Here is a 57,671-nt window from a genome sequence, read left to right on the forward strand (position 1 = left end):
CATCTGTTGCTGCCAGCGTCACAATTGCTTCCTTAGACCATCCTTGAACATCACTTGCCTTTGTCAACGGAGCCATTTTGTCAATCTTCACATAAATGATTTTTGTCGCTTCCGTGTTGCCTACTTTATCTACAGAATAATAAGATACTTTATTATTGCCTTCTTGACTAACAGTAACGACAGTTCCGGACACGAAAGCTTGGTCGTTCAAAGAATAGAACGTATTTGCCACTCCCGTTTCATTATCGGTTGCCGACAATGTTACTGCTGCATTTTGATTCGTCCAATCCGTTGGTGCAGTTGCTGTCGTTACCGGTGCCTCAGTATCGATGATCAGCTTTGCCTCAACTGTATTGGAAGGACCCGATTCACCAAATGAATTACTATACGAAGATACATAATACAGGTGGTTCGCATAAGATAGGTTATTTACTGTGTAAGACAGGTTGTTTAAGTTTTTAACCAGCAGTACCGGTTGTCCATTTACAATTTCATATACGTTATAACCATTAGCGTATGTGATAAAATTCCATGTAATTACAGCGCTTGTTGGACTTAGCAGCCTCAAACCTGCCACTGGAGACTGCATATCAGGGTAAATAATATCAAATGTTAACCGATTGGAAGGTGCAGACTCACCAAAACGTGTATTATAAATGACTAATTCATAATTATGCGTTTTCTCACTCATGTTGTAGATCTGGGTTGTTAGAGCCGTACCTTTATAGATTAACTGACGTGTTCCGTCTGTCACTTCATATACACGATATTCATTAGCCCAAGTTGCTGTCGTCCAAGTTAATGTCAGATTATTAGCGTTCGTGACTGTTCCTTTCAATTGTGACGGCTGAAGTACCGGCCATGTCAAAGTGAAAGCTGAGATACCCGCCTTCGGCGATTCACCGAAACGATCACTATAGGAGTAAATCTCATAATTGTAGTCACCTTCTGGCATGTTGGTAAACGTTAAGGTTGTACCCGTTTGTGTTTTTTTCAATTCTCTTTGACCATCTACGATTTGGTAGACACGATAAGCCGTAGCGTAAGTTACGGTTCCCCATTTTAAAGTAATGTCATTGCCATTCGTCACACTTTTCGTCACATTACCCGGTGCTTCCATGATCGGATGTACCAGTGTAAATGAGAGCTCTCCTCCCTCCGGAGACTCACCAAAGCGACTGCTGTATGAATGAATTTCATAGGTATAGTCTCCAGCAGGCATGTTGTAAAATCCTACCGCAGTGCCGGTCTGTGTACTTTTCAGCACTTTTTGGCCATCTACTACTTGATAAACTTTATAGGTATTAGCATAAGTTGAAGTTCCCCACAATAAAGAAATGTCGTTGCCATTCGTTATACTTTTCGTCACATTAGCCGGTGCTTGCATGATCGGATGTACCAGCGTAAACGTGAGCTGGCGTCCCTCCGGGGACTCACCAAAACGGCTGCTATAGGAATGCACTTCATAGGTATAGTCGCCTGCTGGCATGTTGGTATATGTTACAGTTGTTCCGGTCAGTGTGCTTTTCAACACCTTTTCACCATCAACTACTTGATATACTTTATAAGATGTAACGTAAGTTGAAGTTCCCCACTTTAAAGTAATATCATTACCATTCGCAATTGTCTGCGTTAATGTAGCAGGTGCCTGCATCACAGGGAAATCCAAGGTAAAGCTTACACTTGCTCCATCTGGAGATTCCCCGAATCGAGTTCCGTAAGAATGAACTTCATACGTGTATTCTCCTTCAGGCATGTTTGCAAATGTAACTGATGTTGCAGTTTGTGATTTCTTCAGAACTTTCTCACCGTTAATTACTTGATAAATGTTATAGGATGCTACGTTAGCAACGGCCCCCCATTGCAGGGTGATATCATTGCCATTCACAATCGTTTGAGTCACTTGATCCGGTGCAGCTGTCCAGTTCTGATCTAGCGTAAAACTAACTTGACTTCCCTCTTGTGATTCACCGTAACGAGTGCTGTATGAATGGACTTCATACGTATAGTCGCCCGCAGGTGAACGAAGATAACTTACGGAAGTAGTGGTCACAGTGCTTTTCAATACCTTCTGACCGTCAATGATTTGATATACCTTATAAGAGTTGGCATAAGGAACTGTTCCCCACTTAAGGGTAATGTCATTACCGTTTGCAATCGTCTGGGTCAGACTTCCCGGCGCTTGCATCACTGGGAAAACCATGGAGAGGTTCACTTTACTTCCTTCCAACGACTCTCCGAATTTAGTACTCACAGAGTGAACAACATACGTATGATCCCCGGCTGTCACATTCGTGTATGTTACTGTCAACGTGGTCACTGTGCTTCTTAAAACCTCTGTACCATTCACAATCTCATAGACTTTGTAACTGTTAGCATAGGGTACTGTATCCCATGTTAAAACCACGTCGTTACCATTCTGTACATTAGTTGCCAGATTACCTGGTCCTACCATTGTCGGCAGAATCAACTTAAAGCTAACTTCTGCTCCCTCAGGGGATTCTCCTAAAATTGTTGAATAGGAATCAACTACATACTGATAGTCTCCGCCAGGAATGTTTGTATAGGTAATAGTTAAGCCGGTTAGCGTGCTTTTCAAAACTTTTTGACCATCAATAATCTGGTACACTTTATAGCTTGTTGCGTAAGGTACCGTGGTCCACTTTAATGTAAGATCATTCACATTCGCCAAACTATAGGTCAGGCTAGCTGGAGCTTGCATCGTTTGACCGTTCAAAGTGAAAGTTAATTTCGTACCCTCTAGAGATTCTCCAAATCGTGTTGAAACCGTATAAACTTCATACGTATAATCACCAGGCTGCATATTGGTATAAGATACCGTTGTTGTAGCTACTGTGCTTTTCAATACTTTTTGACCATTTACTATTTGATACACTTTATAGCTGTTACCATTTGCTGCTGCGTCCCAGTTTAAAGAAAACGCCGTAGCCGATGTTACACTCTGCACCAAATTGGTTGGTGGCAGTATCGTTGGAAGTACGATAGAGAAAGTTACCAGGCCACCTTCAGCCGATTCTCCAAATCGTGTGGAATTCGAGTGAATTTCATACGTGTAATCTCCTGCTGCCAGATTTGTATAAGTTACTGTCGTACCTGTCACCGTGGATTTCAATACTTTTTGACCGCCTGAAACTTGATACACTTTGTAATTTGTTGTATTTGCAACAGCAGTCCATGTTAATACGACATCTGTCACATTTTGAACCTTTGCAGTCGGATTTCCCGGAGCTGCCATGGTTACAGCATCTACCGTAATCGATACCTGGCTCCCTGCCACGGATTCCCCATATCGATCGCTATAGGAATGAACCTCATACTGGTAATCGCCAGCCGACATATTTGCATAGGTCACAGTCATTCCGGTTACTGTACTTTTAAGTACCTTTGTACCGTCTACGATTTGATACACTTTATAAGCCGTAGCATTAGGTGCAACCGTCCATGTCAGTACTATGTCATTTACATTCTGAAATTTGTATGCGAAATTCCCCGGAGCAGCCATGACTACTTCCCCTACCGTTAAGGCAGCTTGTGTTCCTTCAGCTGATTCACCGAAACGGGTGCTAACAGAATGAACCTCGTATACATAATCACCCGCAGGCATGTTAACGTAGGTAATCGTCGTGCCCGTCACAGTGCTTTTCAGTACTTTTTGATCGCCAATAACTTGATAGATATTATAGGAGGTAGCATTGGGTGCAACCGTCCAAGTCAGTACAATATCAGTCAGGTTTTGCAGTTTGGAAGTAAACGTTACCGGAGGAGTCATCGTAACCGATCCTACACTCAAGGAAACCGTACTGCCGTCTACAGACTCGCCAAACAAGTTATTGGACGAATGAACTTCATATACATAATCGCCTGCCTGCATATTCGTAAATGTAACCGTCGTACCGGTTACTGTGTTTTTCAATATTTTTTCTCCATTGATAACTTGATACACCTTGTAAGAGGTCGCGTTGGTCGCAGCGCTCCAAGTTAGTACCAAATCATTCACATTTTGAATTTTAAAAGTTAGGTTGCTTGGTGGCACCATTGTTCCTACGGTTAATGAAATCGTGCTACCCTCGACAGACTCTCCGAAACGGTCACTGAAAGAGTGAACGATGTATGTATAATTTCCAGCGGGCAAATTCATGTAGGATACGGTTGTTCCGGTTATTTTACTGCTTTTTAATACTTTTTGATTATCAATAATTTGATAGACGTTATAGCCGGTTGCATATGCAGCAGTATTCCACTTCAGTGTAACGTCATCGGTAGCCACCGTATACGTTAAACCGCTAGGAGCCGTCATCGTCGGGTAGCCGACAGCAATTTCTACCGGTGCAGAGTTTGGAGATTCTCCGTACAAAGTATGACTAGCTGTTACCGTATATGTATATATTCCCTCTGCGACATTGTTGACGGTAAAAGTTCTCGCTGTCCCCGAATAGACTAACTTTCTTCCGCCTTCTTGATTTACATACAAATTATATGTTTGTACATTAGGAGCTGTTCCCCAGTTCAAAACGATATTATTGCCATTCTGTATGGTGTACGTTAAAGTGGCCGGGGCAATCATATCCGGATAAGTGATATTGATATTCACCGGAGCACATGGGCCCGATTCGCCACCTGAACTTAAAGTAGACACCACATAACTGTAAGAGCCCTCAGTCAGGTCATTCATGGTAAAAGAAGCTGTTGTCGTTGTCCCGACATTGATAAGCTGTCCATAGGTGATGCTGTATACAGTGTATCCTGTAGCTCCATACACCGGACTCCACGTCAATTTCACATCATCAGGCGTCAGAAGTTGAGTAGCAAGATTGCTCGGAGGTAAGATGGTTCCGTTGTCTGTTGCTCCCCACGCATGTAAGGCTGGAAAAATTAATTGAACAAATAAAAGCAGTGTGAGAACCATAGACATTTGTCTTGATTTCTTCATTGACATCTGACTTCCCTTCTTATAATAAGGATTGATAGATCTCAAAAAAAAGAAAAGAACCTTAAACAAGGTTCATAGAAAAACACTATGATTCCCTGTGGTAACCGGCTGCCATTCGCGTTTTTTAATACGCGTTTCAGGCCCTTGGCTTTGCGTCTCACAGTTTCCTGTGATTTGCCCTTTTCACTTGAGATTTCGATACTTCTATCTCTGCCATAATACTATATTCCTAATAGTTTGAATAGGTAAATTTAACTATAAAGTCATACTCCGTATATATTCTAGTACTTTTGATCTTCTTAATTAGTTAAAAAATCAATAATTTTCCTATATTTATAAAACTTGCATTATAATTCGACAATATTTGATTGGATACCCCTTACATAAGATGTTGTATACTATATGAATATCGAACTATTTAGAGTCTTTCCAACTTAAAAACAGACCATGCTTCTACAATCGTAGATAGCATGGTCTATTTTAAGCACCATCAGACTTGCAGGGTGTTTTACAAAATTGATTCTGTCCGTCCGCTATACCTTAGTTAGCAATTCTGCTCCATACAGGGTACTCTTCCAAGTACCCATATTCGTTCAATTCCTTAAGAGCCTTGCGTATGCTATGTTCATCCTCGCCCGATTCACTGGATAGTTCCACTAGATCGTCTAGGTTGATGTTCGGGTTCTCTTTGCAAAACGTAAGCAAGCCCTTTGCAGCCCAGGAAAGTCGATCGTCTTGGAAATCTCCCACCATACGGCGGAATATTTTGTGCGAGACAATTCTCAGCTCCACGAGTTGCTGCAAAGATTTGGTCGCCTGTTTGATATTCATGCGACCGAGCATAGCAATATCAGATAATCCTGGAATATTCGATTCCGAAGAAAAACATTTCAAGACGATAAAGGTCATTTGTGTATAAATATCCATACCGGGATGGTGAAAAACTTCATCTGAAAGATTAAAATGACGCGCTGCGTCCTTAGCTTGTCCGTTGTCCATCTGATGTCCTCCTTTTCATTACCATGGAGTTCACCTACTCATTATTGTTGCCATGATCCGAGGATTGTACTAGCTTTCCCGAATTGTGCCGAGATTGCCGGAATATTTGCGCCAAGCTGAATTTTTTCTGATCATTGGCACCCGGGATCTCCTTCTTTGGCTGGTTGAAATCATCATTCGCTTCATGAGTAGGTTCAATAGGCTCAGCCGACTCCATGTCACTATAGCTGTCTGCTAGAGAAACGGCATTATCCATGTCCGAGTCCATTTCTTTCCCGGGAAATAATTCTACAACAGGTCGCTTATTCGATTGCTCTTCACAAACATATCTTGTCAAAATATCCATGATGCCTTGACTGAAAATGCCTTCCATTTTCAACTGATTCAAATAGTCGATGACCTCAGGCGGTGTATCTGATGGAATATAGAGTGTAATATCCTTACCGGAACGAACGTAAACGGTAGATCTCCGCTTTTTCAATCCGAACCGCTCCCACTCTCGGATACTCCTTTAGAATCAGCACTGGCCGCTGCAGTTTCGTCCTCATGTTTCAGCGCGTGGTCAAGCATAAGAAAGGTGCCTCGCACGTTTCGGAATTGGCTGTGTTCCACGGTATCAAACTTAATGGGCAAGCCCAGCTCGGCGTTTAATTTCTCAATCCAAGGCTGCAACACGACCGCTCCACCGCCGATAAACCAAAATTCGTTGGCGTAGCGAACATGCTTCCAAGAGTTGCGAGCGTATTTCAGCACTTTCTCCGCTAATATGCGCATATGCCGATTAATAAGGCTTGTCATGTCAAAGACAACCTTACCCTCCGCATAAATCTCATACTCTTTGTTGACCAGCATGAGAGTTAATTCCGCAGTGCTTGCGATCAACTCCTCGCCTTGCGAGTTAACCTCGTTGCGAATGCTCTCTAACGCATCATTGAGGTAGATCTTAGCACCAGTAGAGTGCCTCTGATCCAGATCGAGACCGGGTTTGAAGAACGCGATATCCATGTCAACACCACCTACATCCGCGATACCGAAGCCTTTGTGGGATAGATGCGATTTGGAAGTGGCCTCAAGGTCGTAAACACCGGATACATCGTCTATGCTGATATCGGTTGGAAGCGAGAATTCCATTTCCACCGTTATCCCTTTAAATACGGGAGTTGTCCCGAATGTAACGGAATGTACACCTCCTGTAATCTTATGAGCAAATTCCTCGCGGAATTTCGTAATTTCACGAATCGGCAGACCCGTACCCAAGTTGACGGCGGCTTTAATCCGTTTTTTTCCCCGCCTGATGGCATCCTCATGTTTCTTGGCAATGGCATACGCCGCAGCCGTAAGGAGAGTTACCATCGTTTCGGGCCTCTGGGCCTTCTTTTGCACCGCTTTATCCCCTACTATTTCATGAATAATCCCTTCGTCACCGATCGCTAAGTTACCCACGTAAACATGTCGGTACTGATCGCTCTCAATCGAAGGTGATGTAATCTGTACGTCAAGAAAATCCAAGGGATCACCTTGTTCCATCAAAAGAAATCGTTCACCAAACGGTTGCGCTAATACATTAGGAAAAATAAAATTATTGTTCAAATGGTCGTAAATCACTTTAACGTGACTGCTGCCATTATCAATAGACAGCGTGATGGTAGTGGTTAAGACTTCGTTCTTGGTCAAGTCTATTCCCCTCTCCGGTGGCCTTATTTGAGTTTATATAAAGATTCGCGTAACTAGGGCCAATTGAGAGGGTATTTGGAGAAATTGGTATTTTTAGCAGCTAGCTGGAATGAACTTTAAAGTTTAAAGTTTAAGATTCAAGATTTAAGCTTTAAACTGTACGATTTAAACGTTAAGGTTTTAACTTTAAAGTTTAGGATTTAAATGTAAAGTTTAAACTTGATTTCTGGTCGTTTGTAAATGTTGATGCCACGCAGGCTAAACATCGCTTGCCTGTCCGTGGAATGTTGTATTTTCTACAACTTTTAGCAAGCAAATAACACCATTTCCACGCGAATGTTGCAAAAAATACATCAATTCCAGCCAAAAGTAGCTCTACAGCATATAAAGAGGCTAAATTGTTGTACAACATGCAACATCCTTAGCTTGCCAGGAAAAAATCAAGGAAATTGTTGCACGCTGTACAACTTGCCATTATTTTTGACGCAGCATACCGTTGAATCAATGCACATGCAGCCTTTCTGCGATTTGCTTCATGGTCATAGGCCCGAATATGGGAGGCGCCATTTTCTTGTAAACCTTTGCCTACAGCTCAAAAACCCTGCTCCCTTCGTCAAGGAAGAGAACAGGGTTTTTGATCCTATCTAATAAAAATGCTTAGAGACCCAACACACGCCGCTCCTCATCCGAGAACATCCTCGAGCGAGTCAGAAAACGTCGCCCTTCCGGCCCCTCAAGCGAGAACATCCCGCCTCTGCCGGGCACCACATCGATGATGAGCATCGTATTCTTCCAATACTCGTATTGCGGCTTGCTCATATAGAAGGGTGCGCCGCCTATATCCCCTAGCCATACGTCGCTGTCGCCGATAAAGAACTCCCCTTGCGCGTAGCACATCGGAGAGCTGCCATCGCAGCAGCCGCCGGATTGATGGAACATGACAGGGCCATGCTTGGCCTTTACGATTTCGATTAGCTCTAGAGCGGCATCGGTAGCAACAACCTTGCTCACTTCTATCGTCATCGTACGACTCTCTTAGAAGAAGCCCAGTGCGTCGGGGCTGTAGCTGACGAGTAGATTTTTGGTTTGCTGGTAATGAGAGAGCATCATTTTGTGATTCTCGCGGCCAATGCCCGAGCTCTTATAGCCGCCGAAGGCCGCATGAGCAGGATACGCGTGGTAGCAATTCGTCCATACACGGCCGGCTTGAATGCTGCGCCCCATCCGGTAAGCCGTGTTCATGTCGCGTGTCCATACACCGGATCCAAGACCATAGAGCGTGTCATTCGCGATCGCCAGCGCCTCTTCCTGATCCTTGAACGTCGTAACGGAAAGAACTGGTCCGAAAATCTCCTCTTGGAAGATTCTCATTTTGTTATGCCCCTTCAGAACTGTAGGCTGAATGTAGTAGCCTTCGGAAATATCTCCATCCACCTTTGCCCGACCTCCACCGATCAGGCATTCAGCACCTTCTTCCGCACCGATATGGATATAGCTCATAATTTTCTCAACTTGCTCGGTAGAGGCTTGTGCGCCAATCATCGTATCCGTATCCAGAGGGTTGCCCTGTTTGATAGCAGCGACTCGCTTCAAGGCTCTTTCCATAAATTGATCATAAATCGATTCCTGAATTAATGCGCGTGACGGGCTGGTGCAGACTTCCCCTTGATTCAGGGCGAACATCGCAAAGCCCTCGAGCGCTTTGTTGAAGAAAGCGTCATCACTTTTGACCACATCCTCAAAGAAAATGTTCGGCGACTTGCCACCCAGCTCCAAGGTGACTGGTATCAGGTTTTGCGAAGCATACTGCATAATTAAGCGGCCTGTCGTCGTCTCGCCGGTAAAGGCGATTTTCGCGATGCGCCTGCTCGAGGCAAGCGGTTTGCCGGCTTCAAGTCCGAAGCCGTTGACGATATTAAGTACGCCCGGAGGTAGCAAATCTTGGATGAGCTCTATCAGCACCAGTATGGATGCCGGCGTTTGCTCAGCAGGCTTCAGAACGACCGCATTTCCAGCCGCAAGTGCCGGAGCAAGCTTCCATGTCGCCATAAGCAGTGGAAAGTTCCACGGTATAATCTGACCGACGACGCCAAGGGGCTCATTAAAATGGTAAGCCACCATATTATCATCCAATTGGCTGAGCGAACCCTCCTGAGCGCGAATGCATCCTGCAAAATAGCGAAAATGATCGATCGCCAGTGGCAGATCAGCCGCAAGCGTTTCCCGAACCGGCTTCCCGTTATCCCAGGTCTCGGCAACCGCAAGCATTTCCAAATTCGCTTCCATGCGATCAGCTATTTTATTTAAAATGACGGCACGCTCCGTAACGGACGTGTGCCCCCATGCGTCCTTTGCAGCATGCGCGGCATCTAAAGCCAGCTCGATATCCTCTGAAGATGAGCGTGGAACCTCGCAGAAAACACGGTTATTTACAGGTGATGGATTGTCAAAATATTCGCCCTTAATAGGCGCAGTCCACTTTCCTCCGATGAAATTTTCGTACCTTTTTTTAAATGTAACCTTTGATCCGTTTTGTCCAGGTTGTGCATAAATCATTTAGCTCAGCCTCCTTAAAATGGAATACGTCAAATATATTAGCAAGGATCGTGCCAACATAATGAATGCCGTCCAATAAGGCAAAATGGTGAGCGCTTTCTCGATTTTGTTCCGCTCTGAAACAACGGAAGTGTTCCATTTTGGGACATTCTTTCTTTCAGCACTCCATTAATAAAAGCAACTATGATATGATCGGGTTAGGAAACCGATTGCAATGGAGGTGTTTATTTTTGCTATCCGTGGAAAATAACTTTTTATCAGAAGCGACGGCATCTTCTTGGAAGCGCTGTCACGAAATTGGTTTAATGCCCACCGACCCCATTGATGATAACATCTTAACCGGAAGACACATTCAATCTCTATTACAGCAAAACGAGCAAACCATACATTACACGGAGCAAATATTCGAGCAAATGCACACAGGCATCAAGCAATCTGGCCAGATGGCGCTGCTTATCGATTCTGAGGGAACCATTATTCATACGGTCGGAGATATCGATTTCTCCCGCCGGGCGTTAGCGGTTCAGCTGCAAGTAGGAGCAAATTGGGCCGAAAGAAGAAAAGGAACAAATGCCATTGGTGTCGCCCTCACAGAGAAAAAACCCGTACGTGTGCATGCCGAAGAGCATTATTTCAACTCCAATCACTTCTTGACCTGCGCCTCGGCACCCGTCTTCAATTCAATCGGCGAGCTGATTGGTATCATCAATATTAGCGGCAAACAAGAGAATTATCACGCCTATACGTATACACTTGCCTGTATGGCAGCCCTTTCCCTGCAGAACAAAATTCTGCTGGAAGAGTCGAAGAAGGAGCATCTCATTACCCTCAGAGAACTCGAGCATTCCTCACAAAATCATCCTTTGCCGCTGCTCTCTCTAAGCCGGGATAACCACATCATTCGTGCTAATCATACCGCTATCCGCATTGTTGGAAGTGACGCCATTGGCAAAGTGTTTACGAAGTTGGAAGGCTTTTCGATCGAAACCATTCATAATGAGCATCAGAAGCTGTGGCAGTCCGTCTCCATTCAGAAGCAAGCGGAAAACGAGCAGCATTTGTATGCGTTTAGAGATATAGTCGGCACTTGTCCGACCATCATACAGAAGAAAGAACTGGCCAAGAAGGCGGCAGCGACAGATTTTCCTGTCTTATTATTGGGTGAAAGCGGTGTGGGGAAGGAATTGTTCGCGCAATCCATTCATACCGCTAGCCCCCGATCGGCGGAGCCGTTCATTGCACTGAATTGCAGTGCCATCCCGGACAGCTTGATCGAGAGTGAATTGTTCGGATATGCTCGCGGCGCTTTCACGGGGGCGAACAAAGACGGCAGTGCCGGGAAATTCGAGGCCGCGCACAAGGGTACTATCTTCCTCGATGAGATAGGCGACATGCCTCTTCGTGCGCAGGCTGCTTTATTAAGAGTACTCCAGGAAAGCATGATTACTCCGGTAGGCAGCGCGAAGAGCAAAGCAATTGATATTAGAGTCATTGCAGCAACGAATAAGGACTTGGCCACGGAGATTAAGGCGGGCCGATTTCGGGCTGATCTGTATTACCGGTTGAAAGGGATACATATTACGCTGCCGTCCTTACGAGAAAGAAGCGATATTTTGACATTAGCCGTGCATTTACTCCAGAAGCATGCTTCGCCCTGTCCATTCCTAACGGAAGCAGCGCAGCAGAAGCTGTTAACCTACAGCTGGCCGGGCAATATCAGAGAGCTTAGCGGCATTCTTATGCAGGCGGTCTTCCTAGCAGGAGGACAGGCGATTGACGCTGACCATCTAGCGTTCGAAGAACCCCATGAGGCTGTACAAGCAGGATCAGGCAAAGATCACCCCCTCACGTTGAAGGACGCGGAAATCAAGGCGATCAAGAAGGCGCTGAAGGCCTCGGAATGGAACCTTAGCAAGGCCGCCGGACAATTGAAAATCGGAAGAACGACGCTATATCGTAAAATTGAGGAGTACGGCATAACGTTATTTTAAGCGAAATATTAGTTAGACATAGCGCCCTATCTCTTTGAGATTGGGTGTTTTTTTCATCGGTCCGTCAATGGTATGATGGAGCCATATGGATAGGATTTCCTAGGAAAGGAATATGAATTATGTCAAAAGCAGATCATATGCTTTCTATCCTCTGGTTGCTCAAATCTCAAAAGCGAATAACAGCTAAGCAGCTTGCTGAGAAGCTGGAGATTAACATCCGAACCGTCTATCGATACATCGATGCTTTATGTGCCAGCGGAGTCCCTATTATTTCCGATTCCGGGCATCATGGCGGTTATAGCTTGCTCGGTCATTTCAATGAAGCTCCGCTTGTATTTGATCTAGATGAACAAAAAGCATTAATTCACGCAGCCGCTTTTGCCCAGGAGGCAGGGTATCCGTTTGGAGAGAAATTAAGTCAGGCCGTCGCCAAGTTGAAAATGTATACCAATGAAGAACAACGCCATCAAATCAATCTACATGAGCAAGGTCTTGATGTCATTCTCCCCCAAGCTGATGCTTCGCAAGTATCTCTGCTTCAAGAAGTGGAAATTGCGGCGGCTCAGAGCATGACCATATTTATGCATTATCAAAAAGGCTACGGATCTGTAACAGAAGCTCGTCATTTGGATCCTTACGGACTTGTTTGCTGGAAAAGCAAATGGTATGTGGTAGGTCATTGTCATCTTCGTAAAGAAATTCGAAGCTTTCGTATCGATCGTATTCGAAAGTTGGAAAGGGCGGAGAAGACTTTTGAACGGCCTGCTGATTTCTCGGCGCGCAAATTTATCCTTTCAGGTGTGCTGCCTGATTCGGATAAGCCGGATGAGCTCATATCTGTCAAAATTACTGGAAGAGAGCAAGCACTAGATGATCTATGTGGTCATTGGTTTCTGGCCCATGCGTTGGTAGAACGTTCGCAGCTTGAAGCCCATTTTAAACTGGAAGAGCGATACATCCTGTATGATCTTCCCTACTTTCTTCTGACTTATGGGGGGACCCTTCGCATTAAAGAGCCGCAGCTGCTCCAAAACCAAATGATTGAGGTAACGAAAAATTTACACAATTATTATGCGGCGGCGCAGCTTGACTGACCGTTTCTGTCAGTGAAGATGGGCTACAATGGGTCTTAGGTGAAACCTAAGGAGGAAAGATCATGAATTTATTACAAGTTCGTATTTTGGTAGATGATTTTCACAAAAGCGCAGCTTTTTATAGGGATCTATTAGAATTGAAAGCTGACTGGTATGAGGAGTCGATGGAGTACGCGTTGTTTAACACGGGCGCTGCTCGTATCGAGCTGCTGTCCCGTAAAGCCATGGGCGAAGCACTGGGAGAAGATTTGGGGCAAAGTGGCAGCTATGCAACGAATTTTGTACTCAATATTGAAGTTGAAAATATAGATGATACTTACCATCGTTTATCCGACAAAGGCATCGAATTCGTCAAAGAACCATTTAATCATCCGACATGGAATGGACGACTTGCCCATTTTCGGGATGCAGATGGCACATTAATAGAACTCTATCAAGCAAAAAAGAAGGAGGATTGATCAGATGTCTAATCAAATTCTCAAAAATTACGAGTATCATGTATGGGCTAATAAGCGGGTTTTCGCTCGTTTAGAGGAACTGCCGGAGGAGATTTTGCTGCAGGAGATGAGCGATGTATTTCCAACCATACATGCCGGCCTTGTGCATATCTACAGAGTGGATACTGTCTGGTTGTCCGGCATGAAGGGAAGCAGCTATGAGCAAACCAGAGAGCTGATCGTCACTGCTGAAGAAAAGACCAAAGGGAAAAGCTTGAAACAACTAGAAGCCGCCTTCTCGGAGTTAGCCGAGACTTACAAAGCCTTTCTGAATAGCGATGCCGATTGGCAAGCTACGAAAGACTTTCCGCATCCAACCTATGGCGTCCTGCATGCCAGCAACGAAGAGCTTATCCAGCACGTTGTTAATCACGGCACTTACCACCGCGGCAACATCACTTCTATGCTCCGCCAGCTCGGACATGCAGGTGTATCTAGTGATTACGTGTTTTACTTGTATGATGTAAATAAGTGAAATAAGATCCGCTACCGTAATAAGTCTCTTTTTATAAAGTGGTGTCATCGGCGATCGACATTTCCATCATTTCCTTTACCTCTTTGAGGTCATTGGTCTTGCCTAATACCCACATCAATTTCGGAACGATCGCCTCTTTATTCATATCCTTCGACGAAATAATCTGTTCTCTGCCTACTCTTCGCCCAACTTCATAAAGCGTCAGATCGCCGCCTTCTTCCAGACATTGTGTCGTAATGACGACAGCGACTCCAGCTTCTATAAGCTCAATGATTTTCGGAAGAAGGTTGCGCCCTTGGGTAGGAACCCCTCCTAAACCAAAGCCTTCGATAATCACACCTCTATAGTGTTGTTTCAGATAGTCGAAAAGTTCAGGCTTCGTACCTGGATGCAGCTTTAACAAAAAAACATCGGGACATAGCGATATGTCCAGCTTCATCTCTTGATTCCGAACAGGTTCAACAGGCGTCGTGTACTTGATTTCATCGCCTTCAAAGTAAGCCACATACGGATGATTAATGCTTTCAAAGGCATCGTAACTGCGGGTCCTCACTTTCACGGCTCTTGTTCCGTTGATCACCTTGCCATCAAAAACAATAAATACACCACCAATGTCTTCACACGCAAACAGTGCAGCGTTACGCATGTTATGGATGGCATCTGTGTGATTGTTGTGGATTGGAACTTGAGAACCTGTAATAACAACTGGCTTACTTAAGTTTTGCAGCATATAGGAAAGCGCGGCTGATGTATAACTCATCGTGTCCGTTCCATGTGTGATGACAAATCCATCATAATCATCATAATGCTTATAAACGGCTTCCGCGATGCGGACCCAAAATTCAGGCTGCATATTCGTGCTGTCAATTTCCATCAGTACGTTACTGTCTACCTGATATAGCTGATTTTGTGCTGGCAAATAGCTTATCAGTTCATCGGCTGTCATCCCTGGGGTCAATCCATCCTCCCCAACCACAGATGCGATGGTTCCACCCGTAGCTAACAAAAGTATCTTTTTCATAGGAACGTTCCTTTCGCGTGGTTTCCGGTTACATAAACAGACAACAAGTAGAAAACCTCTATCAAGGTCGTTCAAAAATGAGCGACCTGCTAGAGGTGAATTTGTATAACCATATTATAAATCGATTTATAGAATTTTGCTAAGAAATGCTTGGGTACGTTCGTGTTTGGGGGAATCGAATAGTTCGGAAGGTGTTCCTTCTTCTACGATGTACCCTCCATCCATGAAGATTACACGATCTGCCACTTCGCGAGCGAAGCCCATTTCATGCGTGACGACAATCATGGTGATTCCCTCATGGGCTAAATCCTTCATGACTTGCAGCACTTCGCCTACCATCTCGGGGTCCAAGGCCGAAGTCGGTTCATCGAATAACATCACACGTGGATTCATAGCTAGCGCACGGGCAATAGCAACACGCTGCTGTTGTCCACCAGACAACTGGTCAGGGTACGCATCCCGCTTCCCAGCCAAGCCGACTTTTTTCAATAGTTCCATGGATTTCTGTTCATTTTGCTGCTTATCTATCTTTTTAATGTGTTTCGGGGCTAGCATGATATTTTCCAATACGGTCAGATGAGGAAATAAGTTAAAGAGCTGAAAAACCATACCTACATTTTGGCGTAAATGATCGATATTCGTGTTAGGTGACGTCACTTCGACATCGCCGATCACAACTTTTCCAGACGTCACATCCTCAAGAAGATTTAGACAACGCAGGAATGTACTCTTTCCTGATCCAGAGGGTCCAATCACGCAAACCACTTCTTTCTCTCGGATCGTAGTCGAAATATCTTTCAGCACTTCGTTCGTACCGAATTTCTTTTTCAAGTTTTGTACGACGATCATTTGGAAGCATACCTCCTCTCAAATACGCGAGCTAAGCGGGATAAAGCATAGATGATAATAAAATAGATGACACCTACGACTCCCCATATCTCAAAAGCACGATAGTTGGCAGAGATAATAATCTCCCCGCTCTGTGTCAACTCACTAATTCCGATGACGGACAAAAGGGAAGTATCCTTAATACTTACGATGAATTGATTGACGAAAGCAGGTATCATCCGGCGAATGGCTTGTGGTAATATGACCAACCGCATCGTCAACCATTTGCTCAATCCTAATGAGCGCGCCGCTTCCATCTGCCCTCTGTTAATAGAGTTAATACCTCCACGGAAAATCTCCGCTATATAAGCACCAGCATTCAAGCTGATGGCAATAATACCTGCGGTTTCTGCCGGTATCCGAATATCAAAGAAAGCAGGTATACCAAAATACTCAAAGAAGACCTGTACTAACAGCGGCGTTCCGCGAATGATATCAACATAAGAAGTGGCAATAGCCCGAAGAATTTTACTGGAAGAAACATTCATCAAACCCGTAACTAAACCTATAAGAAAAGCGATCGGTAAAGAGATGATAACAATTTTAAAGGTGATTAGAGCGCCTTTCATCAACATGGGTAATGCATCTAAAATAACCTGCAACGAGGAAGTCACCGGATCCCAACCCTTCCTTTTTAATGGAATTCATAATGACGCTAACCTTCTGAGGCCCATCGAACATTGGGTGACAAAAGGTTAGCGCTTGTGTTATCTATTTAGTGGATTTTCCCATGTAAGTGCTGATAATTTCATCATATTTTCCGTTAGCTTTTACTTTTTTGAGTCCATCATTAATTTTTTTCATCAATTCTTCGTTTTCTTTACTCACCGCAATACCATAGTTATCACCGTTCAAGCGATCCCCAACAATTTTCAGCTTGGAATTCGGATCAACTGCAATCTTGTACGAAATCACCGGAAAATCTTCAATCGTTACATCTGCATTTTTATTGGCGACTTCCTGATACATGGCTGGACTATCATCGAAATACTTCACTGTCGCGCCATATTTTTTACCATATTCATCAGCTAGCTTAGCTCCGGCTGTTCCTTTTTTAATAGCAATGACTTTCCCCTTCAAATCTTCTGGGGTTTTGATCGTTGTATTATCTTCCCGAACGATAAGCGATAGTCCCGCTTGATAATACGGATCCGAAAGGCCAACAACCTGTTTACGCTCGTCCGTAATACTGATGCCAGCAATAGCGCCGTCCAATTGTTTGGATGTAATAGCAGGTATAATCCCTTTAAAATTCATAGGTTTTAATTCAACTTCAAATCCCTCTTCTTTGGCAATTGCGTTGATTAAATCAATATCTATTCCAATGTACTTGCCATCTTTTTGATACTCAAAAGGGGGATACGTCGCATCCGTACCGAACGTGTATTTCTTAACTGCTGCTGCTGTTTGTGCAGGTTGCGTAGTCTGCGTTGACTTATTATCCGTAGTTGCACCATTTCCACAAGCACTAAGTGTTAAAGCTATAACCGTTCCCAGTACTACTGATAAACCTTTTTTCATGTAAGAACCCCTTTTCTTCTATTAAATTTGAGATCGATTGATTTGATCACTTTGTAGTTACATACTATCTCCTGCTCTACAGCAACATACAGAATCCTACAAAAACAATTACACGACATGAAAATAAAGTTTACATACACAGCAAGTAATTTTACTAGAAAATTTTGTATCCGATTACATTTTGTATTGACTCCTATTTCATGTGATGATATGTCACAGCGAAATAAAAAAAGGAATCCAAACCTCTAGTCTTTACTATCTCCAGACTTGAGAGGTTGAATTCCTTACTCAATTATTTAATTTTTCTAGTGTCTCCATGTAAAATACTTGTAAAAACTTTTTGATGTTTACTTTTCCTTTATCGGGTTGCTGTTCTTCGTCCATGACTTTCATCCTCATCCGAATATCCTGGAAATCAAAGTACAGCGGCGCATAATATTCGAACTTAGGATTACTATAATCGGTTAAACCAATGGAAGCCATATTATTCAAAGCAGCCATGATCGTCCGTCGAATGCGCTGTTCAATCGCCTTACTTTCTTTCTCAATATCTTTCTGTCCTTGTTTATAGGTGTGGGCGACAGACTCATACAATTCTTTTAAAGGAGGGAAGCTAGTTGCCTCTCTATGTTCTATGGCATTCTCCATTAAAGCTATAATGTCCTTACTGCCAATCTCACCGATGATTCCCAAATCCATTAGAATGGTCTTCACCACATCACGAACTTTTCGTTCTTTACGGGGAGATGTTGGTCCGGCAATATCTAATTTTGCTAAAGATTGCTTGATCTCAGAAACATACCGCTCATATTTCCACTGCTCATTAACTTTGCTCAATACGTGCTCTACTTCCACGCGATTAATCGGCTTATGAATGAAGAACTCGATTCCTTTTTGATAAGCTTCTCCTACCATGTCCTTATTTTCAATTTGTGAAATCATAATAAATTTTCCGTCATACCCACTGTTTTTTAATTGCGTGATTGTCTCAATACCATCCTGATCAGGCATCAATAAATCAATCAACACAACATCCGGTTTCGATTTTAGGATCATTCGAGCCCCCTCAATTCCACCTTCCGCCGTTCCCATCACCTTGCCAATGCCGCATTCATCAATAATATCTTGCAGCATACTTCTGCAAACGACATCATCATCAACGATCATAATTGAAAGTGCCATCGACTCTACCCTCTTTAATTAGACTTGTTAGTGGGAGACGAACAACAAACTGAGTACCGTTTGCCTTCTCCGATGATGCTACTGCGATACTCCCCCCAAAGGAATGAACAATATCGCGTACATGAGAAAGACCGATCCCGGTTGCTGCTATCCCTTCTTCATTGTATTTTGTCGTATAACCAGGTTCGAAAATAAGCTCCTTCTTATGATCAGGTATTCCTTTTCCAGAATCTATAACGATAAAATATACGTCTTCTTCTTTTTCAAAGACCCGAATATGTATGGTTCCATTTTTCTCTATAGCTTCTACCGCATTGGCGACTAAGTTATTTATGATCGTCAGCAAAGGCACATAGTGCGTCGTGTTCAGATTAAATGCCAGTTCTTTTTCAATGATAACCTTTTTCTTTAGCATTTCACTATATTCTTGATTTCCCTTTTCGACAAAGTGCATGATCTCCGAAAGACTCATATGAACGACAACTTCACTATCGAATAATTTCAATAAACCTGCCAAAATACGTTGAGAATCCTTCTTTACTTCATGGATTTGTTGGGCAATTCCTAACGTACGCTGACTATAGCCTTTGAGATTATCCTCATTTAATTTCCGATAGAGGTCATAGCTATCCGCGGTAATCCCCTCTATGGTGTCCATAGCTTTTTTCAAATAAAAAGCTTCTCCATATAAACCAGAGTTGATGTTCAGCATCTGCTCCATTCGCTTTTCCTGTTCAGCATGGAGTAACCGCATCTGACTAATAGCGATACTGTTGTACAGACCGATTGCAAAATAACTGCGTACGACAGCTATGACCATTATAAGCAACCATTCTTTAAAATAAAAGGTATTCGTACCGAGGAATACCCCACGCAGTAAGAGCTCCGTTTCATTAGAAACGAAGTCAATTAATGCGATATATCCACCTAACACGAGGGGGTGAAGTTCGTTCAATCTTTTTCGCAGCTTACTCATTCCAAATGCAAATACGACATAGTAACAACCGGCTGCCACATTATTCTGCAAGCTCTCCAGGATCGTATAAGAATGAACGTGAGTGATCCAATCTCCAGACTGAACGATCATACTAACAATCCCCGTTAGGATACCCGTTTTCACATAGGGTAAATGCGGCATAAGCAATAAAAAAAACAAAAAGATACTAACCCCAAGACCGATGCGGAAATAATCGTTGCTAAAGGGATTTATCTTGAATTGTGCGCCCGTGGCCGTAGCAATAGCGATTACGATCATTTGCAATCTTTCGTTTTTGACTAAATTCTGCATCTTTCGATTTGCACCTTCTTGGGGGGTCAGATTTTATCCGCTACCCATGAACTAAAATTCTAATGCTTTATACTAACATACATGACCCCTCATTTGCATAAAAGCTTAGCCGTCATTTATGCTGCGGTTCACCCTGCACGCAAATGACGGCTAATTTTAAACTGCAGCTTTAATTTGTTTCGTATAGAAAAAGCGAACGATGAAAAAGTAGACGACTTGTATAGCGGCAAAGACGCATAGTACAATGGCGGACTCTGTAAACAAATTGTAATTAAACATATGGGATAATGCCGTAAGTGCTACGGCCCCGTGAACAAGCGCCACAACAATCGGTGCGAAGAAGAGAATCGCTGTTTGCCTGTTAAGCACTTTTTTCAATTCGTTTTCAGTCAAACCCATTTTGGCTATTGCTTTAAATTTTTGTTTGTCGTCGTCTAAATCTGTATAGAGGCGGAAATATAGAAAACTCCCAGCCGAGACGAAAAAGACAATTCCAATAAACAATCCAATAAACAACACCGGACCATAGGTTCTATTTAAATCATATACTTCGTAATCAACAGCAAACAGTTCATGCCTTCCAACCTGTTTGGTTAAAATCTCTCCTGCTTGAATAATGGCCTGCTGCTGGCTTCCTTTTGCCTGCCATACATGAAACCTTCTTTGTTCATTTGCATTTGGAAGCTGCTCATAGGCATCATCTTTGACGACATAATAATCATACATTTCCGTAAATACTCTTGAACTGACAATGATATTAGGCTGTAGTGTTATGCCTGATTGCAGCTTAATAGGCTGCTTCAGCTGTTTATCATCTCGGTTATTCCCGAATCTTTCATTATGAACGACTGCCGACTGCCCGTCTTGCAGATTGATTTTACCCGCTCCAATTAAGCTTGCAAAGCGATTATAATCAGACTGCTTGGCGATCAATGTAGGCGTCTTTTGATCATTTACTCGAAAGTAACTGAGTATGGCTTGAGCCTTCACGGTCTCGATTTGCTTGCTGCCTAATTGTTCATCGATGAAAGCGATATCCTTCTCTTCCTTATCTTTACTGTCGACCTTGTCCGCCGTATAGGTTAACGTGTAGGGGTTTTGTGATTTCGTTGAACCTGTGGTTAACGATTGAACTCCATAAAGTGAGCCAATGGCGCTAAAGGCTACGGTCGAAATGATGGCAACCATGAAAAACGTTCTTGCATTATCCTTCATACGAAAGGAAAGATCAGCAAATAGAAGCATATTTGTTCTTCGCCAGAAGATGGACTCCCTGTTCTTAAGACTGCGAATCACATAAACACTTAATTGGGTAAACAACAGATAGGTGCCTATGATCACCACAATAATAACTGGCAGCATGACCATGAAAACAAGGGATCCTTTCGCGATCAAAGCAGTGAAGTACCCAATCCCTAGCAATGCAATGGCTGTTATGGTTAAAAAAACAGATGCCTTTGGTTCTCCTTTGGACTTCTTATCTCCTTTAATCAAGTTGATTAACTTTCCGCTGCGTAGGACAAAAGAAACAACAAAAGAAATGAACAGAAATAAAATGGTAAAGGAAACAAATGTTAAGATAATGGCCTTCAACGGCATATAGAAGTCCAGCTCGGTTCCGATAATCAGAACGTTTTCAGCTGTTAGCAAGATTCCTTTTGCAAAGACTAATCCTAGACCAATGCCCCCTATTGTTGCGAAAAATCCGATTAACATGTTTTCACAAAATACCATCGAACGGATTTGTTTTGTGGACATGCCTAGCATCATCAATAGCCCAAATTCTTTCTTGCGAGATTGCAGAAAAGAGCTCATCGAATACAAAACGAAGAAAAAGGAAAAGACATAAATGATTCCTGAAGCTATATTAAGACCAAAGGTTGCTTTGGAATTCACCGCTTCTCCGTTCAACGCCGGATGGAAAGCAAAGATAGCAAAAGTGAAAAATACCATCACCATGAACATACTGCTTAGAAAATAGGCTGCATACAGTCTTTTATTGCGTGTGACGTTATTAAACGCGAATTGACGAAAGGTCATTTGCGTTACCTCCCAATAAAGAGAGTGTGTCGATAATCTTCTGGAAGAAGACCTGACGATTATCGCCGCGATGAATTTCCGAATAAAACCTGCCATCTCGGATGAAGACGACTCTGTTGCAATAACTCGCTGCTTGAGGGTCATGCGTTACGAGCATCATCGTTGTTTGATCTGTTTGATTGATGGATTCAAGCATTTCCATAACATCCTTCGATGCTTTTGAATCCAGATTTCCAGTCGGTTCATCTGCAAGCAATAGCTTAGGCGTATGAATCATCGCCCTGGCAACGGCCGCTCTCTGCGCCTGTCCACCAGATATCTCGTACGTGCGCTTTTTCATAATATCTGTAATCCCAAGTTTCTTGGCAATTTCATTTGCTTTTTGCTTCATCTCGCTGACTTTTTTCCCGTCCAATGTCAAAGGCAGAACGATGTTTTCTTCAACGGTTAACGTGTGTAGGAGATTAAAGTCTTGAAACACAAATCCCAGCTCACGTCGGCGGAATTTAGCTAAGTCGTTTTTACTTAGATGATGTGGATTATGGCCAGCAATTAAGATTTCGCCAGTTGTCGGTTCGTCTATGGTTGCGATCATATTAAGCAAAGTTGTTTTCCCGCTTCCAGACGGACCCATAATGCCAACAAATTCACCTGATTCAATGGTTAAATCTATATCCGATAAAGCGCGGTAGGCGATCTTCCCCTCATAGATTTTACTTGCTTGTTTCACTTTCAGCATCACGAAAGCCCCTTTCAAATCGTCATCATTCGATCTGTGATTAGTGTACCGCTATCGACCGAATCCAACTATTGATTCTCCTTTCACTTTCCTTACACGGACGTAAGGTTTTGCGATGACGCGAAAATAATTCGAAATGTTGTGCCTTCGTAAACTTCCGAATCAAGTTCTATGCGATGTCCCAGATGTTCGGCTGCCTCCTTCGTTAAATAAAGACCCATTCCGGTCGATTCTCTGAATTTACGCCCATTTTCCCCTGTATAAAAAGGGTGGAAAATACGGGCTTTATCGGTATCCGGGATGCCCACTCCGAAGTCAGTTACCTCTAATACCGCTTCTTTATCTTTTTCATATAGAGAAATGATCAGTTTCTTGCTTTTCCCTGCTGAATACTTCACCGCATTATTTACAAGTTGTGAAAGCATAAAAAACAGCCATTTTTCATCTGTCTCTACGACGATTCCTTCCTTTATCTCTTGCAGTTGAGGATAAACCTGATTACGGATATAGAACCGTTTATTTTCCTGATTCACTTCATTCACGATTTTGGACAGAACGACAGGTTTGACATGAAAATCCTGCTCAATGGTTCGAAGGCGCGCCATATACAGAATCGTATTTAACCCCGTCTTCATTCGCTCCGTCTCTTCGCGGATATAGGAAGATTCCGGTTCATCCAAGTTTCGAGCTGTGAGTTCGATGACAGACAGAGGTGTTTTCATCTGGTGTACCCATTGGTCCATAAACTTCAGATGCTCCTCTTGTCGATGCTCTGCCGTTTTGATTTGTTGCTGGTAATACTTATACTGATTTCTCAATAGCTTATTAAAAGCTTCCGACACAGGGGTTTGCTCCGTTTTCTGGAAGGAATCATCCAGTGACTCAAGTGGGTTGCTGAGGCGTTGATAGAAACTGCGACGGCTATAGTATTGATATAACAGATAGCATCCAAGAAAGAAGAATCCAAGGAAAATGGCATACAGAGCCGGTGCCGTATTGCGATATCCATCAAGCCAGTAAATGCCTAGAATCGTGATAAATTGAATAATCTGCAAGACCAACAATAGAGAATGCTCTTTGATAAATAACTTCATTGATCTCCCGCCTTCGTCCATGTAACGTTCAGACGATATCCAGCGCCCCTTACCGTTTCCACCGCATCTTCTATGCCTAGCTCAAGAAATTTTTTCCTAACGCGTGTAATGTTTACATTGAGCGTATTTTCATCTACGTACGCTTGATCGTCCCATAGCTTTTCAAGTAAATCTTCACGACCAGATACGCGCGGATAGCGCTCCATCAGACTTTCGATGATGTCGGCTTCTTTTTTCGTCAGTGAAGCAGCTTTTGTACCGAATAGGAATTCCAGCCGTTCTGGATAAAGCTTCAGCCCGTCTCTTTCCAATACTCGCTCGCCAACCTTCACCGCGTATTCCCCGTAAGCACGCCGAAGATGACTGCGAATTTTCGCTAAGACAATTTCAGAATGAAACGGCTTCGTAATAAAATCATCCCCGCCATTTTCCAGCGCCATGACCTGATCCATTTCACCTGTTCGCGCTGATATAAATAGGACAGGACATATCGATTGCGTACGAATCTGCCGGCACCAATAATACCCGTCATAGCTGGGTAGATTGATATCGAGAAGCACAAGATCCGGTCTATTTTTATGAAAGTCGTCCATTACGTGATCAAAATCAGCTACTGTTGTTACGTTATAGCCGTATTTTTTTATGTAAGACTGCAAAAGCTCAGCAATTTTAGGATCGTCTTCTACTATCATAATGGTTTGCATATCAGTTTCTCCTTCCGATTGGTGCCACACTTTTAGTATGAATAAAAAAGACTGCCAAGTAAACAATATGCAAATAAATGACAATGTCGGGGAGGACTTATATTGGTTGGCATTCATTCCACCTGGCTCCCAACAAACATCAACTTAAAAATTTATGGGGCCACCTTTTAAGTCTTAAACTCTTAGGAAAGCCCCTTTTTAATAATCCTAACTCCGTTCTCTCAATCCACCTCACATCTGTGAGTATTAATAACCCCTTTATTCTCCGGTTCGTCAAAGATTCCCACCACACCTGCATACAACTCGCCTGTTTCGCCTGTCCAAGAATGAATCCCGACATCAAACAATATCGCACTTCTTCTCCCTCTTAGGACCTCGTGTTTCAATTCCCGCTATTATGTTTATATTATTACTACGGCTTTTTTGATCGGAGAGAAAATTTCTGATTTAAGGATAGTCTGATTTCAACTAAACAACAGGAGGTAGCTATGCATATTGTTGAAGTCAATAATTTGACGAAGGTATTCGGCCAAGATCCCAAGAAGGCCCTTTCACTTCTTGATAAAGGATGGTCCAAAAAGAGAATATACGAAGAAACGAAGCATACCGTTGGTGTAAATAAGGTCAATTTAACCATACAGGCGGGCGAAATCTTCGTGATTATGGGATTGTCCGGAAGCGGTAAATCTACGCTGGTCCGTCTATTGAATCGTCTGATTGAACCCACCTCTGGAACCATTCTCATTGATGGCGAGAACATTGTATCGATGAACCATGAACAGCTTCGCCAAGTTAGGCGCAGTAAGATCAGCATGGTTTTCCAGAAATTCGCCTTGTTTCCGCATAAAACAATCATTGAGAATGTGGAGTTTGGACTGGAGATTCAAGGCGGCTCCAAGCAGGCCAATCGGCAAAAGGCGCTGGAATCTTTAGAACTTGTCGGTTTAAAAGGATTGGAAGACAGCCATCCCGACCAGTTGAGCGGAGGCATGCAGCAGCGGGTTGGACTAGCGCGCGCTTTAGCGAACGATCCTGATGTTCTACTCATGGACGAGGCATTCAGCGCACTGGATCCTTTAATTCGTAAGGATATGCAGGATGAACTGCTGGAGCTTCAGGATAAAATGAAAAAAACAATTATTTTCATTACACATGATTTGGATGAAGCCTTGCGAATTGGCGACAGAATCGCTCTTATGCGGGAGGGCTCCGTTGTCCAAATTGGGACACCCGAAGAAATATTAATGAATCCAGCAAATAAGTATGTGGAACGATTCGTAGAGGATGTCGATCTGTCCAAAGTATTAACGGCTGCACACGTGATGCGCAGGCCAGAAACGATCACTTTGGAGAGGGGACCAAGGGTCGCCTTACAATTGATGCAGGATAATGGGATTTCGAACCTGTACGTCGTGGACAAAGCAAAAAGGCTCATTGGCGCCATTACAGCAGAAGATGCCGTTATGGCTGTTAAAGGTGATAAAACGATTGGAGATATCGTCATTCGTGATGTGCCTACAGTCCCGCCTGACATCCATTTGAATGAATGCTTCGAGCTTATTAGCAGTGCCAAAATTCCGGTTACTGTGGTCGACGAAAAAGGCCGTTTACTAGGCATTATAGTTCGTGGCGCAGTCCTAGCTGCCATCGCAGGCACCCATGATACTACTGACAAGAAGGTGAACCCCTAATGTTCACGAAAATTCCTTTGGACCGCTGGGTCGAATCCATCATCAGTTGGTTCAATACCAACTTTGCCTTCCTGTTTGATTTCTTCTCATCCATCATTAGTGGGATCGTAGGCGGATTTACTTTCTTATTTCATGCCTTCCCCGCTATCGTTGTTATTGTACTTCTAACGCTCCTTGCTTACTATTTCGGCAAGTGGCGGCTGGCACTATTTACAATGCTCGGGTTGCTGCTTATCCTTAATCTCGGATATTGGAACTCCACAATGGACACATTGGCTTTGGTATTAACCTCCGCCCTTATTTCCATCGTTCTTGGACTGCCACTCGGGATTTGGTGTGCCAGGAACCGCTCGGTGAGAAGTACGCTGACCCCGATGCTGGATTTTATGCAGACAATGCCGGCGTTTGTATACCTCATTCCAGCGGTTACTTTCTTCGGTCTTGGCGTGGTTCCAGGCGTTATCGCCTCGGTTATTTTCTCTATCCCGCCGACCATTCGCTTAACGAACCTAGGTATCCTGCAGGTACCTGCCGATTTAGTGGAAGCTGCGGATGCATTCGGGTCAACCCCGGCTCAGAAGCTTTTCAAAGTACAGTTTCCATTGGCACTGCCGACTATATTAGCAGGGATCAACCAGACCATTATGCTGTCTCTATCGATGGTGGTCATTGCTTCAATGATCGGAGCACAAGGCGTCGGAGCAGACGTATACCGGGCTGTGACTCAATTGAAGACAGGCCAGGGATTTGAGGCAGGACTTGCTGTTGTCGTCTTGGCTATCCTACTGGACCGATTAACACAGAGTGTCATTGGAAAGAAAAGAAAAGGGAACAAGTCTTTCGCATTAAAGAAGCCCCTGGTAATCGCGGCCGTAGCCGCTTTCTGTGTCATTGCTATCTTTATAGGAATAGGGAAGAAATCTCCTGTTTCGACGAGTACTTTTGTCGGAGATCAGGTGAATTACAGCATTATTGGCATTGACCCCGGTTCTGGCTTAATGAATGCTTCTGAAAAAGCGCTTAAGACTTATAATCTTACCTCATGGAAGTTAGTAGAAGGGTCCAGTACAGCTATGACCATTGCCTTGGACAGAGCGTATAAGGAAGGCAAGCCCATTATTGTGACCGGCTGGACACCGCACTGGATGTTTTCAAAGTATGATCTGAAATATTTGGAAGATCCGAAAAAGGTATTTGGCGGAGATGAGGAAATTCATACGATTGTACGTCTACATTTGCAAGCCGATCAACCTTCGGCCTATCAATTCCTCGATAAATTTCAGTGGAAACCTGCCGATATGGAAAAGGTGATGGCGAACATCCAAGATGGCCAGAAGCCGGAGGAATCCGCTACCCAGTGGGTGGAGACTAACCCGGATAAGGTAAATGCGTGGATTAGCGGTATTCCCAAGGTGGAAGCGAAAAAGTTAAAGCTTGCCTATGTAGCATGGGATTCTGAAATTGCCAGTACAAATGTGGTTAAATACGTGCTGGAGAGCAAGCTAGGATACCAAGTAGATATGCTTCAGGTTGAGGCTGGACCCATGTGGGCTGGCATCGCTAGCGGTGACGCTGACGCCATGGTGGCAGCTTGGCTGCCAACCACGCATAAAGATTATTATGAGAAGTTTAAAGGTAAATTCGAGGACTTGGGACCCAACCTAATAGGAACCAAGCTCGGTCTAGTCGTTCCGAAATATATGACCATTACTTCCATTGAGGATCTGGTTAAAAAATAACGGAGGCGGCATGCACAAAAAGACTGGATAAGTATATACTTGTCCAGTCTTTTTGTATGAGCTTCGCCTTCTCAATGGGACGTCTACTATTACAAACGGTTCTTTAAGAAAATGGAGAGTTCTTCACCGGATACTGGTCGGCTAAAAAAGTATCCTTGCGCTTCGTTACATTGTCTCTGCCTAAGGAAATGTAACTGCTCCTGCGTTTCAACGCCTTCCGCAATCACTTTTAAATCCAGATTGTGTGCCATAGCGATTATGGTATGAACAAGTGCAGCATCCTTTGAATCCGCAAAAATATTACTCGTAAAAGAGCGATCGATTTTTAAGCTGTCGATCGGGAAGAGCTTCAAATAGCTTAAAGAAGAATAACCTGTTCCAAAATCGTCAATGGATAGATGAATACCCATTGCTTTTAGTTTTTGCATCGTAGTAATAGCATACTTCGAATCTTGGATGATGCTTTCCGTCAGTTCAAGCTCAAGATATTGAGGGTCAAGTTCCGTTTCTTTTAAAGTTTTACTGACCATCTCAACTAAATTATTTTGTTGAAATTGACGGGAAGATATATTTACAGCGATACGTAAAGGAGGATAGCCTGTATTTTGCCAAATTTTATTTTGGTGGCATGCCTCATAAAGCACCCATTCCCCTATTGGGATGATTAATCCAGTTTCTTCGGCTAAAGGGATAAACTCATCGGGAGAGATATTTCCCCACTCCGGATGCTGCCAACGGATCAGGGCTTCTACCCCAATCACTTTACCGGAAATGACATCAATCTGCGGTTGATAGTAAACCTTAAACTCACCGCGTTCCAAACCTTTGCGCAGTCCCATCTCTAACTTCATTTTTTGGGACACCGCTTCATTCATATCCGGTGTATAAAACTGAAAATTATTTTTCCCTTGCTCCTTTACCCGGTACATGGCTGTATCCGCATTCTTGATCAAGGTCTCTATATCCCTGCCATCGGATGGATACAAGCTAATCCCAATTGATGGGGTTACAAACATCTCGTGTTCACTTAACACAACCGATTTCGAGAACAAATGGACTATGTTTTGGGCTTTTTTCGTAATCTCATCAGAAGTAATATTAGGGAGGAGCACAATAAACTCATCTCCACCTTGGCGTGAAACTGTATCCATTTTACCCATGCAGTCTCGAAGTCGCTTGGCGACCTCAATCAATAAACGATCACCCATGGCATGTCCTAACGTGTCGTTGATATATTTGAATCGATCCAAATCGATAAACATAATCCCTATGATCTGTTTATTTTCACTTGCCTGATCCAACGCTTGCGTGAGGCGATCATTGAGTAAGCGTCGATTCGGTAGTCCCGTCAAAGGATCAAGATATACCATTTGATTGATTTTTTCTTCGGCTTTTTTGCGTTCCGTAATATCTCGAATGATGCTGCTGAAGTAGGTATTTCCTTCCTCTACCCAATCGGCAATAGAAAGTTCGATTGGAAATTCACTTCCGTCTTCTCTCATCCCTTGTAATTCGACGGTTTTCCCGATAACGTGAGGTTTACCTGTCGTAAGGTAACGTTCCATTCCTTTTTGATGAGCTTCTCTGTATCGTTCAGGTATTATGATTTGTAGCATTTTACCTAAAACATCTTTTTCTTGATACCCAAAAATGAGCTGGGCTCCGGTGTTCCATGAAATAATGGTACCCTTGCTATCGGCTAAAATAATGGCGTCGTTAGCGGACTCGATCACGGATCGGAATTTTCTTTCTGACCCTAAAGATTGGGATTCAAAACGGTTTTCAACAAAAGTGCTGATAAACACCAGCCCCAAAATGATCAGCATGCCAATTCCAATCGAATACGCTAGAAGTGTATTATCGAACGATGATCCCGACAAACTGATATGTTGATGATCGTGTTTGAACGTCGCTGCCGACATCCCAGTGAAATGCATGCCAGATATAGCTACCCCCATAATGAGGGCACTTCCTACTTTTCTCCACCCAAAACCCGGTTTACTCGAATTCTGTTTCGCCAAAAACAATAGAAGCAAGGCTACTAATGATACGACAACAGCAATGATTGCAGAAAGAGCCCATAGAAAACGATTGTACGTAATTGTTGCTTCCATCACCATGGCTTCCATACCGATATAATGCATAGAAACAATTCCAATCCCAATGAAAAGGGCACCCGTGATCACTTGGAATTTGCGCATAGAAGGTTGGCTTACAATATGCAGTGCTAACCCCGATGAAAAAATGGCAGGAATAATAGAAACAATGACCAGTATTACATTATAGGTGACAGGAATAGACAAATGGAAAGCAAGCATAGCTATAAAATGCATGGACCAAATGCCCATCCCCATCGCAAATGCTCCGCCAGATAACCAGATGTAACGTGCATAACCTTTTGCTTTATGTATACGAATTCCTAGATCCAAAGCAGCAAACGAAGCAACTATTGCGATAATAATCGAAAGAAGGACTAGGGGGAAGTCATAGGTGTTTGAGAGTGTCTCCATCATGAATATTTTAATTCTCCTTATTTGCCTCAGAAAACGACAATTTCTAATTATATTCGACTAGTTTCCTCCTATTACCTGCTTGAATAATTCCAGTATTATGGGAGAAATTATCTTTATTCAACACAAAAAGAACAGGCACGGAAAAAAGCTCTTCCGACCTGTTTTTTTAAAATTATAAGTCACCAACGAATGCCTTCATAAATGGTTATATTCTCAACAAAGCTCGCCGCTCCGCTTGCGGTTTACATTGATCACATACTCCTAGTACCTGACCGCTTTCAGATGAATAAAAATAAAGACGTTTGGCTTTTTTTCGGCAAAAACTGCAAGTTTGTTTATTCACCGAATTCTTTTTTTGTTTCAGTGAAAATTGAACTACTTTTCTTGTCTCAAGTTTATCTCTAGACTTGCGTGCAAACAGGAACAAAAAAATTAGAACGCATATCAAAATAATAGTTAAAAATAACCAATACATAGCTGATCCCTACCTTTGGAATGACCTATTCAGTTATATTCCTTACAGCAGCATCTAATGCATGGATAACCTTATCACACCAACTATCAAATTCCTTATCCTCTGTTTGATGTTCAGGATGGGTTAAAATGTATGCGATCGTTTGCCTAATTCCTTGATCAAATCGCGTACTTGCAACAAATTCGGGAACAAGTCTTTTCAGCTTTGAATTATCAAATACGACCGAATTAGCCTTATCTCCTAGCAACCCACCCCTGTAATCCTCCTTACTGCATGCAGCCAGAAATTCAGATGAAACATGGACAGCTTTGAGTTTCACTCCAAGGACATCCGCAATTACCTCATAAATTTGATTCCAGGTAACCGTCTCATCTGAAGTGATATGAACGGACTCACCAATCGCATGAATATTGCCCATTAAACCAATAAAGCCTTTTGCAAAATCACTATTGTGTGTCATTGTCCAGAGGGAAGTACCATCTCCATGAATGATCACGGGTTTATTCTCCAACATTCGCTTAGCAACCTGCCAGGTACCTTTACTTCCATGTACGCCAAGTGGAATCGAACGTTCACTATAGGTGTGGCTTGGTCTTACGATCGTTATCGGAAAGCCAGTCTCACGATACTGCTTCATTAAATATTCTTCACACGCAATCTTATTTCTGGAATACTCCCAATATGGGTTTGATAAAGGAGTCCCCTCTGTAATTCTATAATCGGATAAAGGCGTTTGGTAGGCAGAGGCAGAGCTAATATACATAAATTGTTTCGTTTTACCATTAAATAAACGATAATCTCTTTCCACCTGAGACGGTTCAAATGCTATAAAATCTGCAACGACATCAAACTCCAAGTTTTCAATAAGCTTAGCTACTTGTTCTTCATCATTAATATCCGCTTTCAAAATGTTTACGCCGGCTGGCAAGTCCTCATTCCTTGTGCCTCTATTGAGAAGATAAAGCTCGCATCCTTTTTCTAACAACTGCTTCGTGATTGCAGAGCTGATCGTCCCTGTACCTCCGATAAATAGTGCTCTCATATCAAATTCACCTCCGTTAATATTGATATTTTCCATATATGATTTTACATATCTTGTAACACAATCATTCGACGTTGCTATTACAAAACCTCCCCTAGCACTAACCCCTCCTTGCTGACCGGTAGTTTGGATGTAGCTTCAGGGAGAGTAGGGATAGAGAAATAAAAAGTACTTCCCTGCGAAGGCGTACTATCAAACCAAATTTCTCCCCCATTTAAGCGGACAAATTCCCTACATAAGGTGAGCCCTAAACCGACGCCCCGCTCCCCGGCTGTTCCCGTCGAAGATATCGGATTGGCTTCCTGTAACAACGTATTAGCTTGATCAGAAGACATTCCTTCTCCTGTATCGCTTACAGATACAATCATTTTGTCATCTCTACGATCTGCTTTTAATCGGATGGTGCCTCCGGAATCTGTAAATTTAATAGCATTAGAAAGCAGGTTTCGGATAATCAAATCGAGCATTTCTTTATCCGCATAAACAAACGTACCCTTTGGTATGTCAGATATCAACTGAATATGCTTACCCTCGCTGCGAACAAGCAGTAAACGCAAATTGGTCTGAACCGCGTGAGCTAGATCCCTTTCAACCGGATGAAAAATCATGCCTCCCTTTTGACTCCGAAACCAGTCCAGCAAGCTTTCTACCAGTGTAAATGTATTCTGAATTTGCTGTCCCATCTCGTGTACGATTTCCTCATGCTTCCCGCCGTAAGCCTGCATCTCCTCCTCCATTAACTCCATCAAATTGATGAGTACGGCAAGGGGATCGCGAATATCATGAGCAACTACATTAAACATCCTATCCTTGAACGTGTTCAGTTCGCTCAACTGCCTTGCATTTTCAAGCAGTCTTTCTTCTGAGCGTACCATTTCCGTTACATTGCTTAACAAAAGCATTTTACCAACGGGCTTTTGGTTGATATCACTAATAAATGACATATGAATATTATAAAATTGTTCATCATCTTGACCTGAAATTTGGACTTTACTATCCAAAGAGGGTCCTTGCATGATTTTTTCAAGCAGCACGGGATATTGAAAAAACACTTGAACAGCGGGCTGCCCAATCCATTTATGACTTATACCCTCGATAACTCGATTGGCTGACTGGTTAAAACTGGTTAGCGTGTTATCCAAATCGAATACCATAACCGCATCCTGCATCGATGCGAATACCTTTTGCAGCGCTAAGGGGGCTAATCTCAGCATATTGAACTGATAAATTCCCCACATAAAGAATATACCCGAAAAAACAAATCCAAATGGGGATATATCAATTGGCATATAGATAACGCCACTTAAATAAACCAATGTAAAGCCGTAAGGCCCCCATGATCCAATGATCATAAAGGTAATTTGCTTCTTCATGCGGGGTGTTGCTTTACGGAACATTTGAATCAGTAATCCCATGCCTACTACAAAAAATGTATAAGAGTAAGCGACATGAAGCTTGTATAAAGGTCCTTTTTCCAAAGTAACCAGCGGGAAACCTTCTGAGTAATTTAATGTCATGCTTTTATAAAATAGGTGATGCCATTCGTTCGTATTATGAGCTACAAATGTAATAACGGGAACGATCATGAGCAGTGCAATAACCCATTTGTTCATATACCTTTGTCGTCCTGTATACTGCAGAACTAGAACAAACCAAAGAATTGTGCCAAAAGGAATGCCTATATACTCAATTCGCAGCCAGAAACGTATTTGTTCTAAAGACGTACTGACAATTTCAAAAGCATATCCGAATGTGTAGAACGCACCCGTTAACAAACCCAAGCCATAGCTTATAGCAATGGGAAGCTCTCTTCTTTTCCAAGAGAGGTAGGTGATAACCAATGAACAGCAGGTAGCTGCCATTAGTAGTACGGATAAATACAAATTATAGCTCATAGCTGCTAGCCCCCGTGCAGGATTATAACTGTTCACTCTGCACCTTCTATGTTATCAGAAGAGGATGAATAAAACATAGAAATTTGTCGGAATAAATCGAATCTTCCAACAAAAATAATAAAACAGTATCAAAAACAGGGCGTTCCCCTGCTTCGGATACTGTTTTGCTAAATTAGTGGTGCCTCTAATTAGTTGATGAACTGAGTGTATTGAAGCAATCGTTTCAACATGACAACGGCTTGTGCACGGCTTGCATTGGCAGACGGAACAAAGGTGGTATCCGTCATACCGGAGATAATGCCAGCTTTAACGGATTGTGAGACGGATGATATCGCCCAATCACTGATTTTAAAATTATCGTTAAATTTATTCAGCAATTCCACTTGGCTCTCGATTGTTTTTCCAGCGGCGCTTAATGCTTTAGCTACCATTACTGCCATTTGCTCACGAGTGATAGGCGCATTAGGCTTGAAAGAACCGTCTTCATAGCCGCTTATAAGCTTGGCTTTAACGGCAGCCCCAATGGAGCCAGCAAACCAATCGGTTGCATGAACATCGTTGAATGAAGCTGCTTCTGCATTAGAAGTTAATGCCAGCGAACGTACGAGCAACGCTGCAAACTCAGCACGCGTAATATTATGGTCTGGAGCAAAAATCGTATCGGTTGTACCACTTACGACCATTTTGGAAGCCAGCAGTTCAATATCTGATTTTGCCCAATGTCCTTTAATATCATCAAAAGATTTGGAGGAAGTAACGACCGAATAAATACTGTTTCCGTTTCTTTTAATATTTGCTTTTGTTGTTCCATCCGAATTCGCTTCGAAAACGGTTGGCACAAAGGAGATATCATGGCTGGTTGGATCATAAAGAATTCCTGTGGACGTTTGCGGATCTATTGATCCTGAATAAACAATTACCCGATCCACGTAGTGGGTTCCAAAGTTGTTCAACTCCACCGTCTTACCATTACCTTCAGCGGTTACGCCGAAATCAACAGAATGGCCTAGTGAAGTGGCTCCTTTTTTTCCTGCACTCTCTTGAATCTGCTTCTCGATATCCGTCCCCATGGAAGAAATATTAATATGAAGGATCACGCCCGAACTGTCTGCTCCTAACGATTTGGCAATGGTTTCGAGATCCAGCACCTGTAAAGGAAGGGAATAGGATTCCTTATCTGAATAAATCCGAATCACTACGTTCGATACACTTTTCATTCCTTCCAACAGTATGGACGCTGGAATAGAAACTTTGGTTTTACCATCAGCTTCTAAGTTGCTGATTTTAATCGCAATGACTGGCGCTCCATCCGTCTTGCCCTGTTCCTTAAGCTGGTTGAAAGCATCACCCAAAAGTTTATTATCAATGGTAACTGAGGTTGTAACTTTGCCGTCAGGACCAGTGACTTTGTTTGATATAATTGCATTTGGACTTATTTCGACATTTCCAGGAGTCACAATGTTGCTGGGACCGCCGCCACCACCACCGCCCGCTGGCGGTGGTGGTGTAACTGGTGGTGTAACTATCGGTGGAATAGGCGCTGTAACAATAAGATCTTTCGTGTCTACAGTGTCCGCTTGCCCAACAACCACTTTATAAGTTCCGGTGGACTCATTGCTGCCCAAAACAAACGAATCGGTGAAAGTTCCATTTGTGACTTTGACAATATCAAAAAATAATACACTTCCTGTTGGACGAATCACCTTCACGATGACTTCGGAATTGGTGGATGTTCCCGAGATTGTTACCGTTCCACCAAGGTTTATAGATGAAATTGGCGAAATCACGACTTGTGACGCGATTTGGTTTGCTGATGCCGATACGGGGGCTAGTGTTGTACTGGCCAACGCTATGGAAAGAGCAATCGATGAGCATAGAATAAGCTTTAACGGTTTCACGATGTTCATTTCCTCACTTTCTTAAGTAGTTGAAACTGCCCTGAAGAGGCAGTTTCAACGTGTTTTTAGTAAAATTAATCATTCTCGTTTTGGTATTGAATGACATCATATTCGGCATCAGTAATTGATGTAGCTAAGTTTACTCCAACCGATAACGGGCTATTGCTGTATTCGCTCACGACGAAAGCTCTGACCTTATAATTAGGATTCGTAGAGGCATCGGCTACATTAAAGTTAGCGGTAAATGTCCCCGATTGGAAATAATCGGATTCTGCAGCAACAATGCTTACTGGCAATTGACCATTCATCAATTGGAAAATGACGTGCAGATGACCATTGGACTGATTTTCCGCAATTCTCACATTGGCAGTAATTCCGTTTGCTATTTCCATTTTAACTGGCGTTATATAGTAGGAATCCTGGCTTCGAATAGCTGTCATGTAATCTGTATATCTATTATTGAATCCGTCCGCATAAACAATGACTCTGTAATAAACTTCTTGATCTAATACACCTGGAAGAATCGTAAGCTTGCCCGCACTTATCGTATATTGCTCCGGTGATAAAATTCTCTCTGACCAGTTTGAAGCATTCTCAGATAGAACAACTTTCTGAATTTTGCTTCTCCAAATCGCATTGTCTTCAAAAGTCAGAACACTAGGAACATCGCTAAAAAATGATCCTTTAAAACGAGGTGCATAATTCGTATCAATATCTCCCGTGATTACCGAGGTTGTTAGAACATTTCCATATGTCTCTTTAAGAGTATTGCCTGCAATTTTGATTTGCAGGTTTCCTTGAATAATTTGATGGAAATAAACATACAAGGAACCATTGCTGATGGTCACCTCATCATCCGGTTGAAGTGGTAAGAAGGTTGCACCCTTATCGGTTGAATATGTGACATACTCCTTTAAATGGGAGCCTGCTGTATCAACTGTATTATCTACCAAGTCAGTTTCGTTATTAGAATAAAAATATAACTCTACGGTATGACTTGATATTAAATACGCCTCGCTAAATTCAGGCGGGTACATGTTATGTGGCGTTAATTGCTCGGTTGTAATTGGATCCATCAGGGCATTTGAATTAACTGTATCTGCAACTACGCTAACTGCAATATGAATCTCAATATTGTTGTCTACCAACGGTGCTGCAAAGTGGAGCACTACTTTATTGTCAATAAAAGTGACTGTGGTGGATGATTCTATGGATTTCTCCACTCCATGAATTGATAGTTTAATGGCAGCTTTAAGATCATCCACTGATGCTGTGTTGTTTTTTACATTTTTGTCGAAAAAGAGTGTCCAATCGTGATTTAAATTATCAATGCTTGAATGTAAATAACGTGGTGGAGCTGTTGTTACTACATCGATAAATTTCGTTACAACTCCTGTGTTCAGAACATTACCTAACTCATCCCTAAGGGCTCCTGAGTTGATGGCAATTTTGTTATTAGTTCCAGTGAGTGGTGAATTTAGGGTAACTATCATTTTATTATTTAATAATTCAACAGTACCTCCAATATACCTTAACTGCTGAAAGTAGCCATATTCACTTTTTTCTATATAAATATAATCAGATAATGATTGTATGCACCAATAATAAGGACAGCTTTGTGTAACGTTATTTACAAGTGTTTTATCAAATGTCAACGTTACTACTTTATGGTCCTCGCTGACTTCTGAACTTTGGTAGACTGGCGCCGTAATATCACGTGCAACAATGGACTCCGTCGTTAATTCGCCAGCGACAAGACCAATGCTGCTTCTTAAAGCATTAGCTGCAATTTTAACTTTATAGCTGCCTGGTGCTAACGGTGTGAAGAAATGGAGGTTGAAGCTGCCGTTTCCTATCCTATTAATGGAAAAAGGTTGCAAGTTTTTATTTACATCAGCCTTATCATTCAAACCTAGCGCTGTATACGCGCCACCATCCTTGGAAATCGTAATGGCTGCTTTTAATGCATCATCACTCATATTGTTGACAACACCTTGACTGAAAGTGATACCTAAATCTGAGTTATAATTATACAAATAGTGATTGGAATAAGTGATGACTTCTGTGTTCAAATCTGCATACATGGTATCGTTCACATTGCTGTTGGCACCCTTCACAGCACCAGTTAATACTTGAATCGACTTGTATCCGCTTAGTGGGGCAGCGAAGGCAATAACCATTTGGTTCCCGCTTACGGAGATGGTGTCGTCATTGCTCAAACGAATGAAATCTGAATCATCGTACATGGTTTTGATTTTAACAAAATCGTATAGATCCACATTATACGTTACCGACGTTACCGAATATGTTGCTGTTTGTACCGTAGTGTCAAGTGTCAACGTTACATTTTTCAGATCACCGCTGATAGCCGTGCTTACAATATTAGGAACGGTTAGATCCTGGGCCGCAGTCGATCCGCTGACTTGGTCGGAAGTTACTGTATAATTGGAATCCAGACTGCCTACTAAAGCACCCGCTTTGACGCGGATCTGATTGGAATCACCTAGTAAAGATGAGTAAAAGCTAACAATGACAGCCCCTGTGTCAGAGATCCACGCATCGCCGCCATAGTTAGTAATACTATTAAACGCGCCATCATTTGATCCTTTTACCTCAATCAGTGACCTCCAATCATCAACCTCTTGAGATCCTTCCACTGGCACATTGAATGTTAATGTCACATCGTGGTTGGCATTGCTGATGATCACGTTCTCCAGTGTAATGTCTGAACCCGTAATTGCAGCTGCTTGCGCTGTTGTTGAAAGGCTTGTGCTAAGCGGCATAATGACTACCGTCAAAGCTAATAGAAAAGATAAAAGTCTTCCCGTAACTTGTTTTCTCAATCCCTTGCTTTGCTTAAACATGGAACAACCTCATTCCTATCAATTTTTTTTCATATTCCATTTCTTCTGCCAATTATAGACTTTGTACCTAAAAATGAGATGTAACTAAAGTTATAACTCTTAAAATAATGTCGAAAAACCCATAAACATGTCGTCTATGGGTTCTTTAACTTATATTTGATTGTATAGTGAACCCCATGAAAATATTAGGGCAGGATCTTCAGCTCTCTTAGCCTTACAACAGCTTGTACCCGCCGTGTAATACCAAGCTTGCCGTATGAGCGATTCACATGGCCTTTGACTGTTCCTTCTGTTAATCCAAACCGATCGGCAATCTCTTTATTGGATAACCCCTCTGCGATTGCTAATACAATATCTGTTTCCCGTTTTGTCAGTGGATCCACAAGGGGTGGCGAAGTCTTCTCGAGATCAATTTCCGGAGCCCTTTCGGAAAGTGCTCTTTGAACCGTTTCTCGAAGTCTTTCTTGAGAAAGGGGCTTGACGATGTAATCATAGGCATAAACGTCGAATGCAGGCAGAGCATATTCCTTGTGCGATGTAACAAATACCAGCTTCATTTGCCAACCGTTCACTCTTAACCGTTTCGCAAAATCAAGACCGCTTTCCCTTGGCATACCAATATCCATAAATACCAAGTCTGCTTGATTGTTCATCAAAAAAGTAAATGCCGTTGTCGTCTCCTGGAAACTTCCTACGATTTCGACTTCAGCGATCTTGGCAAGCAAATGTTTCATTATCAAGTGAATTGCCTTTTCATCATCAATAATAACGACTTTCATCCCGTACTCCCCTCTTAACTTGTGTCCGATAGAGTATAAAAAATACTCCCTCCATTATCCTTAAACTTAATAGCCTTAGGAAGTAATTTCCAGAAAATAAAAGGTTTATTCGACGTACAAAAAGAAATCTCTCCTTTTTGTTTGATGGTTGCTCAACACTTCCATTTTACCAAGGTTTGGTTTCTTTTATTGATAATTCTTTTGAAAAAGAGGCACCGCTACAAGATGGCTATCTTCAGCGTCAGTTCTTTCGTTGGAATAACTTGAATATTTTTCTAAATGTGATATCATCGTGATATCATAAAATTGTAACGCGGGTTGGCTGTTATCCAGACGATTGGACGTTAGCCTGGATGAAGCCTTGCGCGATTTGGTATTTAAACCTCTTGGAATGACCGATAGTGCTGTACAACTCCCGGAGGTCCAAAGTAATCATCTGCTTCCCGTCTTCAATGCAAAAAGGAAACCTGTGCCGCAATGGGATTTTAGGGATACGATGGCTGGAGCTGGGGCCGTTTGTTCGACTGTTTCGGATATGCTTCATTACATGGACGCTCATTTGAGTGACGCCGATCACTCCCTGTATGCCGCATTTCCCAGCACCATTCGGACCTAACAATCCCAAAACGCCTGTTTGGATCTGCAAGGATAAGTCTCGAAGCCCGTAAAAATCCCCCTTATATTTCTTGCTTACACTTTCGATAATTAATTCCATATATTCCTCCTGCTTACATGTTGTTTCAACTTTGGGCGTCATAGCTTCCAATGTTATCCACCATAAGCCTACTTTAACTAAAAAACACACTCTCCATAACTGGCTGAGGTTTAGTTTATTACTGGACTTTGGTCTTGGAGAGGAATAGAGGGTTACATGTGATAGAGAAAAACCGCTAGGGAAGATCCCTGACGGTCCCTAACTTCATATAAACAAAAAACAAGACCTTTTCCCATATTAATGGAGCTGGTCTTGTTTCGCATAAAACAGGCCTGTAAATCTCTGAGGCTTGCATTGTTCTATTCCTTAACCGATCCAAGCGTGATCCCGTGAATAAAGAATCTTTGCAGGAAAGGATATACGACCAGAATCGGAAGCATGGCAATAAAGATCTTTGCCGCATTCAAGGTTTGGTTGGAAATTTCACTCAAGCGTTTCAACGTCTCCGGATCATTGTTCATTTGACTCGGATCCATCTGGACAACCATTTGCCGAATATAGGTCTGCAGTGGATAATTGTCTGGCTTTGTCATAAAGACTAACCCACTGAAAAACTCATTCCAATGCCCAACAATACTGAACAGCGTAATCGTCGCAAGGACTGGTACGGAAAGCGGTAGGAACAGCTTAAACAGGGTGTACCAGGGTCCCGCTCCATCCACCAAAGCAGCTTCCTCCAACTCTTTGGGTAAGCTGCGGAAGAAATTTATGACCAGGATCACGTTGAACATCGGTACTCCGCCTGACAGCACCAATACCCAAATATTGTCGATCAGTCCGTACGCCTTCACGGTTTGATAGAGTGGAATTAGTCCTCCGTTAAACAGCATTGTAAACACTAACACCCACATGAGGATATTTCTCAAGCGAAAATCTTTCGTACTCTTGGATAACGGGTAAGCCATAAGCACTGTGACGATGAAGCTGAGTGATGCCCCCAGAACGACACGCTGAATGGACACCCAAAAGGATTGAAAAAATGCGCTGTCTCGCATAATTTGTTGATAGGAAACCACATTTAACCCAATCGGCCATAATCGGACGATACCGGCGGCTGCCGCCGATTTTTCGCTTAGTGAGACCATCAGCGTATACCAGAGGGGAAGAACACATAAAAGCGCAATGGCTGCCAATAAGATGATCAGGATGACATCGAATATTTTGGAGGCAGTTGTCGTTTCATTAACCATGTCAACTCTCCTTTGTTTAGAAAATCCGGTAATTTGTGAATCGATTGGCGAGATAATAGGACACGATGATCAGGATAAAGCCCACCACCGATTTTAGCAGCCCTACGGAAGTAGCCAATCCATACTGCAAATTCAGCAGACCTTCGCGATATACCCAGGTATCGATAATGTCCCCGGTGGAATAAACGAGCGGATTATACAAGTTAAAGATCTGATCGAACCCGGCATTCAGGACGCTGCCAAGACTTAGGATGAGAAGCAGAAAAACGGTTGGCCCGATGCCCGGAAGCGTAACGTGCTTGAGACGCTGCCAACGGTTCGCTCCGTCCAGTGCCGCCGCCTCATACAAGGAAGGATTGATGCCCGTCAAGGCTGCCAAATAAATAATCGTATTAAAACCAAATTCCTTCCATACATCACTGCCTACTACAAGAAACGGAAACAACGCCGGTTTACCCATAAATAGAATCGGTTCAACACCGAATATAGACAGCATGTTGTTAATTGGCCCCGTATAGGAGAAGACATCGATAATGATGCCACTTAAAATAACCCACGACAGAAAATGAGGCAAATAAACCAGTGTCTGTATCCACCTTTTGAAAATGGCGAGACGCAGTTCATGAAGCAGAAGGGCAAATGCAACCGGTACGATGAGATTCGCGACAATCTTCATCACTGCGATTAAGATGGTATTAAAAAAGATAATCTTGCTATCGCTTAGCGTGAACATATATTTGAAATTTTCCAAGCCGATCCACTCGGAGCCGAGCACACCACGGACAGGCTGATAATCTTGAAATGCGATAAGAATTCCGAAGATCGGAACGATGCTGAACATGACCAACCAGATATAGCCCGGAAGAAGCATAAGATAATAATGTTTGGCAATTCCCTTGTTTTTCACACTGCTTTCACTCCTTATTCCTGATTGGTAAAGGCGCCGAACCAATGCTCCGGCGCCCTTCATTTGAAATAGGATCCTATTTTACCGTCTCTGCTACTTCAGACGTCACTTGATCGCCGCCTTGCTTCTTCCAATCCTGGACGAATTGATCGAAGGAATCGATCGGTGCGGCACCCATAATAATTTTCAAGAATGCCTCTTTTTCCATTTTTATTAAGTTGGTCCACTTGCTTTCCATCGTTTTTGTACGTGTGTAGGACAAACTATTGATTTTGTTCACGTTCGGATCGAAATGGGCTTTTGCGCCGACAAGCAGGGAATAGGCCCGCATAAAATCTTTGTCATCCTTATTCCAATACTTGATATCTAAGTTATCATAGGGCTGCAATTTAGAACTTTTAATGGTTTTCAAAGTATTATTCAATAACTTATATTCCGCGCTGTCTGTATAGTCTTCGGGCTTCTTGGTCCCTGCCAGCACCTCTTTTGCAGCTTTCATTTCATACCCAATTTCATCGAGCGGAGCAAAGAAGTTACGGGCCAGCATGAATTCATTCCCGTATTTCGACTCGTCTCTAAGGTAAAAATTATTCATCTTAATAGGAGCTTCCGGATGCGCATAACCTTTACGTACAACAAGGAATGTGTTCGTAGGATTAGTTCTCATGACGTTATACTTGCCCTTCGCATCTAGCGGCACCGCATAAGCCTGCCAGTTCGCTTGCGGATCGTTCTTCCAGGCACTCGGCAGTGGCCAATATCCCCCATAGAACCCGCAGAAAAACAGGCCAGCTTTTCCGTTAATCACGACTTCTTCTGGCGCCTTTCGGATGCCTATTTCCTTATCTATTAGACCTTTGGCATACATATCACGCAGCTTGGCAAGCGCTGTTTTTGTCTCCGGCATGGTGGATCCGTACACCGGCTTTCCGTCAGTGCCCTTTACCCAATATCCCGGATACGCGTTATAGGCTGAAAAAATCGCAGAAACATCAAAATTAGGGGGACCTTGGATAAAATCGTTGAACAATCCAGTGCCTGCGGCGAGACCGATAGTGTCCGCTTTGCCGTTTCCGTCAGGGTCCTGTTCCACGAAAGCTTTCGCTACTTTTTCCAGATCTTCTATCGTTTTCGGAGGTTGCAGACCAAGCTTATCCAGCCAGTCCTTACGGATCCACAGCCAGCTAAAGTCTTCCGCAGTTACAGATGGAACAGCCATCATCTTCCCACCAAAGGTTACTTGGCTCTTCGCAAGCCCATCCGTGCTGTCAATGATCTTCTTCACGGCAGGAGACGCATATTTATTGTACACATCTGTTAAATCCTCAAGTTCTCCAGCCTTCACCATTTGATTCAGCTGCACTTGGCTGACAACCATCGCATCCGGCAAATCGTTGCTAGCGATAGCCAGATTCATTTTCTGATCAAAATTCTCTTTAGCAACCTGCCATGCGATTTTAATATCGATATTTAAGTTGTCTTTAATGGCCGTTTTCCAAACGTTGTTATCAGGAGTTTCCCCTTTGCTCGATTTAAAATTCGGGTCCACACTGTATGCGATATTGAGCGTGACAGGTTCCGCACTTTTTCCAAAAGGATCTGCAGCGACTGCTGATTGAGAACTTGCATCCGGCTTAGTTGTTGTACTTGGTGTACTGGATTTGCTAGAACAGGCAGTTGCAGAAACCATTGCTGCAGCAAGTAATGCCATGGTCATTTTTTTTGACATTTTGTCCCCTTCTTTCGTTTCTTTATCGCTTCGATTTCAGTATAAACGATAAAGACGATTCTCTGAGATAGGTATCAAGCGCATGTTCAGGTAGAGAAATGTATGCAATTTATACTAACATAAAGTTATAGTGAGAAGCTTTTGCGACATCTATCCCCCTGTCTATCGCACATTTATCTACCTGTACACACAGAAAAGGCGCCCCACGGTGTGCAGACGCCTTCTTTTTACGATTCCACCGATCTCTGCTCATTTGCCCAATCGATTAGCCACCCGATACTCGCTAGGAAGCATGCCGGTTAACTCGCGAAAAACCCGGCTGAAGTATTTTTCATCGGAATAACCGGTTTGTTCCGCAATCCACAGAATGGTATTGTTCGAATTAAGTAAGTACTCTTTCGCCTTTTCGATTCGAATAAAACGAGAATACTCGTTGAATGTTTTACCGATAATATCTTTAAAACATTGACTGAAATAACTGCGACTTAAATTCAATCGTTGCGCTAATTCAGCCGCCGAAAGCTGGCGGTCCATCTCTGCTTGTATCATCAAAACGGCTTTGGTCATACAATTCATAATTTCTTGCGAGTATGAAGTCTGTTCGACAGATGCCCGAATCATTTTGCGGATATGGCTTATCCATTGTTCTACTTGAAACCAGGAGTGAAAAGAGTGAACCATTTGGATTTTGCCTATATTGGTGTGCGCAAACAAACGATTCCATTCTATCACAAGGGAATAAAGCAGCCCGATCAGCTGGCTTTCATGCAGTTTCAACGACTTCATATCCGTAATGAGTTTTTCATACAAGCTATCATTATAAAACCACTCGGAGGATAACCAGCTTTCCTTCACCCTATCCAATTTTGCTTCGTCTGGTTCGGTTTGCGATTTATATCCTTCGCTCATGGAAACGGAAATGATAGTGCGCTCCGGATGATACTCATAAAATAATACCTTCTCCGTATAATCCCTTACCCATCGTTGAATCTCCTTCCAGGTGCAATCATTGAGATCAGACAGAATGAGCAGCATGCTTTCCGGTAACTTGCGGATCTTCTCCGACAAGATTTCGTACAACCTGCTCTCCTTCCCTTCTGCTGGGAACCAGATCCAACTGCTTAAATCCACTTCCCTCATGTTTTCATCTGCAGGAAGCTGCAGTTCATTGAACCAGTCATGGTCGGATTCGCGGTCTAAGGACAATAACACATATCCCTGTTCAACCTCGAGAATGACTTGATCAGGATGAGGGGCCTGAGGACTTTGGTTCAGTTGTTCGTTTATTCGGCCTGCTATTCTGCCAAGGACTTCTTCGAATTGCTCTTTTTCCAACTGTACCTTGGCAATATAATCAATAGCTCCAAGCCTGAGCGCTTCCTGTATATACTCAAAATCCTGATGAAGCGTCAATACGACCATATGGAGACGCGGATACCGTTTACGGGCAATTCGCATTAATTCGATACCGGACATCACCGGCATAGCCAAATCGGTCAGCAGTAAATCAACCGGCTGTGATTCCAGAAACTCTAGCGCTTTCTCGCCGTTATTGGCTTCCCCGACAACCTGCATGTCAAAATCTTGCCAAGGCATAGCTGAAATCAGACCTTTACGGACTAATTTATCGTCATCCACCACAAGTACTTTTATCATGGCCGCGTTTCCTCCACTGTTATTGGCAAGGTAAGCAATACGCTCGTCCCCTTACCGATTTCACTCATGATTTCCAACTTTGCCTTATCCTCATAACGAGCCTCCAGCATTCGTTTCACATAATTCATCCCAATTCCCATGCCAACCTTCTTCTGTTCCAATGTGCGATTATTCAGCAGTTCCCGGATGGTTTCCTCCGACATACCCGAACCGTTATCGTGTATTGAAATTTGAATATCCTTATCGAGCTGGACGTTGACTTGGATATAACCATCATCACTCAAACCATGATAAAGAGAGTTCTCCACCAATGGCTGAAGAATAAAACGGGGAACGGGTACTTTCAGGACATTCTCATCCACATCAATCCGCACATCAAATTGAAAATCGTATCGAATTTGCTGCAAAACCAGATACTGTTTAAGTGCATCGATCTCTTCCTCAATCGTTGAAATTTGTCCTAATTTACCTAAATTGTAATACAGCAGCTTATTTAAAGACTGGACGAGTCGATCTATCTCATTCTGTCCGTTCATAACCGCCAACCAATGTACGGTGTCGAGCGTATTCATCAAGAAGTGCGGGTTGATTTGATAAAGCAGTTTTTCCACTTCAAGGTCTACCCGGTTCTTCTCTTTTAACTCCACCTCTTTAAACAGATTCCAGATTTGAACCTTCATTTCCGAAAATTTACTCAACAAATAATCAAATTCTGGAATTTTGGACTGTTCCGTATGATTTGTTTTTAACCGATTTTGAGACATCCCTTTAATCTCCCGATGAAAGATGTTCAGAGGCCTGTATACCATCTTCCATAATAGCCAAGCCAGAACAACGGTAACACATAGAAAAAAGATTGAAATAAACAGCATTTGCAGCAACCATTGCTTTTTTTCTTTGCCGTAATCGACCTGTGAAATAACGGAAACCACACTCCAATCTTGATTGGAGGTCTGCTTGAACCAATGATACCCTTGGTATAAACCGGTCCCCTCCTTTTTGGAGAAATTAGGGAATTTCGCACCGACCGCAAATATTGTCGGAACCTCGCTATAAGCAATTCGACCGTTACCATCCAGGATAAGATGGGACAAAGCACCTCCATATTGATCGTTGTCCAAAATGCTTTGCGTCAAACTAAACCCAGATTCAATATAGACATAAACATCGTCGCGATCAGGCAGCTCCACCTTCCTTAACGCAGACAAAACAATTTGATCATCAAATTGGTTCATGCTGACATGTGGGCCGTAATAAGTAATGCCGTAATATTTGGCAAGCAGCGGTAACGATTCTGGTGAAAAGTTATGCTTAATTGGAAAATTTTCAAATTGGATTGTTGCATCATTCTGAAAATAATACATCGTTAAACCTATGCTTGGGTTTGTAAATGTTACCATATTTAACTCACTTTTCAACTGGTCTCTCGACTTAATCCGTTGAAAAGGGTCTTCCGATTGTTGAAGTACCTCATCCAATTGTTTTCCTATGGTGCCGCCGTATGCCAATTGTTGTGATATATGATTCAAACTACTGATCGAATTCCCTAATGAAAGCTCAACCTGTCTCAAATTGCTCTGAATTCCGCTTTGTATTTTATTATCAAAAATAGAATCAATCGTATAGTAAGAAATGATAAAAATACTTAAAAACGGAACCAATGAACTGAACAAAAATATGAGAAAAATCCTTCTTTTTAACGTCATTTAATCGACACCCTTCCGTATTTACATGAGAAAGCGTTGTCAATTCAGCAGCTGAAGAAACAAGCAAAAGGTTTTCTTGAGTATATTCCGTACAAAATGTTAAAGTCAATCGTTAAACCTCAGGATTTTACTCTCCCATACCTTGGAGCTAACGCAAAAAAGCCCTTTAAAGGGGCTTTTCAGCTTTTCGCTAGGGCGAAATTTTCAGAATTTGCCGAATAATCGGCGTAATTCCACTTACCATAAACTCAATGGCAATCACCATAACAATTAGTCCCATTAAACGCATTAGCACATTATTGCCTGTTGGCCCAATCAATCGATAAATTGTAGCTGAGTTAACAAGGACAATGTAAGTAAGCATAAGTACAACCGCAATCACAACTATTAAAATAATCTTTTCCATAACATTTGTCGTAGATTCCATAAGAACAATTCCATTAGTAATTGCCCCAGGACCACATATCATTGGAATAGCCAATGGAGTAATGGAAATATCATTTACATATGTATCGACATCCGCTTTATCAACCTTTGTACGAACAAGTCGTGCCTGAAGCATATCCTGTCCCATTAAAATGAAAATAACCCCACCGACAATCTTTAAACTGTTAATAGAAATGTTGAAAAAGTGAAATACCCATTCGCCAGTAGTTGAAAAAATGAGCAATGTAAAAAATGAAACCACTACTGCTTTGCGAGCAGTATGGACTTTCTTCTGTGATTCAAGATCGGCTGTCATCGACATAAAGATTGGCATGATGGCAAGTGGATTAATGAGTGTAAAGAATGAAGTGAGGCTCAGCAATAAAAATGATGTGTACAGTTCCATGTAGTATCTCCTATTTGTATGTTCCTTGTTGCATTTTTAATAGTTCTCAATCCGTATCAGTAGTATCCTTTTCCAAAGAATGAATTTCTTGCTTAATGGCCTCCATTCTTTAGGTTCCCCAATCATACATCATATCAACTATGGGTAATAGAGTCATCCCAAGTTCAGTCATGGAATATTCAACCTTTGGAGGGACTTCAGGATATATCTCTCTATGAACAACACCATCTTCGATCAGTTCACGCAGTTGCCATAACACTACGATTTTCCACTTCCCACTGATAATAGATAACGTGAGTTCTTTCGCACAGTTATAATCCCCATTTATGATCTTGTCTCTGACTTCATCTCTAGATATGAATAAACAAGCATTACTTATTATACCCCCTGAACGCTTTAATGAAGACGAATTATTTCAACCAAAGGAAATACTAGAAAATGCAGGAATGAAAGTAACCATTGCTAGTACGAAAACGGGAGAAATTATTGGTGACTATCAAGGAAAGGCAAACGCTGAAGTCATCTTCTCAAACGTGTCTGCCCGTGATTATGATGTAGTTGCTGTCATTGGAGGATCAGGTACGAACGATCATCTCTGGAACAATCAGGAGTTACTGAGCTACTTAAAACAAGCACATGAAGACAAAGTTCTTGTGACAGGAATTTGTGCAGGCGCAGTAAACAAAGCAATGTTAGATCATATGGTTTATATATCTATCTAAAGTAAAAGCCACTTCTTAAACGTAGTAGCTTTTTCCAACTTCTCTTTTATTGAACCTCAAAGTTTATTCATCATATTTGATGAAATCAATACTCAGTTGACCAACGTTGTCAAACTTCCAAACCGCTCTATAATAATAATTTGAAAAGCTATCCTCACTTTGGCTTCCTTGTATTACTATAAATCTTTTAATTAGGTCAATTTCATTATTATCAAACAACCAACCACTAATGTCTTCCAATTCCCATCCTGTACTTGAGTCAAAATAATTTCTTCCCTCAAATTTGTTGGGGAAGAACATTAACACATGCAAGCAAGAATCAAAGGACGGGAAAATGAAATCACATAGGCCTTAAAGGAACAAAAAAAGTGGGGTGGCTGTCCCCCCTCTTCTTCGTTATGTGCTTATTGCAACAGTTTCTGAATCGGATATTTCTTTACTTTTCGCTAATCAATCTGTCAGTACTTCCATCATCCGTTTGAGCACTCACCGGAACAGCCTTACTAACTCCAAAAGCGTAATAACTAATAACAACGATACCTAAGAAAACAATTCCGGCAATAAGAGAGAGGCGTGTATCATCATTCATCCACATGCCGACCAATACCATAAGCAAAAAAGCAATGGTCACATAGTTTGTCACTGGTGCAAAAGGCATTTTGAAAGGATGATTATCCAATTCAGCTCCCTTTACTTTTCTGAATTTCATTTGACTGATCAGAATAACAAACCACGGCACCATACCGGGAAGTACGCTGGCGCTGTATACATACACAAACAGATTTTCCGGTGCAATGTAGCTTAAGATCACACCAATGCCCAATCCCACGAGTACGCCAATCGTTCCCAGCAGGGGCACGCCGTTATGGGATAGCTTTGTAAATATTTTCGGTGCCTGTCCATTTACTCCTAATGTATAAAGCATGCGCCCTGCGCTATAAATCCCACTATTACAACCTGACATAGCTGACGTGATGACGACAAAGTTGATGATCCCTGCCGCTGCTGTAATCCCGATTTTCGCAAATGTTGCCACGAACGGGCTGCCGATTGCATGCAATTGATTCCAAGGGTAAACGGTTACGATCACAAAAATCGCGCCAATATAGAAAATCAAAATACGCCAAATAATACTTTGAGTCGCACTCATTAACGTCTTTTGTGGGTTTTTTGCCTCGCCCGCAGTAATCCCGATAAGTTCCACACCTTGATAGGCCCCAATTACCAGCGAGAGAGCAAAGAAAAAGCCTGACCATCCACCGGTAAAGAAGCCCCCATGCTGCCATAGGTTAGATAACCCGATTGCGTTTCCACCGTTGCCAATCCCAAAGAAAATCAGACCAATCCCTGCAACAATCATCAATACGATGGTTACGACTTTAATCATGGAAAACCAAAACTCAAATTCACCGAATGATTTAACAGAGAATAGGTTCGCTGCACCGAGAATCACCATTGCGATAATACCTGGTATCCACGCGGGTAAATCCGGAAACCAGTACTTCATATATGTCCCAACCGCAATGATTTCCGCCATCCCGACAACGACCCACTGGAACCAGTTGCTCCAAGCCGTCGTGTAACCTGCCAAAGGATGAATGTACTTATAGCCAAAGGTCGCAAAGGACCCCGTGCTCGGTTCTACGTACTGCATTTCCCCCATTGCACGCATGATGAAAAATATAAAAATCCCTACAAGCGCATACGCAAGCATAACTGATGGACCTGTCCATTTTATCGTACTTGCAGAACCCATAAATAACCCAACGCCGATTGTGCCTCCCAATGCAATCATTTGAATATGACGCGCTTCGAGGCCCCTCTTCAATTCTTGGTTTTTCATTTCAGTTCCTCTTCCTCTCTGCTACTCTAGGTTGTTATTTTGAACAAGCTACAAACACTAACTATGATGAAGCAGTTACCGGCATATCATTCAATTGTAAGCGTTTTCTGCGTTGTGAATCACTAACGAATCCCATTATAATATTTATTTCTGATGAAAACAATTACATTAAACTGGAAATAATGAGTGACTTGACGTTTGGGATATGGCTGCTATTCAGAGGAGGAAAACTCGCCAAAGTGAATAAACTACCCTATTGTAACATCAAAAATACACAAAAAAGCTATCTAAGTTACTGATAGCTTAAATTATACGCAATAAATTACCTGCATATTATACCTATTTGTGATACGGTTCCCCGTAACATAGTAACCGTGAATTTTTATAGAGAGCGGAGGTCCTTTTTTTAAGAACAGCATGAAGAACTGAACCGAATTCGAAGCTTAGCTTGCGGAGCAAGTAACATATGACTCAAAGAGCCCTGCTATTTGAACTATTGCCAAATAGCTCTCCAGTCAAGAGAGCACCAGCGTAACGCGGTAACATTGTCAACCTGCAGATGGTCCGAATCCACCATCCTGTACAGGATAGCCTCGCATCCTATAGGCCTGTTCCCAGCGTAGACGACTCAGACCGCAATGGCTGGATTCCTCCACTTGTGCTTTGGTTTACTTTAATATTGTCCTTTAATAACAAAAAACGAGCCCCGAATTGTTCCAGCTAGTTTAGACTTCTGCCTAGCAAACTTAAACTTCTCTTCTAACTCCTTTGGTATCTCCATCCCCTCAGAAAGCTTAAAACCAACGGCCCGCTTCTTAGGGTCATCAACCGTATACATGACATTGACAGAAAGACCATCCTCATAAAAGACGTAGGTAAATTGGATATTTTCCACTTGAAAACGCGACGTTTCTAAAGGTTTGGCTGCAAACGCAATATCACGTTCTTTCAAAATTCGGTTCACATAATCAAGGTTCTCCTGACTTTCGCTAGCTGGTACAACCGTAAATTCATGCTCGTATTTGTTCATAAAGTAACGGGCTTCATTAGCACGTAAACCAGCAAGCGCTTCTACTACAGGTGAAGACTCTAAACCTACCGTAGACACATTTTTAAAATCAACGATATACGACATTTCCATCCCTCGTTTTCTCTCACTATTTTCTAAACAGAAATTTAATCTTCTTTATCTACCAAATATTATACCAAAAAATAATTCAATATAAACGTTCTCATTTGGGATATGATAAATCCCGTTGTTTCCCCCAATAAAATTTGGGTCATTTATGATAAGGCTCCCCTCGATTTATCCGCATCGCGCGATAAATCTGCTCCACCAGCACCAGCCGCATCAGCTGGTGCGGCAGCGTCATGCGGCCAAAAGACAGCCGCATATCCGCACGGCGCAGCAGCTCGCTCGAGAGCCCCAGCGAGCCGCCGATCACGAAGGCCACCTGGCTCCGCCCGTAGGTGGCCAACTTATCGAGCGAGCCTGCCAGCTGCTCGCTCGTCCACATCTCGCCGTCGATGGCCAGCGCTACGACGTACACGTCCGCACCGAGCTTGGCTAAGAGCCGCTCGCCCTCCTTCACACGCACCTGCTGTTCCTCAGCAGGGCTCATGTTCTCGGGTGCCTTCTCATCCGGCACCTCTATCATCTGCACCTTGGCATACGGCCCAAGCCGCTTCACATACTCCGCGATCCCATCCACGAGATAGCGCTCCTTCAATTTCCCTACGGTTAATATCTGTATATGCATAACCGACAATCTCCCCTCATTTGCTCCATTGGATAAATTCAATCAAATCGAGCTCTATCACCTTTTTTGCCCGCTTTCATTGGAGCTAATCCAACAAAATGCTACAAAATCAGCTCTTTTGAGCCATTTCCACATATTCCACTGTATTAATCCAATGGAACTAATCCCAACCGCCGATGTCATAAGACATCATTGGATATCATCCAATCAAATTCATCCAGTTAAGGTATTTCTACTTTCCTTCCAACCCAAACAAAAAAGGAAGGCCTCCGCCTCCCTCATACAACTAGAAATCGCGCTAACTCCTTGCAATGCTCGCAGTGCGTCGGTGGCTCCCAGCTAGCGAAGTGGGTCTTCTGCAGATCCACAATGTCCGGAGCTTCCTCATACTCATCAACAAACTCATCAATCGCGATTTCTACATGATCTTTACAAACTACATGCATGCAAGTACCTCTCATCCGCAATGTTTCTATCCACGCATATCTCTACTCACTTATCATTCATCATTCATCATTCATCATTTATCATTCATCATTCATCATTCATTACTCATCTCTTATCACTTATCCATCGCTTCAACCAAAGTAACCACCGCATTCTGCTTCTTACCGCCGCGGTAATACACCACGTTGACCTTATCGCCAATCTTCTTCTCGTTGTACAAATATTTCCGCAGGGAGATCGTACTGTCAATCTTGCGGTCATCCAATTGGACAATGACATCCTGCGCTTTGAGTCCCGCTTCTTTAGCAGGTCCCGACACATCGAAGACGATAACTCCAGTCTTCACCTCTGCAGGGAGCTTTAATACATCCGTCCCTTTAAAAGCTTGCAGTTCCTGCGTCGAAACACCCATCAATGGTCTTTTCACCTTGTGATCCTTGATCAAGCTCTCAATAATCGGCTTCACACTATTGATAGGAATGGCAAAACCTAACCCTTCCACACCCGTATCCGATATCTTCATGGAATTGATTCCGACAACCTTGCCCTCGATATTCACCAGAGGTCCGCCGCTGTTCCCTTGGTTGATAGCCGCATCCGTTTGGATAACATCCATCTCCCAGTCGTAATCCGTTCCTTCACGTGACAGCGAAACCGGTATTGTTCGTTTTGGTGAAGAAATAATACCTTGAGTAACGGTTGGCGAGAATCCAAGTCCAAGTGGGTTGCCTACCGCTATCGCCATCTCTCCTGCTCGCAGCGTTTCGGAGTCACCGAATTCAGCAAGCACTTTGATGTCTTTTCCATCTGCTTCTAGCACTGCTAGATCTGTAATCCGATCGCGGCCGATTAGAGTTGCTTTACGATGCTCACCTTGGAAATTAACGATTTCGAACTGGTTCCCGTTCTCAACAACGTGACTATTCGTCACAATTCGAACTTTATCACCATTCCGTGCGAAAATAACACCCGAGCCGATCCCGAGTCCGGTCTCTTGCCCTTTATCATCCTTCTTCGAGGAAATAACGCTGACCACGGCAGGCTTTATTTTCTCCGTTGCCGCCACGACTGAATCGTTGCTGTTCATCGGATGCGCCTCGGCTTTTGCCGCAGAAGCTGGTATAGCTAGCGCAGCCTTAGATGAGTCACTTTTCCCGAAGCCGCCAAATACCCCGACCAGCAAAAGCATGGCTAGCGCTCCGCCTACTCCAGCAATGAGGGCCACATTCCGTCTGCGACCCGCGAAGCTTGTGAATGCCCCTGTCCCTTTGGGACGCCAAGAATCCTGGCGCTGCCTGGACCTTTTGGTGGAATAAAAATCATCATCAAACAAACTCATATCGGGTCCCTCCTCGCTGATGGGGGTTAAACTATACCGCTCTCGCCTTGAATTTTTTTATCTTGGATTGTTTTTCGATCTAATCTTGGATTCTTTTATTGTAATCTTTGAATTGTTTTTCGATCTCGCCTTATTTTTCAAAAAACAGGAATGTTTCGTTCACTTCTTGCCTACAATAATAGTAAACCAAATCTCTTAACGAAATACTAGAGTTAACTGAAATTTTAAATCAGACAAATAAAGGAGAATGCTCAGAATGAACCGTATTCCTTCCCATTTTGATGAAATTAACATGATTGGTAAGCTCGCTGACCTCAAAGATAGCCACTACCACCAGTCCCTCGTCCTCTCATCTCTCATTCAAGTTCTGATCGATAAGGGTCTCATCACCGCGCAGGAAATCCAGCTCAAATCCAAAGAGCTCGACGCTGCGCTTACTCCGAATCCAATACATCCCATTTCGTAGAGCGGTCAAAATATGTATCCATCAGCCGCAGCTGTTTAGCTTCAGGGGCACGCTCTTGTACTATGTTATTCACCGTTAGCCTGGCCAAATCCATTAAATTATGGTCACGGCTCAAATGCGCCATATAGACCGACTTCGTCTTGTGCGTCAACACGTCACAGAGCGCTTCCCCTGCAGCTTCATTGGATAAATGACCCTTGTCCCCAAGAATACGACGCTTAATACTCCATGGATAGTGCCCCACGCGGAGCATGTCCACATCGTGATTCGTCTCGAGTACCAAGCTATCTGAATCCGTAATCTTTTCTTTGACTTTCTCACTCATGTATCCCAAGTCCGTTACAACGCTTAACTTCTGTTCCCCTTCATAAAAGCAGTACCCCACAGGCTCCGCTGCATCATGCGATATTCCAAATGATTCAACACGCAGCGTACCGAATTCCTCGATACCTCCGGTTTCCATCACCCTCTTGTTGCCTTCCGCGATCACACCGATTTGACGGTCCAGCTCTTCCCAAGTCTTCTCATTCGCATAGATAGGCAAATCATATTTGCGAGCCAGTGCTCCCAACCCTTTAATATGATCTGAATGCTCGTGTGTGACCAGAATAGCATCAATACTGCTGGCCTCGAGCTCACGTTCCTTCATTAACAGCTCCATCTTCTTAGCGCTAAATCCCACATCAATCAGCAGCTTGATTTCACCATTGTCAACCACCGTTGCATTACCCGTCGAACCACTCGACAGTACCGTAAACCTCATACCCATCTTCCCTACTCCTCTATGCCTACATGTCATCCATCTAGCCGTCCATTGTTGACTATCCCACTTGCCTATTTCTTATCGGTGCTCTTATCCCCGTTTTTATCAGGATTGTCAGTTGTTTTTACACCATCCACTTGCGTACCAAATGGAGCCAATTCAGACTCTTTCTGCGGAGACTCAACCGCTCCATTGAAAGCTTGCACATAATAAATATCTCCGTTATCGATCCTAATCCGCCAATGCGGAAACATCGGTTGTGTTTCTGAATTATACGGCTGTCCGTGATACCCCAGTCTGACTTCCGTAATAATGGCACCATCACTCAAATAATTGTCCACTAAGCTGCGAACAGCTAACTGAGCGGGGATCAACTTCTGCTCCGTTTGCTCTACTCCTGATTCTACTTCAACATAAACCTGACGGTAACTGGTAATTTCTCCATTGTTCTCACTCAGTTCCACTCTTACATCGAAGAGAGGATTCTTGCCATATATCTGAGTGAACACATAAACGCCTTTTCGACTAATCGCTGAATCTAATTGGTATAAGCCAAAATTCGGTATCTCCGACTGAGCTTGAACTTCTTTGCTTGCCCCTTTACCAAGCAGATTGCTCATATTAATGGGCGTTTTCAGCGTCTTAAGTTCACTGGGCTTCATATTATCGTCATACTTCACCGTTATAACTTTCATCTTCGGTTGATCCGTCGGCAACTCATCCATTAGCCGTATATTTTTGTTTCGGAGCGCGTTATTCAGCTCTTCTACGGTACCTGATGTATCCAAAGCAATTTCCGTTTGATTGGAACGATTGGTGGACCAAAGTTGGAAACCAAGAATCATATTCAACATCAAAAAGGAACAAATCAAAATCGTTTTAGCCCGACTCCAATTCATGATCTCACCAACCTTTCCTCAGAAATAAAACTGCTTACTCCACAAAATCGTACGTGCCATCACGCAGCTCAATAGCCCATGTTGCCGTCAATACAAGCGTCTTATCCGTTATTACCGGACGATACGCTGGGAAAATAGAAACAATACTAGAACGCTTCTGATAAGATTGCAGCCTTTCTTCCAAAGTGTCACCAGACATGATTTCAAAATCACGCCGCTGTACCGTCTTCAGATCGGGAATAATCATCGACCTCTCGAATCCAGAAATAATTCCCTTCTGAACTTGCATTTTCATGGAACCATAGCCCTCAGCCTGCGGCGTAATAATTGGCAAAGATTCATAGTACTGTCGGAACGTGAACGAATGATTATCGATTAACTGCTTCTGTGGCGTGCGAGAAACTATATATTTCCCATCCCACCCAATATGCTGATTAATAAATTTGATACCCGCCTGCAAGTCATCTAATACATCTGTTTTACTTTCTACGGGTGCAACAGGATCCGAATACGTGACCCACCGCATATCTCGATTTAGCTGAAAACCGCGCTTGCTGTCCGTGTAAATTTCAGAACCGTCGCGCTCTTTGAGATATCGTGTAATACCCGGATCAACGAACAGGCTTTGTTTCAATTGATCTGCCGTCAACAAGCTATAGCTAAATATATAGTTCGGCAGTCGCAGCGGCTTTAATGGGAGATAGTAATCCCCGCTGTTTGTCGTTTTGTATAGATTCGTCAGGTCACCAAATGCCGCGAAATTTTCCACATCTTTACTTGTAAAATCGGCTGAGATGACTTCGTACCCAACGCCAGGGGAATCCGTAAAGAAGAACGCACGCACATCCTCGTTATTACCCTTAGAGTAAATCCAAATCCGTGTGATTTTATCATTATCAATCGGCAATTCGCCTTCAATTCGAAGCAGCTGCTGAAGAATCGTAAAAGGGATACCGTCGCGGAACCGAATCTCAACTCCTTGCTGTTTCGTTCGAACTTCTTCCCAGTTCACATTGACCAAATACATGGACGTTTTGCGAAAGCCTTTAAAGCTTCGCTGCTTAATATTATCGAGCAGTCGTGTGTA

The 57,671-nt window shown here is 42.8% G+C and carries 46 protein-coding genes, 1 pseudogene and 1 riboswitch (1 of these 48 running past the window's edge); of the genes and pseudogenes, 9 read left to right on the forward strand and 38 right to left on the reverse strand.

The window, feature by feature from the left end:
* From GC098_RS16150 to adh, 6 genes are all read right to left on the reverse strand, one after another.
* The coding region (locus GC098_RS16150; protein ID WP_171644167.1) for an OmpL47-type beta-barrel domain-containing protein at positions 1-4,957 on the reverse strand (4,957 nt) is incomplete at its 3' end.
* A gap of 90 nt (positions 4,958-5,047) precedes the next feature.
* Positions 5,048-5,140: riboswitch (cyclic di-GMP riboswitch) on the reverse strand.
* A 351-nt stretch (positions 5,141-5,491) separates the two neighbouring features.
* The gene (locus tag GC098_RS16155; RefSeq protein ID WP_171644168.1) at positions 5,492-5,950 is read right to left on the reverse strand and encodes a hypothetical protein; all 459 of its coding nucleotides are present in this window, start codon (positions 5,948-5,950) and stop codon (positions 5,492-5,494) included.
* Between the two features lie 34 nt (positions 5,951-5,984).
* On the reverse strand, positions 5,985-6,431 hold the full coding sequence (locus GC098_RS16160; RefSeq protein ID WP_171644169.1) for a hypothetical protein: 447 nt from the start codon (positions 6,429-6,431) through the stop codon (positions 5,985-5,987).
* Positions 6,428-7,624 carry a ParM/StbA family protein gene (locus GC098_RS16165; protein WP_171644170.1) on the reverse strand — a complete coding sequence of 399 codons (1,197 nt, stop codon included), beginning with the start codon at positions 7,622-7,624 and terminating at the stop codon, positions 6,428-6,430. Before GC098_RS16165 ends, GC098_RS16160 begins: the two co-directional genes overlap by 4 nt.
* A 657-nt stretch (positions 7,625-8,281) precedes the next feature.
* Positions 8,282-8,647 carry a DUF779 domain-containing protein gene (locus tag GC098_RS16170; protein ID WP_171644171.1) on the reverse strand — a complete coding sequence of 122 codons (366 nt, stop codon included), beginning with the start codon at positions 8,645-8,647 and terminating at the stop codon, positions 8,282-8,284.
* A 12-nt stretch (positions 8,648-8,659) separates the two neighbouring features.
* Positions 8,660-10,180: an aldehyde dehydrogenase gene (gene adh / locus GC098_RS16175; RefSeq protein ID WP_171644172.1), complete on the reverse strand. Its 1,521-nt coding sequence runs from the start codon at positions 10,178-10,180 to the stop codon at positions 8,660-8,662.
* Between the two features lie 239 nt (positions 10,181-10,419).
* On the opposite strand from adh, the gene GC098_RS16180 reads away from it, so the two are divergent.
* The 4 genes from GC098_RS16180 to GC098_RS16195 all read left to right on the forward strand — a co-directional run bounded on the left by GC098_RS16180 (position 10,420) and on the right by GC098_RS16195 (position 14,237).
* Entirely contained in the window at positions 10,420-12,171 is a 1,752-nt protein-coding gene (locus GC098_RS16180; protein ID WP_312880170.1) for a sigma-54-dependent Fis family transcriptional regulator, read from the forward strand.
* Between the two features lie 119 nt (positions 12,172-12,290).
* Positions 12,291-13,265, forward strand: a complete 975-nt coding sequence (locus tag GC098_RS16185) for a helix-turn-helix transcriptional regulator (RefSeq protein WP_171644174.1) — start codon at positions 12,291-12,293, stop codon at positions 13,263-13,265.
* A 62-nt stretch (positions 13,266-13,327) separates the two neighbouring features.
* Positions 13,328-13,723: a VOC family protein gene (locus tag GC098_RS16190; RefSeq protein WP_171644175.1), complete on the forward strand. Its 396-nt coding sequence runs from the start codon at positions 13,328-13,330 to the stop codon at positions 13,721-13,723.
* Positions 13,724-13,727: 4 nt separating this feature from the next.
* A complete protein-coding gene (locus tag GC098_RS16195) occupies positions 13,728-14,237 on the forward strand; it encodes a DinB family protein (RefSeq protein ID WP_171644176.1) in 510 nt (169 codons plus the stop codon).
* A gap of 31 nt (positions 14,238-14,268) precedes the next feature.
* On the opposite strand, the gene GC098_RS16200 is transcribed toward GC098_RS16195, so the two are convergent.
* The 10 genes from GC098_RS16200 to GC098_RS16245 all read right to left on the reverse strand — a co-directional run bounded on the left by GC098_RS16200 (position 14,269) and on the right by GC098_RS16245 (position 24,714).
* Positions 14,269-15,258, reverse strand: a complete 990-nt coding sequence (locus GC098_RS16200; protein ID WP_171644177.1) for an asparaginase — start codon at positions 15,256-15,258, stop codon at positions 14,269-14,271.
* Positions 15,259-15,384: 126 nt separating this feature from the next.
* Complete coding sequence (locus tag GC098_RS16205; protein ID WP_171644178.1) at positions 15,385-16,107, reverse strand: amino acid ABC transporter ATP-binding protein; 723 nt, start codon at positions 16,105-16,107, stop codon at positions 15,385-15,387.
* A complete protein-coding gene (locus tag GC098_RS16210; protein ID WP_171644179.1) occupies positions 16,104-16,760 on the reverse strand; it encodes an amino acid ABC transporter permease in 657 nt (218 codons plus the stop codon). The genes GC098_RS16205 and GC098_RS16210 overlap by 4 nt, the downstream gene beginning before the upstream one ends.
* A 97-nt stretch (positions 16,761-16,857) precedes the next feature.
* Positions 16,858-17,667 (reverse strand): transporter substrate-binding domain-containing protein, encoded by an 810-nt coding sequence (locus GC098_RS16215; protein ID WP_171644180.1) that lies wholly within the window; start codon positions 17,665-17,667, stop codon positions 16,858-16,860.
* A 288-nt stretch (positions 17,668-17,955) separates the two neighbouring features.
* A complete protein-coding gene (locus GC098_RS16220; RefSeq protein WP_246358643.1) occupies positions 17,956-18,834 on the reverse strand; it encodes a response regulator in 879 nt (292 codons plus the stop codon).
* Entirely contained in the window at positions 18,824-20,137 is a 1,314-nt protein-coding gene (locus tag GC098_RS16225; protein WP_171644182.1) for an ATP-binding protein, read from the reverse strand. Before GC098_RS16225 ends, GC098_RS16220 begins: the two co-directional genes overlap by 11 nt.
* 156 nt (positions 20,138-20,293) lie before the next feature.
* On the reverse strand, positions 20,294-22,177 hold the full coding sequence (locus tag GC098_RS16230; RefSeq protein ID WP_171644183.1) for an ABC transporter permease: 1,884 nt from the start codon (positions 22,175-22,177) through the stop codon (positions 20,294-20,296).
* Positions 22,152-22,916 (reverse strand): ABC transporter ATP-binding protein, encoded by a 765-nt coding sequence (locus GC098_RS16235; protein WP_171644184.1) that lies wholly within the window; start codon positions 22,914-22,916, stop codon positions 22,152-22,154. Before GC098_RS16235 ends, GC098_RS16230 begins: the two co-directional genes overlap by 26 nt.
* A gap of 92 nt (positions 22,917-23,008) precedes the next feature.
* On the reverse strand, positions 23,009-24,010 hold the full coding sequence (locus GC098_RS16240) for a sensor histidine kinase (protein WP_171644185.1): 1,002 nt from the start codon (positions 24,008-24,010) through the stop codon (positions 23,009-23,011).
* A complete protein-coding gene (locus GC098_RS16245) occupies positions 24,007-24,714 on the reverse strand; it encodes a response regulator transcription factor (RefSeq protein WP_171644186.1) in 708 nt (235 codons plus the stop codon). Before GC098_RS16245 ends, GC098_RS16240 begins: the two co-directional genes overlap by 4 nt.
* Positions 24,715-25,202: 488 nt before the next feature.
* On the opposite strand from GC098_RS16245, the gene GC098_RS16250 reads away from it, so the two are divergent.
* Both GC098_RS16250 and GC098_RS16255 read left to right on the forward strand, forming a co-directional pair.
* Positions 25,203-26,405, forward strand: coding sequence for a quaternary amine ABC transporter ATP-binding protein (locus GC098_RS16250; protein WP_171644187.1), 1,203 nt, complete (start codon positions 25,203-25,205; stop codon positions 26,403-26,405).
* Positions 26,405-28,144, forward strand: coding sequence for a glycine betaine ABC transporter substrate-binding protein (locus GC098_RS16255; protein ID WP_171644188.1), 1,740 nt, complete (start codon positions 26,405-26,407; stop codon positions 28,142-28,144). The genes GC098_RS16250 and GC098_RS16255 overlap by 1 nt, the downstream gene beginning before the upstream one ends.
* A gap of 89 nt (positions 28,145-28,233) precedes the next feature.
* On the opposite strand, the gene GC098_RS16260 is transcribed toward GC098_RS16255, so the two are convergent.
* The 6 genes from GC098_RS16260 to GC098_RS16285 form a co-directional block, all read right to left on the reverse strand.
* Positions 28,234-30,657, reverse strand: a complete 2,424-nt coding sequence (locus GC098_RS16260; RefSeq protein WP_246358644.1) for a bifunctional diguanylate cyclase/phosphodiesterase — start codon at positions 30,655-30,657, stop codon at positions 28,234-28,236.
* A 500-nt stretch (positions 30,658-31,157) separates the two neighbouring features.
* Positions 31,158-32,174, reverse strand: a complete 1,017-nt coding sequence (locus GC098_RS16265) for an SDR family oxidoreductase (RefSeq protein WP_171644235.1) — start codon at positions 32,172-32,174, stop codon at positions 31,158-31,160.
* Between the two features lie 80 nt (positions 32,175-32,254).
* Positions 32,255-34,069: a sensor histidine kinase gene (locus tag GC098_RS16270; RefSeq protein WP_171644189.1), complete on the reverse strand. Its 1,815-nt coding sequence runs from the start codon at positions 34,067-34,069 to the stop codon at positions 32,255-32,257.
* 188 nt (positions 34,070-34,257) lie between these two features.
* Positions 34,258-35,967 (reverse strand): S-layer homology domain-containing protein, encoded by a 1,710-nt coding sequence (locus GC098_RS41210; RefSeq protein ID WP_171644190.1) that lies wholly within the window; start codon positions 35,965-35,967, stop codon positions 34,258-34,260.
* Positions 35,968-36,041: 74 nt separating this feature from the next.
* Positions 36,042-38,831, reverse strand: coding sequence for a hemoblobin-interacting domain-containing protein (locus GC098_RS16280; RefSeq protein WP_171644191.1), 2,790 nt, complete (start codon positions 38,829-38,831; stop codon positions 36,042-36,044).
* A 185-nt stretch (positions 38,832-39,016) separates the two neighbouring features.
* A complete protein-coding gene (locus GC098_RS16285) occupies positions 39,017-39,610 on the reverse strand; it encodes a response regulator transcription factor (RefSeq protein ID WP_171644192.1) in 594 nt (197 codons plus the stop codon).
* A gap of 370 nt (positions 39,611-39,980) precedes the next feature.
* On the opposite strand from GC098_RS16285, the gene GC098_RS41615 reads away from it, so the two are divergent.
* Positions 39,981-40,226 (forward strand): hypothetical protein, encoded by a 246-nt coding sequence (locus tag GC098_RS41615; RefSeq protein ID WP_376773889.1) that lies wholly within the window; start codon positions 39,981-39,983, stop codon positions 40,224-40,226.
* A 398-nt stretch (positions 40,227-40,624) separates the two neighbouring features.
* Here the strand turns inward: GC098_RS41615 and GC098_RS16300 are convergent, their stop codons facing one another.
* The 7 genes from GC098_RS16300 to GC098_RS40085 all read right to left on the reverse strand — a co-directional run bounded on the left by GC098_RS16300 (position 40,625) and on the right by GC098_RS40085 (position 48,703).
* Positions 40,625-41,515, reverse strand: coding sequence for a carbohydrate ABC transporter permease (locus GC098_RS16300; RefSeq protein ID WP_171644193.1), 891 nt, complete (start codon positions 41,513-41,515; stop codon positions 40,625-40,627).
* A gap of 16 nt (positions 41,516-41,531) precedes the next feature.
* Complete coding sequence (locus tag GC098_RS16305; protein ID WP_171644194.1) at positions 41,532-42,422, reverse strand: ABC transporter permease; 891 nt, start codon at positions 42,420-42,422, stop codon at positions 41,532-41,534.
* A 76-nt stretch (positions 42,423-42,498) separates the two neighbouring features.
* Positions 42,499-44,151: an extracellular solute-binding protein gene (locus tag GC098_RS16310; protein ID WP_171644195.1), complete on the reverse strand. Its 1,653-nt coding sequence runs from the start codon at positions 44,149-44,151 to the stop codon at positions 42,499-42,501.
* Between the two features lie 249 nt (positions 44,152-44,400).
* Positions 44,401-45,807: a response regulator transcription factor gene (locus tag GC098_RS16315; RefSeq protein ID WP_171644196.1), complete on the reverse strand. Its 1,407-nt coding sequence runs from the start codon at positions 45,805-45,807 to the stop codon at positions 44,401-44,403.
* The gene (locus tag GC098_RS16320; protein ID WP_171644197.1) at positions 45,804-47,513 is read right to left on the reverse strand and encodes a sensor histidine kinase; all 1,710 of its coding nucleotides are present in this window, start codon (positions 47,511-47,513) and stop codon (positions 45,804-45,806) included. The genes GC098_RS16315 and GC098_RS16320 overlap by 4 nt, the downstream gene beginning before the upstream one ends.
* A gap of 190 nt (positions 47,514-47,703) precedes the next feature.
* Positions 47,704-48,345 carry a MarC family protein gene (locus tag GC098_RS16325; RefSeq protein ID WP_171644198.1) on the reverse strand — a complete coding sequence of 214 codons (642 nt, stop codon included), beginning with the start codon at positions 48,343-48,345 and terminating at the stop codon, positions 47,704-47,706.
* 109 nt (positions 48,346-48,454) lie between these two features.
* The gene (locus GC098_RS40085; RefSeq protein ID WP_171644237.1) at positions 48,455-48,703 is read right to left on the reverse strand and encodes a winged helix-turn-helix transcriptional regulator; all 249 of its coding nucleotides are present in this window, start codon (positions 48,701-48,703) and stop codon (positions 48,455-48,457) included.
* Here GC098_RS40085 and GC098_RS16335 point away from each other — a divergent pair.
* Positions 48,702-49,025: pseudogene (locus GC098_RS16335) on the forward strand (DJ-1/PfpI family protein); the annotation flags it as partial. The gene GC098_RS40085 and the pseudogene GC098_RS16335 overlap by 2 nt on opposite strands.
* Before the next feature lie 105 nt (positions 49,026-49,130).
* Here GC098_RS16335 and GC098_RS16340 read toward each other — a convergent pair.
* The 6 genes from GC098_RS16340 to GC098_RS16365 form a co-directional block, all read right to left on the reverse strand.
* Positions 49,131-49,307, reverse strand: coding sequence for a hypothetical protein (locus GC098_RS16340; RefSeq protein WP_171644200.1), 177 nt, complete (start codon positions 49,305-49,307; stop codon positions 49,131-49,133).
* A gap of 196 nt (positions 49,308-49,503) precedes the next feature.
* Positions 49,504-50,910, reverse strand: coding sequence for an amino acid permease (locus GC098_RS16345; RefSeq protein WP_171644201.1), 1,407 nt, complete (start codon positions 50,908-50,910; stop codon positions 49,504-49,506).
* A gap of 673 nt (positions 50,911-51,583) precedes the next feature.
* Positions 51,584-52,045 carry a DUF8821 family protein gene (locus GC098_RS16350; RefSeq protein ID WP_171644202.1) on the reverse strand — a complete coding sequence of 154 codons (462 nt, stop codon included), beginning with the start codon at positions 52,043-52,045 and terminating at the stop codon, positions 51,584-51,586.
* 145 nt (positions 52,046-52,190) lie between these two features.
* A complete protein-coding gene (rlmH, locus tag GC098_RS16355; RefSeq protein WP_171644203.1) occupies positions 52,191-52,670 on the reverse strand; it encodes a 23S rRNA (pseudouridine(1915)-N(3))-methyltransferase RlmH in 480 nt (159 codons plus the stop codon).
* Positions 52,671-52,948: 278 nt separating this feature from the next.
* Complete coding sequence (locus GC098_RS16360) at positions 52,949-53,116, reverse strand: CxxH/CxxC protein (RefSeq protein WP_063860151.1); 168 nt, start codon at positions 53,114-53,116, stop codon at positions 52,949-52,951.
* 116 nt (positions 53,117-53,232) lie between these two features.
* Entirely contained in the window at positions 53,233-54,456 is a 1,224-nt protein-coding gene (locus GC098_RS16365) for a S1C family serine protease (RefSeq protein WP_171644204.1), read from the reverse strand.
* Positions 54,457-54,712: 256 nt separating this feature from the next.
* Here GC098_RS16365 and GC098_RS16370 point away from each other — a divergent pair, with 256 nt between their 5' ends.
* The gene (locus GC098_RS16370) at positions 54,713-54,922 is read left to right on the forward strand and encodes a hypothetical protein (protein ID WP_029196124.1); all 210 of its coding nucleotides are present in this window, start codon (positions 54,713-54,715) and stop codon (positions 54,920-54,922) included.
* On the opposite strand, the gene GC098_RS16375 is transcribed toward GC098_RS16370, so the two are convergent.
* From GC098_RS16375 to GC098_RS16385, 3 genes are all read right to left on the reverse strand, one after another.
* A complete protein-coding gene (locus tag GC098_RS16375; RefSeq protein WP_029196125.1) occupies positions 54,891-55,691 on the reverse strand; it encodes an MBL fold metallo-hydrolase in 801 nt (266 codons plus the stop codon). The two genes, GC098_RS16370 and GC098_RS16375, sit on opposite strands and share 32 nt — an antisense overlap.
* A 65-nt stretch (positions 55,692-55,756) precedes the next feature.
* Positions 55,757-56,584, reverse strand: coding sequence for a two-component system regulatory protein YycI (gene yycI / locus GC098_RS16380; RefSeq protein ID WP_171644205.1), 828 nt, complete (start codon positions 56,582-56,584; stop codon positions 55,757-55,759).
* 34 nt (positions 56,585-56,618) lie between these two features.
* Positions 56,619-57,671, reverse strand: the 3' portion of a protein-coding gene (locus GC098_RS16385) for a YycH family regulatory protein (RefSeq protein ID WP_171644206.1). The gene runs 237 nt beyond the window's last position; 1,053 of the gene's 1,290 nt are visible here — the last part of the coding sequence; its start codon lies off the right edge, out of view; the stop codon is at positions 56,619-56,621.

The organism is Paenibacillus phytorum (assembly GCF_013141715.1).
Taxonomy (GTDB): Bacteria; Bacillota; Bacilli; order Paenibacillales; family NBRC-103111; genus Paenibacillus_E; species Paenibacillus_E phytorum.

Bases quoted from the DNA above. Each gene is read 5' to 3' on its own strand.
- GC098_RS16155 (WP_171644168.1), bottom strand. From the start codon at position 5,950: ATGGACAACGGACAAGCTAAGGACGCAGCGCGTCATTTTAATCTTTCA.
- GC098_RS16170 (WP_171644171.1), bottom strand. From the start codon at position 8,647: ATGACGATAGAAGTGAGCAAGGTTGTTGCTACCGATGCCGCTCTAGAG.
- adh (WP_171644172.1), bottom strand. From the start codon at position 10,180: ATGATTTATGCACAACCTGGACAAAACGGATCAAAGGTTACATTTAAA.
- GC098_RS16185 (WP_171644174.1), top strand. From the start codon at position 12,291: ATGTCAAAAGCAGATCATATGCTTTCTATCCTCTGGTTGCTCAAATCT.
- GC098_RS16190 (WP_171644175.1), top strand. From the start codon at position 13,328: ATGAATTTATTACAAGTTCGTATTTTGGTAGATGATTTTCACAAAAGC.
- GC098_RS16195 (WP_171644176.1), top strand. From the start codon at position 13,728: ATGTCTAATCAAATTCTCAAAAATTACGAGTATCATGTATGGGCTAAT.
- GC098_RS16200 (WP_171644177.1), bottom strand. From the start codon at position 15,258: ATGAAAAAGATACTTTTGTTAGCTACGGGTGGAACCATCGCATCTGTG.
- GC098_RS16205 (WP_171644178.1), bottom strand. From the start codon at position 16,107: ATGATCGTCGTACAAAACTTGAAAAAGAAATTCGGTACGAACGAAGTG.
- GC098_RS16215 (WP_171644180.1), bottom strand. From the start codon at position 17,667: ATGAAAAAAGGTTTATCAGTAGTACTGGGAACGGTTATAGCTTTAACA.
- GC098_RS16220 (WP_246358643.1), bottom strand. From the start codon at position 18,834: ATGATCGTTGATGATGATGTCGTTTGCAGAAGTATGCTGCAAGATATT.
- GC098_RS16225 (WP_171644182.1), bottom strand. From the start codon at position 20,137: ATGCAGAATTTAGTCAAAAACGAAAGATTGCAAATGATCGTAATCGCT.
- GC098_RS16230 (WP_171644183.1), bottom strand. From the start codon at position 22,177: ATGACCTTTCGTCAATTCGCGTTTAATAACGTCACACGCAATAAAAGA.
- GC098_RS16235 (WP_171644184.1), bottom strand. From the start codon at position 22,916: ATGCTGAAAGTGAAACAAGCAAGTAAAATCTATGAGGGGAAGATCGCC.
- GC098_RS16240 (WP_171644185.1), bottom strand. From the start codon at position 24,010: ATGAAGTTATTTATCAAAGAGCATTCTCTATTGTTGGTCTTGCAGATT.
- GC098_RS16245 (WP_171644186.1), bottom strand. From the start codon at position 24,714: ATGCAAACCATTATGATAGTAGAAGACGATCCTAAAATTGCTGAGCTT.
- GC098_RS16250 (WP_171644187.1), top strand. From the start codon at position 25,203: ATGCATATTGTTGAAGTCAATAATTTGACGAAGGTATTCGGCCAAGAT.
- GC098_RS16255 (WP_171644188.1), top strand. From the start codon at position 26,405: ATGTTCACGAAAATTCCTTTGGACCGCTGGGTCGAATCCATCATCAGT.
- GC098_RS16260 (WP_246358644.1), bottom strand. From the start codon at position 30,657: ATGATGGAGACACTCTCAAACACCTATGACTTCCCCCTAGTCCTTCTT.
- GC098_RS16265 (WP_171644235.1), bottom strand. From the start codon at position 32,174: ATGAGAGCACTATTTATCGGAGGTACAGGGACGATCAGCTCTGCAATC.
- GC098_RS16270 (WP_171644189.1), bottom strand. From the start codon at position 34,069: ATGAGCTATAATTTGTATTTATCCGTACTACTAATGGCAGCTACCTGC.
- GC098_RS16280 (WP_171644191.1), bottom strand. From the start codon at position 38,831: ATGTTTAAGCAAAGCAAGGGATTGAGAAAACAAGTTACGGGAAGACTT.
- GC098_RS16285 (WP_171644192.1), bottom strand. From the start codon at position 39,610: ATGAAAGTCGTTATTATTGATGATGAAAAGGCAATTCACTTGATAATG.
- GC098_RS16300 (WP_171644193.1), bottom strand. From the start codon at position 41,515: ATGGTTAATGAAACGACAACTGCCTCCAAAATATTCGATGTCATCCTG.
- GC098_RS16310 (WP_171644195.1), bottom strand. From the start codon at position 44,151: ATGTCAAAAAAAATGACCATGGCATTACTTGCTGCAGCAATGGTTTCT.
- GC098_RS16315 (WP_171644196.1), bottom strand. From the start codon at position 45,807: ATGATAAAAGTACTTGTGGTGGATGACGATAAATTAGTCCGTAAAGGT.
- GC098_RS16320 (WP_171644197.1), bottom strand. From the start codon at position 47,513: ATGACGTTAAAAAGAAGGATTTTTCTCATATTTTTGTTCAGTTCATTG.
- GC098_RS16325 (WP_171644198.1), bottom strand. From the start codon at position 48,345: ATGGAACTGTACACATCATTTTTATTGCTGAGCCTCACTTCATTCTTT.
- GC098_RS16345 (WP_171644201.1), bottom strand. From the start codon at position 50,910: ATGAAAAACCAAGAATTGAAGAGGGGCCTCGAAGCGCGTCATATTCAA.
- GC098_RS16350 (WP_171644202.1), bottom strand. From the start codon at position 52,045: ATGTCGTATATCGTTGATTTTAAAAATGTGTCTACGGTAGGTTTAGAG.
- rlmH (WP_171644203.1), bottom strand. From the start codon at position 52,670: ATGCATATACAGATATTAACCGTAGGGAAATTGAAGGAGCGCTATCTC.
- GC098_RS16360 (WP_063860151.1), bottom strand. From the start codon at position 53,116: ATGCATGTAGTTTGTAAAGATCATGTAGAAATCGCGATTGATGAGTTT.
- GC098_RS16365 (WP_171644204.1), bottom strand. From the start codon at position 54,456: ATGAGTTTGTTTGATGATGATTTTTATTCCACCAAAAGGTCCAGGCAG.
- GC098_RS16370 (WP_029196124.1), top strand. From the start codon at position 54,713: ATGAACCGTATTCCTTCCCATTTTGATGAAATTAACATGATTGGTAAG.
- GC098_RS16375 (WP_029196125.1), bottom strand. From the start codon at position 55,691: ATGGGTATGAGGTTTACGGTACTGTCGAGTGGTTCGACGGGTAATGCA.
- yycI (WP_171644205.1), bottom strand. From the start codon at position 56,584: ATGAATTGGAGTCGGGCTAAAACGATTTTGATTTGTTCCTTTTTGATG.